Origin of the sequence: Aphanizomenon sp. UHCC 0183, from assembly GCF_009712065.1 — a bacterium.
Taxonomy (GTDB): domain Bacteria; phylum Cyanobacteriota; class Cyanobacteriia; order Cyanobacteriales; family Nostocaceae; genus Dolichospermum; species Dolichospermum heterosporum.
The window spans coordinates 1-51,092 of sequence record NZ_VILC01000026.1 but is presented as its reverse complement, the minus strand read 5'-3'; the positions used below and the strand labels follow the sequence as shown (position 1 = coordinate 51,092).

At 36.4% G+C, this 51,092-nt stretch carries 50 protein-coding genes and 6 pseudogenes; 30 read left to right on the top strand and 26 right to left on the bottom strand.

Annotated features, from left to right (window positions below; translation table 11 throughout):
- Window positions 1-151 precede the first annotated feature (151 nt).
- The 6 genes from FJR37_RS11535 to FJR37_RS11510 all read right to left on the bottom strand — a co-directional run bounded on the left by FJR37_RS11535 (window position 152) and on the right by FJR37_RS11510 (window position 5,737).
- A complete protein-coding gene (locus FJR37_RS11535) occupies window positions 152-1,387 on the bottom strand; it encodes a glycosyltransferase family 4 protein (RefSeq protein WP_053539700.1) in 1,236 nt (411 codons plus the stop codon).
- Window positions 1,388-2,536: 1,149 nt separating this feature from the next.
- A complete protein-coding gene (locus tag FJR37_RS11530) occupies window positions 2,537-2,872 on the bottom strand; it encodes a hypothetical protein (RefSeq protein ID WP_027401640.1) in 336 nt (111 codons plus the stop codon).
- A 340-nt stretch (window positions 2,873-3,212) separates the two neighbouring features.
- Entirely contained in the window at window positions 3,213-4,739 is a 1,527-nt protein-coding gene (gene bchB, locus FJR37_RS11525; RefSeq protein ID WP_168466072.1) for a ferredoxin:protochlorophyllide reductase (ATP-dependent) subunit B, read from the bottom strand.
- 253 nt (window positions 4,740-4,992) lie between these two features.
- Window positions 4,993-5,274, bottom strand: coding sequence for a type II toxin-antitoxin system YafQ family toxin (locus FJR37_RS11520; protein WP_039204992.1), 282 nt, complete (start codon window positions 5,272-5,274; stop codon window positions 4,993-4,995).
- A complete protein-coding gene (locus FJR37_RS11515) occupies window positions 5,255-5,485 on the bottom strand; it encodes a hypothetical protein (RefSeq protein ID WP_039204994.1) in 231 nt (76 codons plus the stop codon). Before FJR37_RS11515 ends, FJR37_RS11520 begins: the two co-directional genes overlap by 20 nt.
- Window positions 5,486-5,533: 48 nt before the next feature.
- The gene (locus FJR37_RS11510; RefSeq protein WP_039204995.1) at window positions 5,534-5,737 is read right to left on the bottom strand and encodes an addiction module protein; all 204 of its coding nucleotides are present in this window, start codon (window positions 5,735-5,737) and stop codon (window positions 5,534-5,536) included.
- A gap of 278 nt (window positions 5,738-6,015) precedes the next feature.
- Between FJR37_RS11510 and FJR37_RS11505 the strand changes: the two genes are divergently transcribed.
- From FJR37_RS11505 to FJR37_RS11470, 8 genes and pseudogenes are all read left to right on the top strand, one after another.
- A complete protein-coding gene (locus FJR37_RS11505; RefSeq protein WP_233455515.1) occupies window positions 6,016-6,522 on the top strand; it encodes a hypothetical protein in 507 nt (168 codons plus the stop codon).
- A gap of 53 nt (window positions 6,523-6,575) precedes the next feature.
- Window positions 6,576-7,133 carry a hypothetical protein gene (locus FJR37_RS11500; RefSeq protein WP_254434566.1) on the top strand — a complete coding sequence of 186 codons (558 nt, stop codon included), beginning with the start codon at window positions 6,576-6,578 and terminating at the stop codon, window positions 7,131-7,133.
- Window positions 7,134-7,638: 505 nt separating this feature from the next.
- Window positions 7,639-8,718: a chromosome segregation protein ParM gene (locus tag FJR37_RS11495; RefSeq protein WP_371416117.1), complete on the top strand. Its 1,080-nt coding sequence runs from the start codon at window positions 7,639-7,641 to the stop codon at window positions 8,716-8,718.
- Window positions 8,719-8,825: 107 nt separating this feature from the next.
- Entirely contained in the window at window positions 8,826-9,083 is a 258-nt protein-coding gene (locus FJR37_RS11490; RefSeq protein ID WP_168466071.1) for an AbrB/MazE/SpoVT family DNA-binding domain-containing protein, read from the top strand.
- Window positions 9,071-9,475 (top strand): type II toxin-antitoxin system VapC family toxin, encoded by a 405-nt coding sequence (locus tag FJR37_RS11485; RefSeq protein WP_254434565.1) that lies wholly within the window; start codon window positions 9,071-9,073, stop codon window positions 9,473-9,475. Before FJR37_RS11490 ends, FJR37_RS11485 begins: the two co-directional genes overlap by 13 nt.
- 295 nt (window positions 9,476-9,770) lie before the next feature.
- A pseudogene (locus FJR37_RS11480) lies at window positions 9,771-10,547 on the top strand (Rpn family recombination-promoting nuclease/putative transposase); the annotation flags it as partial.
- A 222-nt stretch (window positions 10,548-10,769) separates the two neighbouring features.
- A complete protein-coding gene (murF, locus tag FJR37_RS11475; RefSeq protein ID WP_039204998.1) occupies window positions 10,770-12,125 on the top strand; it encodes a UDP-N-acetylmuramoyl-tripeptide--D-alanyl-D-alanine ligase in 1,356 nt (451 codons plus the stop codon).
- 334 nt (window positions 12,126-12,459) lie between these two features.
- Window positions 12,460-12,657 carry a hypothetical protein gene (locus FJR37_RS11470; protein ID WP_168466070.1) on the top strand — a complete coding sequence of 66 codons (198 nt, stop codon included), beginning with the start codon at window positions 12,460-12,462 and terminating at the stop codon, window positions 12,655-12,657.
- Between the two features lie 444 nt (window positions 12,658-13,101).
- On the opposite strand, the gene FJR37_RS11465 is transcribed toward FJR37_RS11470, so the two are convergent.
- Complete coding sequence (locus tag FJR37_RS11465; protein WP_168466069.1) at window positions 13,102-13,431, bottom strand: hypothetical protein; 330 nt, start codon at window positions 13,429-13,431, stop codon at window positions 13,102-13,104.
- Between the two features lie 456 nt (window positions 13,432-13,887).
- Window positions 13,888-14,289 (bottom strand): fasciclin domain-containing protein, encoded by a 402-nt coding sequence (locus tag FJR37_RS11460; RefSeq protein ID WP_039205000.1) that lies wholly within the window; start codon window positions 14,287-14,289, stop codon window positions 13,888-13,890.
- A gap of 117 nt (window positions 14,290-14,406) precedes the next feature.
- On the opposite strand from FJR37_RS11460, the gene FJR37_RS11455 reads away from it, so the two are divergent.
- A complete protein-coding gene (locus tag FJR37_RS11455; RefSeq protein WP_027401652.1) occupies window positions 14,407-15,345 on the top strand; it encodes a putative 2-dehydropantoate 2-reductase in 939 nt (312 codons plus the stop codon).
- 136 nt (window positions 15,346-15,481) lie between these two features.
- Here the strand turns inward: FJR37_RS11455 and FJR37_RS11450 are convergent, their stop codons facing one another.
- From FJR37_RS11450 to FJR37_RS11430, 5 genes are all read right to left on the bottom strand, one after another.
- Entirely contained in the window at window positions 15,482-16,039 is a 558-nt protein-coding gene (locus tag FJR37_RS11450; protein WP_035081470.1) for a CBS domain-containing protein, read from the bottom strand.
- A 159-nt stretch (window positions 16,040-16,198) separates the two neighbouring features.
- Window positions 16,199-16,654 carry a CBS domain-containing protein gene (locus tag FJR37_RS11445; RefSeq protein WP_051424254.1) on the bottom strand — a complete coding sequence of 152 codons (456 nt, stop codon included), beginning with the start codon at window positions 16,652-16,654 and terminating at the stop codon, window positions 16,199-16,201.
- Complete coding sequence (locus tag FJR37_RS27710) at window positions 16,651-17,010, bottom strand: hypothetical protein (RefSeq protein WP_371416116.1); 360 nt, start codon at window positions 17,008-17,010, stop codon at window positions 16,651-16,653. Before FJR37_RS27710 ends, FJR37_RS11445 begins: the two co-directional genes overlap by 4 nt.
- A gap of 12 nt (window positions 17,011-17,022) precedes the next feature.
- Window positions 17,023-17,382: a co-chaperone YbbN gene (locus tag FJR37_RS11435; RefSeq protein ID WP_168466068.1), complete on the bottom strand. Its 360-nt coding sequence runs from the start codon at window positions 17,380-17,382 to the stop codon at window positions 17,023-17,025.
- 192 nt (window positions 17,383-17,574) lie between these two features.
- Entirely contained in the window at window positions 17,575-18,231 is a 657-nt protein-coding gene (locus FJR37_RS11430; RefSeq protein ID WP_168466067.1) for a nucleoside monophosphate kinase, read from the bottom strand.
- A gap of 283 nt (window positions 18,232-18,514) precedes the next feature.
- Here FJR37_RS11430 and FJR37_RS11425 point away from each other — a divergent pair, with 283 nt between their 5' ends.
- A complete protein-coding gene (locus tag FJR37_RS11425) occupies window positions 18,515-18,856 on the top strand; it encodes a recombinase family protein (RefSeq protein WP_015079420.1) in 342 nt (113 codons plus the stop codon).
- A gap of 246 nt (window positions 18,857-19,102) precedes the next feature.
- The gene (locus FJR37_RS11420; RefSeq protein WP_168466066.1) at window positions 19,103-20,287 is read left to right on the top strand and encodes a CBS domain-containing protein; all 1,185 of its coding nucleotides are present in this window, start codon (window positions 19,103-19,105) and stop codon (window positions 20,285-20,287) included.
- Window positions 20,288-20,439: 152 nt separating this feature from the next.
- Here FJR37_RS11420 and FJR37_RS11415 read toward each other — a convergent pair whose 3' ends face one another.
- The gene (locus FJR37_RS11415; protein ID WP_052150100.1) at window positions 20,440-20,658 is read right to left on the bottom strand and encodes a hypothetical protein; all 219 of its coding nucleotides are present in this window, start codon (window positions 20,656-20,658) and stop codon (window positions 20,440-20,442) included.
- Window positions 20,659-20,919: 261 nt separating this feature from the next.
- On the bottom strand, window positions 20,920-22,461 hold the full coding sequence (locus FJR37_RS11410; protein WP_168466065.1) for an NAD(P)/FAD-dependent oxidoreductase: 1,542 nt from the start codon (window positions 22,459-22,461) through the stop codon (window positions 20,920-20,922).
- A gap of 82 nt (window positions 22,462-22,543) precedes the next feature.
- Here FJR37_RS11410 and FJR37_RS11405 point away from each other — a divergent pair, with 82 nt between their 5' ends.
- Entirely contained in the window at window positions 22,544-23,911 is a 1,368-nt protein-coding gene (locus FJR37_RS11405; protein WP_168466064.1) for a DNA cytosine methyltransferase, read from the top strand.
- Here the strand turns inward: FJR37_RS11405 and FJR37_RS11400 are convergent, their stop codons facing one another.
- Window positions 23,912-24,712 (bottom strand): TdeIII family type II restriction endonuclease, encoded by an 801-nt coding sequence (locus FJR37_RS11400; protein ID WP_039201148.1) that lies wholly within the window; start codon window positions 24,710-24,712, stop codon window positions 23,912-23,914. It lies immediately after the preceding gene.
- 316 nt (window positions 24,713-25,028) lie between these two features.
- Here FJR37_RS11400 and FJR37_RS11395 point away from each other — a divergent pair, with 316 nt between their 5' ends.
- The 5 genes and pseudogenes from FJR37_RS11395 to FJR37_RS11375 all read left to right on the top strand — a co-directional run bounded on the left by FJR37_RS11395 (window position 25,029) and on the right by FJR37_RS11375 (window position 30,902).
- Complete coding sequence (locus FJR37_RS11395; RefSeq protein WP_039201149.1) at window positions 25,029-25,223, top strand: hypothetical protein; 195 nt, start codon at window positions 25,029-25,031, stop codon at window positions 25,221-25,223.
- A 303-nt stretch (window positions 25,224-25,526) separates the two neighbouring features.
- Complete coding sequence (locus FJR37_RS11390; protein WP_168466063.1) at window positions 25,527-27,386, top strand: NAD(P)H-quinone oxidoreductase subunit F; 1,860 nt, start codon at window positions 25,527-25,529, stop codon at window positions 27,384-27,386.
- Between the two features lie 154 nt (window positions 27,387-27,540).
- Window positions 27,541-27,714: pseudogene (locus FJR37_RS11385) on the top strand (carbonic anhydrase); the annotation flags it as partial.
- A 202-nt stretch (window positions 27,715-27,916) separates the two neighbouring features.
- Window positions 27,917-29,410, top strand: coding sequence for an NADH-quinone oxidoreductase subunit M (locus FJR37_RS11380; protein ID WP_168466062.1), 1,494 nt, complete (start codon window positions 27,917-27,919; stop codon window positions 29,408-29,410).
- Between the two features lie 169 nt (window positions 29,411-29,579).
- The gene (locus tag FJR37_RS11375; RefSeq protein ID WP_053541301.1) at window positions 29,580-30,902 is read left to right on the top strand and encodes a CO2 hydration protein; all 1,323 of its coding nucleotides are present in this window, start codon (window positions 29,580-29,582) and stop codon (window positions 30,900-30,902) included.
- Between the two features lie 234 nt (window positions 30,903-31,136).
- On the opposite strand, the gene FJR37_RS11370 is transcribed toward FJR37_RS11375, so the two are convergent.
- The 3 genes from FJR37_RS11370 to FJR37_RS11360 form a co-directional block, all read right to left on the bottom strand.
- Window positions 31,137-31,607, bottom strand: coding sequence for an ArsC/Spx/MgsR family protein (locus FJR37_RS11370; protein ID WP_168466061.1), 471 nt, complete (start codon window positions 31,605-31,607; stop codon window positions 31,137-31,139).
- Between the two features lie 362 nt (window positions 31,608-31,969).
- On the bottom strand, window positions 31,970-32,581 hold the full coding sequence (locus FJR37_RS11365; protein ID WP_168466060.1) for a cupin: 612 nt from the start codon (window positions 32,579-32,581) through the stop codon (window positions 31,970-31,972).
- A gap of 241 nt (window positions 32,582-32,822) precedes the next feature.
- Window positions 32,823-33,308 (bottom strand): hypothetical protein, encoded by a 486-nt coding sequence (locus FJR37_RS11360; protein WP_168466059.1) that lies wholly within the window; start codon window positions 33,306-33,308, stop codon window positions 32,823-32,825.
- Between the two features lie 881 nt (window positions 33,309-34,189).
- On the opposite strand from FJR37_RS11360, the pseudogene FJR37_RS11355 reads away from it, so the two are divergent.
- Both FJR37_RS11355 and FJR37_RS11350 read left to right on the top strand, forming a co-directional pair.
- Window positions 34,190-34,709: pseudogene (locus FJR37_RS11355) on the top strand (nitroreductase family protein); the annotation flags it as partial.
- 18 nt (window positions 34,710-34,727) lie between these two features.
- A complete protein-coding gene (locus FJR37_RS11350) occupies window positions 34,728-35,102 on the top strand; it encodes a hypothetical protein (protein ID WP_027401667.1) in 375 nt (124 codons plus the stop codon).
- Between the two features lie 26 nt (window positions 35,103-35,128).
- On the opposite strand, the gene FJR37_RS11345 is transcribed toward FJR37_RS11350, so the two are convergent.
- Entirely contained in the window at window positions 35,129-35,602 is a 474-nt protein-coding gene (locus FJR37_RS11345) for a hydrogenase maturation protease (RefSeq protein WP_168466058.1), read from the bottom strand.
- 247 nt (window positions 35,603-35,849) lie between these two features.
- Here FJR37_RS11345 and FJR37_RS11340 point away from each other — a divergent pair, with 247 nt between their 5' ends.
- Window positions 35,850-36,218, top strand: coding sequence for an SET domain-containing protein (locus tag FJR37_RS11340; protein WP_027401669.1), 369 nt, complete (start codon window positions 35,850-35,852; stop codon window positions 36,216-36,218).
- Between the two features lie 229 nt (window positions 36,219-36,447).
- On the opposite strand, the pseudogene FJR37_RS11335 reads toward FJR37_RS11340, so the two are convergent.
- From FJR37_RS11335 to FJR37_RS11315, 5 genes and pseudogenes are all read right to left on the bottom strand, one after another.
- Window positions 36,448-36,744: pseudogene (locus FJR37_RS11335) on the bottom strand (hypothetical protein); the annotation flags it as partial.
- A gap of 101 nt (window positions 36,745-36,845) precedes the next feature.
- Window positions 36,846-37,070 carry a hypothetical protein gene (locus FJR37_RS11330; protein ID WP_053539628.1) on the bottom strand — a complete coding sequence of 75 codons (225 nt, stop codon included), beginning with the start codon at window positions 37,068-37,070 and terminating at the stop codon, window positions 36,846-36,848.
- An 8-nt stretch (window positions 37,071-37,078) separates the two neighbouring features.
- The gene (locus tag FJR37_RS11325) at window positions 37,079-37,342 is read right to left on the bottom strand and encodes a hypothetical protein (protein WP_027401671.1); all 264 of its coding nucleotides are present in this window, start codon (window positions 37,340-37,342) and stop codon (window positions 37,079-37,081) included.
- A gap of 21 nt (window positions 37,343-37,363) precedes the next feature.
- Window positions 37,364-38,344, bottom strand: coding sequence for a hypothetical protein (locus tag FJR37_RS11320; protein WP_168466057.1), 981 nt, complete (start codon window positions 38,342-38,344; stop codon window positions 37,364-37,366).
- 235 nt (window positions 38,345-38,579) lie between these two features.
- On the bottom strand, window positions 38,580-39,179 hold the full coding sequence (locus FJR37_RS11315; protein WP_168466056.1) for a molybdenum cofactor guanylyltransferase: 600 nt from the start codon (window positions 39,177-39,179) through the stop codon (window positions 38,580-38,582).
- 211 nt (window positions 39,180-39,390) lie between these two features.
- Between FJR37_RS11315 and FJR37_RS11310 the strand changes: the two genes are divergently transcribed.
- The 7 genes and pseudogenes from FJR37_RS11310 (at window position 39,391) to FJR37_RS11280 (ending at window position 45,036) form a co-directional block, all read left to right on the top strand.
- Window positions 39,391-39,852: a nitrate reductase associated protein gene (locus tag FJR37_RS11310; RefSeq protein WP_168466055.1), complete on the top strand. Its 462-nt coding sequence runs from the start codon at window positions 39,391-39,393 to the stop codon at window positions 39,850-39,852.
- A gap of 52 nt (window positions 39,853-39,904) precedes the next feature.
- Complete coding sequence (locus FJR37_RS11305; protein ID WP_027401675.1) at window positions 39,905-40,108, top strand: RNA-binding S4 domain-containing protein; 204 nt, start codon at window positions 39,905-39,907, stop codon at window positions 40,106-40,108.
- Between the two features lie 236 nt (window positions 40,109-40,344).
- The gene (locus FJR37_RS11300; RefSeq protein ID WP_027401676.1) at window positions 40,345-41,307 is read left to right on the top strand and encodes a hydrogenase small subunit; all 963 of its coding nucleotides are present in this window, start codon (window positions 40,345-40,347) and stop codon (window positions 41,305-41,307) included.
- A gap of 179 nt (window positions 41,308-41,486) precedes the next feature.
- Window positions 41,487-41,999: pseudogene (locus FJR37_RS11295) on the top strand (nickel-dependent hydrogenase large subunit); the annotation flags it as partial.
- A gap of 429 nt (window positions 42,000-42,428) precedes the next feature.
- Window positions 42,429-42,839 (top strand): hypothetical protein, encoded by a 411-nt coding sequence (locus FJR37_RS11290; protein ID WP_168466054.1) that lies wholly within the window; start codon window positions 42,429-42,431, stop codon window positions 42,837-42,839.
- Between the two features lie 68 nt (window positions 42,840-42,907).
- A complete protein-coding gene (locus tag FJR37_RS11285) occupies window positions 42,908-44,464 on the top strand; it encodes an AAA-like domain-containing protein (protein WP_168466053.1) in 1,557 nt (518 codons plus the stop codon).
- Window positions 44,465-44,595: 131 nt separating this feature from the next.
- Window positions 44,596-45,036 carry a hypothetical protein gene (locus FJR37_RS11280; protein WP_168466052.1) on the top strand — a complete coding sequence of 147 codons (441 nt, stop codon included), beginning with the start codon at window positions 44,596-44,598 and terminating at the stop codon, window positions 45,034-45,036.
- Between the two features lie 100 nt (window positions 45,037-45,136).
- Here the strand turns inward: FJR37_RS11280 and FJR37_RS11275 are convergent, their stop codons facing one another.
- Window positions 45,137-48,478: a UvrD-helicase domain-containing protein gene (locus tag FJR37_RS11275; RefSeq protein ID WP_254434564.1), complete on the bottom strand. Its 3,342-nt coding sequence runs from the start codon at window positions 48,476-48,478 to the stop codon at window positions 45,137-45,139.
- A gap of 148 nt (window positions 48,479-48,626) precedes the next feature.
- Between FJR37_RS11275 and FJR37_RS11270 the strand changes: the two genes are divergently transcribed.
- The 3 genes and pseudogenes from FJR37_RS11270 (at window position 48,627) to FJR37_RS11260 (ending at window position 50,962) form a co-directional block, all read left to right on the top strand.
- Window positions 48,627-48,911, top strand: coding sequence for a hypothetical protein (locus FJR37_RS11270; RefSeq protein ID WP_168466073.1), 285 nt, complete (start codon window positions 48,627-48,629; stop codon window positions 48,909-48,911).
- Window positions 48,908-49,327, top strand: coding sequence for a PIN domain-containing protein (locus FJR37_RS11265; RefSeq protein ID WP_168466051.1), 420 nt, complete (start codon window positions 48,908-48,910; stop codon window positions 49,325-49,327). Before FJR37_RS11270 ends, FJR37_RS11265 begins: the two co-directional genes overlap by 4 nt.
- Window positions 49,328-49,406: 79 nt before the next feature.
- Window positions 49,407-50,962: pseudogene (locus FJR37_RS11260) on the top strand (AAA-like domain-containing protein).
- Window positions 50,963-51,092: the final 130 nt, after the last annotated feature.

The following is a 51,092-nucleotide window of genomic DNA, read 5'->3' as shown; positions in this document are numbered from 1 at the left end:
TTTTTCATCTCCGTAATTTCCCTCTGGAACAGTTTGGGGTGCGGAATGTGGGCTGTAAATATTTTTGTCCAATTACTTACATAATCAATTTTGGACTGCAACTCAAATCAAAAATCGCGCACTTGGAAGTGGTCACCATCCTTGGTGGTGGTTAATTTAACAAACAAGAAGAACAAGATTCAGGACTATATAACCAGCGATGATAGGTCTTCCGTTTCGCTAATTCCCTACCTTGACGGCCAAGTTTTTCCCGAAGCTGTGAATCTTGACATAACCGATTAAAAGTTTGCAAAACCTCATAACCAGAATCGGGATTTACTAACAGGCCATTTTCTTCATGATGAACTGCATCTAAAACACTACCTAAACGAGAAGCAATTACAGGTTTGCCAAAATAACCAGCTTCTAAATAAACCATACCAAAATTATCTATGGTTTGATCTTCATAATTATCTGAATTTAACATGGCGAAAATATCACAAGCTGCATAATAACCGGCTAAATCCCTTTCTGGCACATACCCTGCAAAATGTACCCGTTGATCAATTCGTAACCTTTCCGCTTGAGATTTTAGCTGGATTTCACAAGATCCTTCACCGCAAATAATGCAATGAACATCCACACCAAAATTTAGCAATACGGGAATATTATCTATTACCCGGTTAAAGTTTTTATATTTAACTAAATTACCCACAGAAAGAATAACTATCGCTGTTTCAGGAATATTATAAATCTGCCGGATACGATTACGTAAATCATCAATATGACTCAAACTAGTGGGATTGCCAAATCTTTCTGACCTCACTACCGGATTTATCACATGAGTGGGTGTATCTAGCCGAAAAGTATTTCTTAAAAAATTGCGAATATAAGAACTATTACAAACAATTCCATCAGCACGATTGAGAGTTAATTTTAATAGCCATCTCCATAACGGATTACTAGTTACACTTAGTAAATCATTACCATGTAAATAGATAAAAAAGCGAATTGGTAAAATATAACTGAGTAACAACAATGCTGGAAAATCATAGCCGTGACACCATTCAATGTAGCGGTAATGATAGCGAAAATATAATTTAATAGCTAATAAAAAAGCAGCAATAATATTAAAACCAGATTGGATTATATTTCCTAGCCAGTGATCACAGCAAGCCGGAAAATTAAACCAACGATAAACAGGAAATTGTTGGGATTTATCGAATTTCTTATCTCCAGCACAACTACCAGCTAAAACAATTACCCGATCTGGATCTTGTAAACAGCGATTATAGACATATTCACCAATTACAGCCTCATCTGGGCGAAATATTCGGGAAATAACGAGGATATCTGGGTAAGCTGTTTTATGTCTAACTTGTGACCCTAGTTGTGATATATTTTCCATAATTAAGCTTGATAAATTAACTGGAATTAGGGTATTATCTTAAATTCAATAAAAAGCTGTTACTTCTGTTCGGTTGTAGCACTACTAAATTCTTGCTGAATTTTGCCGGATATAGAAATAAAGTTTTTAGATATTGCTGATTCAAAAAAAATGCAATACCTTTATTAAATTTGTGAGCATTCAGATTCAGTCAAAATAATAACGGATTTTAGAGTTGTCTGAGATTATTTTTATCAAATATTTCTCCTCTATATTCCCGAATTACCAAGTATTATGACTCCTGAACTGTTATTAAAATTATCAAACACCTGACTGACAAAACTACAAATTTTTACCCTATTTTACCGCTGATTATTGTCCGATTTGCCCAGGTTTACTAATGCTAGATAATTTACCTGCATAATTAAAGATAGTCATGATTTATAGCTAATACTGCCAAGAGATTACTCAGAAACTGCTTGGAAAATTGTTAAATCTAACTATTTCCCTTAGAATACCCTAAATACTGGCTATTTTAGTGCCAAATCGCCAGAAAATATTAGTGATCTTGTAATCTGAGTCATAGCATTTACTTGCAAATAATGATTTAATAACCCTGATTATTTATACCTTTGTTGATTAGGGGTATCAATCATTGCATTTAGCCCAGCTTAAATTTGAATACCTTTAAATGGTAATCGTAGATATATTTGCCACAATAAAGCCTATTTTCAAGGCTAATTTCTTAATCCAACTCAACAATTGATAAATGGCAAGTGTAAAATTTATAATTGTCACTGCACTTACATCACTGATAAAAAGTAAAACCCCCTAAAATATAAGTGCTGAATATTCCATCTCTATCCGGAAAAAATTAGTTAGGAACGCAAATTTAATAACCTGCAATTCTGATGTAACCTGGAATGGTGCGTTACGCTGTCGCTAACACACCCTACTTTTGCACCTTATTTAATTCACATTCCTTAGTAGCAACAATACCTTGTCCATTTTTTGTAGGTCGGGTTAAGCGACAGCGCAACCCGACGCATTTGTTGGGTTTCGTACCTCAACCCAACCTTGTATCTGAGTAATTCATAAGAGTTGTTTTAAAGATCAAATAAAGAGTATCCATTGAGAATGGATACCAGTACAAAAGTATTTAAAGCTATCTTAGCAACCTATAGCATCCCTAAGTTTGCGCTTCAAATCGCTAGAAATAGGTAAATCGTCAATTTCTTTACACAATTTTGCTACTGGCTCTTTTTTCTTTCGCTCCAGATATATTCCTGTTAAAAGACCATCAATACCATATTTACCTAGAGCATCTGCTACTAATCCAGCAACTCCAAGAGCCGCAATACCACCTATCATTCCAAATGGTCCGCCCAAAGCTGCTAAGGCCGTAGTTATAGCAGCACCTCCAGCTAGACCAGTAGCGGCCATTGTCACTACAAGCAATACACCAGGTAAACCTAAAGCCGCAACCTTTCTGACTACTTCATCCATATAGTTATTGAATTAACTTAACTGGGTTTAATTTGATACGGAGAATGGGTATAAGAGTATTCCAACTAAAAAAATGCCCAATTGTCATTGAGTGGGTGTTCTCTTCCCGTAGGATAGTGACAGGTTTTAGATCATTTATTGCTTGAAACACTCTAAGAGACTTCCAAATAAAAAAATGTCCCAAAACTGATGCAGAAATTCTCTCTCTGTGTACTCTGTGCCTCTGTGGTTCGTTTCTTAGGATAATTTATTTCTTGGAAGTCTCTAACTATAAACACTAATATAAAAAAAGCAAGTAGCGAAGGTTAAAATATTCGCCCTCACTACTCACTCTTCTTACCTACGCACCTACAGATTCCTTAGCGGCATACAACACCTCAGCCGAGATATCTTTAAACCCACGTTCACGGGCAAACTTTTCGGTATTTCGCTTCACTTTTCCGCGCACAAAACCAGGAATCTTATTCAATTCCGCTTGACCATCTTTTGTCCAATTCAAACCAGATTCTGCGGAAATTCCTTTGGTAATTACTTCCTTTGTATCGTGTCCACCAAAGATTTCTAAAAGGTGATCTTCCATTCCCAAAGTGAAGGAATTGTAGATTAAATCAGTGATTTGATTTGTGCCTTCATAACCCATAAATGGTTTGTAACCAATGGGGAAATTCTGCACGTGAATTGGTGCTGCAATGACACCACAAGGAATATCCAAACGTTTACCAACGTGACGTTCCATCTGTGTACCAAATATAGCAGAAGGTTCAACGCGAGCGATCGCATCCCCAATTTCACCATGATCATCTGTAATCAATACTTCATCGCAATATTCGCTCACCTGTTCTCTAAACCAGTCAGCATCATACTTGCAATAAGTACCAGCCCACACCACGTGAATCCCCATTTCCCGCGAGAGAATCTTCGTTAAAGCCGCCGCATGAGTATTATCACCAAAAACCACCGCTTTCTTCCCTGTCAAGTTCTGACAGTCAATAGAACGGGAAAACCAAGCCGCTTGGGATACGTGCAGAGTTTGTTCGTTGATGAAGTCTTCATAATTAACCTCAGCACCTTGGGCATTAATTACCTGCTGAATTTTACGGATACATCTAGCAGTTTCCACCACACCCATCGGCGTAATATCTACGTAAGGAGTCCCGAATTGTTCTTCTAAATATTTAGCTGTAGTTAACCCCAGTTCCCGATAAGGAATTAAGTTAAACCAAGCTTGAGGCATAGTTTTTAACTCGTGAACAGACGCACCTTCAGGAATCACAGTATTTACCTGAATTCCCAAATCAGTCATTAACCGCTTCAGTTCAGTGACATCATGGTTATTGTGGAAACCCAGAGTAGAAACCCCGATAATGTTAACTGAGGGTTTGACTGTTTTCTCTGTTGGTAATTCCCCCCGCTTCCGGGCTTTCTCAATGTAATATTGGACGATTTGTTGTAAGGTGCGATCTGCGGCTTGTAATTCATTGTAGCGGTAATGGTTCACGTCCGCCAGCATTACGTCCCCTTTTGCTTCCAATTGCGCCCGTTCGACAAAGTTATGTAAGTCCTCTTGCAAAATGCTGGAAGTGCAGGTAGGAGTTAAAACGATTAAATCGGGGTGTTCTTCCGCGTCTTTGCGGGTGATGTTGTCTACCACCTTTTCTTGAGAACCTCGCGCTAAAACGTTTCTATCAACGACGCTGGTTGTAACTGGGGTAAAGTTTCTTTCCCGCGATAGCATGGAACGCATAACATTGAAGTAATCATCACCCAGGGGCGCGTGCATGATAGCATGAACGTTTTTAAAAGAACTCGCAATCCGCAAAGTTCCAATGTGAGCGGGTCCCGAATACATCCAGTAAGCTAACTTCATCCTGTGTTCTCCCTTGACAAGTTAAATAACTATAAGTGCTTGATTATTAAATCGTTTCTGATTTTCTCAAACCTAACCGCTATGAACAAATAAGGTTTGTTGCGAGGTTATTTGACGTGAGAGAGGGTGAAACCTAGTTGCTGACTGGGTTATGGCTGATTATTTAAACAATATTTATGTTGTTTAAGTCAATAAATCTTAACGTTTTGCAAAATATTTATATCAAAATCAACCATTGTTGAAAAAATTCATTTTAATAAACCTCATCATGGCTGCCAATATCTATCAATAAAATAACCATTTCTAATAACTCCTCATCCTCAGAGAAGTTAAAGATAATTCTACAGTCATACGCAACAGAACAAGACCATAAACCTGCTAACTCTCCTCCTAATTTATGAGACTTCAAAGACGGGGTAAATGGATCATCTGCCAAAAGTATTAACACGTTAATAATTTGATTTTTTAATTGTGGGTTTTTCTTTGTAATCTTCTTGAAAGACCTCTTAAATCCACTACTCCAAACAACTTCCATCATCATCTCCTAGTAAATCAGCAATCAAATCATCAACAGTTCCTCTCTTTGCTGTACCATTCTTAAAAGCCTGTTGAAGTTCCTCCGCATTAGTTAAAATTTCAGTTCGTTTTTGATTAATTCGTTGTTTTTGCAAAAACTCAAATAAATACTCTCGATCTTCTGTGGGTAAATTTTCTATAGAATTAATAATTTCTTGTAAAGTCATCATAGAACCTCCTAGTTAAGTAAATCATACGTTTTTTAATTCTATTTTAAGTCATAAAGCTATTTCTTCAGAAATTGGCTCAACGGTATGATTCCGTATTTCATCTCTGCGTTTTTTAGCTTCTGTGTTCCAACTCTTTTGGATATTTTCATCAATACCAGATTCTAGACTTTCAATTAGTTTTTCTACTAAAAATACTCTGGTAGCATTGGGTAAAGACAAGGCTTCCTGAATTAATCCTTCAACTGATAGCATAATTATTTATACTCTTGTGTAAATTGAATTGAGAATAGGCACAAAGAAAGACTTTATCCACAAGCTATTTTATCATTCTTTCTGTGGAAATGTCATATTGACAATGACTGTGTTTCTACATTATCTCGCATTGACTAAATTGCATCGTGTATTTCGCTAGTGCAATCTTTTTATTTACACCAACTATATATTTATTTTTACCAGTAGTCAATTATTACCGTATTGAGTATAATTTATTTTATCAACCGCTTCTGTCAAATATAAAAAGGTAGTTATCCATGTCTGACGATTCCCAGCGTAATTCTGCTGTCAATGCGGCTGCGACAACCAACATTCACCACGTCAATTTACAGGATTTACCTTTAAGTACGGCACGTAGATTATATAAAGGGGGTGTTCGTCCTGGTGAACCTATTAGAACCAGGATTCAAGCCCAAGAAATGTTGGATAAAATTCCCCCTTCTCAACGTGCGGGTATAGATAGTCAAACTGCCACTAATAATGCCAACGATTACCTATCTGATAAGCACGCTAGTCACGTTAAACCCCACAGTAAGGGAGGTTCTAATGATCCGAGTAATATCAGATGGGAGAATGGCAAAGACAATATGGCTCGTGGTGATAAAACCATGACTAGTCAGGAACAAATGAGATTAAATGCTAAATACCACTTTGATAACTTAACTGGTGCTGTAAAGGCAGGTTTGCAAGCTGCACCAATAGGGGCGGCTGTGGGTGCAGTTACAACTGTACCTTTTTCTCTTTTAGGGACTTCCAAGAAATAAATTATCCTGATTAACGAACCACAGAGGCGCAGAGGACACAGAGGAATAAGGGTTTGAGAGATTTTTGCGTTAGGTGGTTGAGTATTTTTTTATTTGGAAGTCCCTTAACTCATGGGCTGCGTGTAGTTCGAGGTGAAATTTCTGCACAGGAAGCTGCTACAGCAACATTAAAAGATACTGTTATGGGTGGTGCAGTTGGGGGTGTAACAGCATTTACAACAGCAACATTAGCTGCGGCTTGTCCACCAATAGCGATCGCATTAACTACAGTAGCACCTTTATTAGCTGTTGTTGGTGCTGGAGGTATGGCTGTTGAGTTTTTCAGAATCTTAGATGATCACAAACAGGCTGTAAAAACCTATTATGAATCTTTAACTCGGCAAGAATTAGGAAGATTACAAGAAATTGAAAATGAACTGATTTATGAACATCAGAAAAATCTAGAATTTTTGGCAGAAGCAAAAGCAATTAATCAAGAAATTACAAATCGTCCAATTGCACCAGGAATAGAAGAGGCTATGCAACGGTTACGTGAATCAGTGGCTATTGCTCAATCTTTAGGTCTTACATCAGTAGATAGTAAATTATTGCCTGATTCTCAACTTCCTTAACTTCCTCCTAGTCACTAAATAATAAATCAAGAATTATATGATTTTCATACTACCTTTTGTATTTGGTGCTGTAGGTCTAGCTGTTGGTGCTGTTGCAGGTGCTTTTACTTCTCATGCTGCTGGAGAAAAGGATAGACAAGCCGCTAAACATCACAGAAAAGTTGCAAACGAATTAACAGATAAATATACAAACTTAGAGAAAAAATATCATGAATTTGCTGATGAAAGTAAAAAGCAGATTAAGGAGTTAACTGATCAGAACATATTGAGTGAAATAGAGAAAGATTGTTTGCGCTTGGCATTACGATTACAGCAAAATCTTATTTACTTAATGTGGGAGATTGATAGAGAACCTACAGCAGATACTTTAAACGAATTTCAAGCAGCAGTAGAGCAAACTAACCAAGTTCTTGAGCAATTACAAGAGGAGTTAATTATCGTTCCAAATGACTACTATGAAAGTCTTTTAAAAGCAATAAAAGTAAAAGCCATAGAAGCAAAAAACATTAGAGAAAACACACTAATTGAGGAAGCGAAACTAAATGATATTTTTTGTAAAACTATTCTCAGTGTTGATTTAGGTAGAACTGCTACAAAAACCTGTGTGAGCCTTGAACCTGGTAATGTGGCTTTCATTCCTTCTCCTGTGAAGCAAATGTCAATAAAACAAATTCGTGGCTTGGTGTTGGAAGCCAAAGGAACTGATCCATTAATGAATTTGTGGATAGAATATCAAGATATTGGTTATGCTGTTGGTCAATTAGCAGCAGACTTTGGCGCAAATCTCGGTGTTGGCCAATCTAAAGTGGAGGATGCACTTATCAAAGTGTTATCATCTGCTGGCTACTTTAAGCTTAAAGATGAAATTGCTGTTGTCCTGAGTTTACCTTTCCTTTCCTTAGAGCAGTTTGAAAATGAAAAATCGCATTTGAATAGGTTGTTAATTGGCCTCCATGTAATGAATTTTAGAGGTGAATTAGTGTCCTTAAATATTACTAAGGTATGGGTAATTCCAAATGGCTATGGTAGTTTACTATGGTCAGAAACTCAACCGAATAAAGGCGCAACAGTTCCCAATTTTACAAAAATATCTGTGGGGATTATTGATATTGGTCACCAAACCATTGATATGCTCATGGTGGATAATTTCCGTTTTGTTAAATATCTTTCTAAGAGTGAAGACTTCGGAATGAGTCAGTTTTATGAAATGGTAGCTAAGGAAATAGATGGTGCAGATAGTCAATCTTTAGTATTTATTTCTGAGGTGAATAAGCCCAAAGGTGAAAGATTTTACCGTCCTAAAGGTGTTAGTAAACCTACTAATTTAGATTATTTTCTCCCCAATCTGACAGAGCAGTTTTCACGGGAAATTTGCTCTCGTGTGTTAGCGTGGTTGCCAGAGCGGGTAACTGATGTGATTATTACAGGTGGTGGTGGAGAGTTTTTTTGGGAAGATATCCAACGTCTCCTCAAAGAAGCTAAAATCAATGCCTATTTAGCTGCACCTTCCCGACAAGCTAATGCTTTAGGACAGTATATTTATGGAGGAGCGCAATTTATGCGTGCTGCTAGGTCAGAAAATTAATGTTGCAATAGTTACATATAATCTGATCTACTTTTAAAAGTACAATTTCAAATAGCTATGAATATATGTTAAAATTAGATTACCATAAATAGTGGAAAATTATTGCAATGGAAATTACTAAACTATCAACTCAAGGTCAAATTACTATTCCCCAAGTTTTAAGAGATCAGTATCATTGGCAAGATGGACAGGAATTAATAATAATTAATTTGGGGGATGGAATTTTATTAAAGCCTAAAAAAACTTTTCCAGAAACAAAATTAGATGATGCTGCTGGTTGTTTGAATTATCAAGGAAAAGCCAAAACAATTGAAGAAATGGAAGAAGCGGTAGCACAAGGAATAGAAGAATTATGGAGTCAATGATTGCCATTGATACTAACATTATCGTTAGATTTATTACCAAAGATGATGAGCTACAGTATCAACAAAGTTTAGCATTATTCAAAAATAAAAATATTTTTATTGCTGATACTGTCATTTTGGAAACCGAATGGGTTTTAAGGTTTGCTTATAAGTTTAAACCTTTAGAAATTTGTCAGGCTTTTAGAAAGGTTTTTGGTTTATCTAATGTTTATTTAACTAATGAAAGGCTGATTTTACAAGTTATTGAATGGCATGAAAATGGTATTGATTTTGCAGATGCTTTTCATTTAACTTCTAGCAATCATTGTTTAGAGTTTTATACTTTTGATGAAAAATTTATTAAAAAATCTCAAAGTTTATCTAATTCAACAGTAAAAAAACCTGATTTATAAATTCGTTATTATTACAACAATAAACCCACTTCGTAAGTTTCAGATAACTAAAATTTTACTCCTCCAAACAACTTTTCAAAATGAAAACAGACAGCATATTTTACAAAAGAAGGGAACAGGGAACAGGGAACAGGGAGCAAATAAAAAACTTTAGTTCTGAGTTTAAAGCTCAGTCAAAAAAAGGATGTTTTTAAAAGATGCGTAGCACGAAAAAAACAGTGTCATTATTTCAATCTCATGTTTTTAAACATGAGTTTTTCCTGTTTCCTGTTGCCCGTTCCCTGTTCCCTCTGAAAGATTATTTCAAGAAATACCCAGCATATTTTTTGAACTCATTGGTAACTCTCCCCAACTAGCAGAACTTTATCAATTTTCATCAGTTGAAGTCAAACAAACAGCCTTGAGAATAGATGGAGTTTTCTTACCTAACCAAAATACAGATAACCCCATCTACTTTTTAGAAGTACAATTTCAATCAGATAAGGATCTCTACCATAGACTTTTTAGCGAAATATTTCTTTACATTCGCCAAAACAACCCCAAAAATCACTGGAGTGCTGTAGTTATCTATCCAACCAGCAGCATAGATACAAAAGATATTCAGCATTATCAAGAATTTTTCACCAGTCAACGAGTGAGAGTGATTTATCTGGACGAATTAGCAGAAACAACATCTTTACCCATTGGTATTGCTACAATAAAACTAATCATCGCTAACGCAGATAATTCCATTACCCAAGCTAGAGAATTAATCACCAGAACTAAACAAGAGATAAATTCTCAACTTCAACAGCAACAACTATTACAAATCATCGAGACAATTTTAATTTACAAGTTTCCAAGAATGAATAGGGAGGAAATAGAAGCCATGTTTGGATTAAGTGAGTTAAAACAAACCCGATTTTATCAAGAAGCAAAAGAAGAAGGTGAACACAAAGCTAAGTTAGACGCAGTTCCTGGTTTGATAGGATTAGGTTTAACTAAAGAACAAATCGCACAAGTTTTAAATTTAAGTCTGGCAGAAATTAGCCAGATTATCCAACAGCAGAATATCAACACAAAGGACAAATAAAAATGATTTAATCAGTTCCAGAAAATACTACTGTTGAAGAAAAGGAGATTACCTAATCAATAGAATTAAACAAGAGATAGATTCTCCACTTCAACAGTAATACGTATTACAAATCATCTAAACCAGTTTAGTGTATAGAACTTCACAAAAATAAATCTTCAATGAAAGTGACACAAAAAATGATAAGGTGAATAACTTTAAAATACCCTATCGTTTATCAGTATGTCAGTCTCTATCACTATCTCTCAACTGCTTGAAGTTCTTATCGCTGAACCTGTGAATGTATCTGTATCTACCTTAACTCAGTTGGCTATTGGGATACAAACAGATACCCGCATTTTGCAACCAGGGGAAGTGTTTTTGGCTTTGCGAGGAGAAAAGTTTGACGGACATGATTTTGTACCCACAGCGATCGCTCAAGGGGCTATAGTTGCAATAGTTGATCATCATTACGAAAATCCCGGTTTTCCGGTTTTGCGGGTTAAAGATACTTTAAAGGCATATCAACAAATTGCTAAATGGTGGCGTGAAAGCTTTGCTATTCCTGTCATTGGCATCACAGGTTCAGTCGGGAAAACCACAACCAAAGAATTAATTTCCGCAGTTTTAGCCACAAAAGGCAAAGTTCATAAAACCTACGGGAATTTTAATAATGAAATAGGTGTTCCCAAAACCCTGTTAGAAATGGGTAGAGAAAATAACTTTGCTGTCATCGAAATGGCTATGCGGGGAAGGGGACAAATTGCCGAATTGACAGAAATTGCTAAACCGACAATTGGGGTAATTACTAATGTAGGCACGGCGCATATTGAGTTACTTGGTTCAGAAGAAGCCATTGCAGAAGCTAAATGTGAATTATTAGCAACCATGCCAAATGATAGTATTGCTATTCTTAATTATGATAATCCATTATTAATGGAAACGGCAGCGAAGTTCTGGCAGGGTAAAGTTATCAGTTATGGTTTTTCTGGTGGCGATATTCAAGGAGAATTAACTGATAATGAAACTGTAGAAGTTGCAGGAATGCGTCTACCTTTACCTTTACCCGGTCGTCATAATGCTACCAATTTTTTAGCAGCTTTAGCAGTAGCCAAGGTATTAGAAATTGATTGGCAATTATTACAATCTGGTATTATGGTAAATATGCCCACAGGTAGAAGTCAACGCTTTACTTTAGCTAATGATGTGGTGATTTTAGATGAAACCTATAATGCCGCCCCAGAAGCCATGTTAGCAGCTTTGCAGTTGTTAGCAGACACACCCGGAAAGCGAAAAATTGCGGTTTTAGGGGCAATGAAAGAACTAGGAGAAAGATCCCCAGAACTTCATCGAAAAGTTGGAGAAATGGTCAAGAATTTGCATCTGGATGGTTTATTGGTATTAGTTGATGGTCAAGATGCGGAAATTATTGCTAATAGTGCCGATAATATATCTTGCGAATGTTTCACAAATCATGCTGATTTGGTAACAAGATTAAAAACATTTATGCAAACAGGCGATCGCTTATTATTCAAAGCCGCCCATTCTGTGGGATTAGATCGAGTTGTTAACCAATTGCGGGCAGAATTTACCAATTAAAAATTCCTGGTATTTCAGACAAAACAAACTTAATTAAGTCTGGTTTTTCGGATAAATATAATACACCGAAAAAATAACTTTTTTCTAGAGATGTTGCATGAAACATCTCTACCATATAGCAAAAAATCAAAATAAAAAGTCTTTTAGTCAAGAAAAAATAATTACTAATTGCCATCAATAACTAGACAAAACTATTTCAATAACGTCTTATTCATTGGGATTAAAGCCTTGAATTTATAAATTCTTTTTGAAAGAATAAAAACTAAGGTTAGTGCATATCACATCTAATCTTACTTATCTTTTATCAAGATAATACATACAAGGAGGAATTATCATGGCTAATATCCAAATATCCGCATTACTTCCTGTTGGTTATGATTTATTTAATGATGCTGCTAGTTTTATGAATGAACTAGCTACCGATGAAGTACAAAACGTTCTCGGTGGTGGTTATCATCATTATAGCTGTCATTCTCATCACAACCATCATTACTCTCACAAAAGTCATAACGGGAGATATTGGGGTTATTAAAATTCAAAAGATAGCTGTTAACTAACAGCTATTACTAATAGTTAGAATAGTAATTTCTACTTTTACTACTATTCTGACTGTTTATGTATTTTTGGTCAAGAAAATATCTCAAAGAGGAATGATCGTGGCTAATATCCAAATCAATCAAAAGTTAGAAGTAAAAACGTAATTTTATTTCAACTTTCTATATCCCCGACTTCTTTAAGAAGTCGGGGATTTTACTCTAGCAATGTTTAGTGTTAGTGAGAAAAACCACCCCTATAACTGCCGCTATAACCACCGATATAACTGCCGCTATAACTGCCGCTATAACCACCATAATGACTGCCATGATGACCACTACCGAGAATGGTTTGTATTTCGTCGGTAGCTAGTTCATTCAGAAAACTAGTATCATCATTAAATAAATCATAGCCTACAGGAAGTAGTGGGGATATACTGTCATTATTTACCTAGAGAAAATAATTGTAGAGGATTTCCCCGCCAGATAATTACTAAAAGATTAGTTAATAAACAGGTGACAGCTAGGGATAACAAGACATACGTGGGTAACATCACTACACCAATCATAAACCAAGTATAAACGTGCAGCATCATGATTGCAGCAAATGTACAGGCTAGTGTCACAGATGCCCAGACTTGACGCATGGGACGATTTAGAAACGCGAGGATAATCGTTAATAAGGTAGTCAAGACATTAGCCGGGACTAGAAAGCCACAGATACCTATACAGTGATTGCGGGAAAATTCAGTTAAGGTGTGAAAATCTAACATTAATTTTGGGGGATAGGTAATTGTAGGTTCTTATGATTAGGTTTTATTATAAATTCCAGGTTACTTAAGTAATCTTATCTCAAAAGTGAGTGGTTACACCATTTATGTTACATTTTTTAAAGAATTAGCCCTAACAACTCAATTTCTTAATTTTAATTATAAGTAGGTTAGCATTGAAAATCGTCGTTATGGCAAGGCAAGAGGCACTCATGCAAGAGGGTTTGGGCGATTTTACTTTTCTTTACACAGATTGGTTTTATTCTGTTCACCTACTTACTCAAAACGGCTTGATTGTTTGATTCTAAAGGTAGGGGGTAAAGTATGAGCTAAACCCCTACACATCTGGGTTCTTTGTCATTTGGCAAAAGTTTAGATCTCACCCGTGTTTAGTATATAGAGACGTTGCTTCCAGCGTCTCTATCAGAATGTCAAAATCAAAAAATTCAGCTTGTGGGACTAACCCATCAAAATCACAGTATCAATAACGTGAATTACACCATTATCAGCAATAATATCTGCTGCTAAAACTGTGGCGTTTTTCACCTCAAAACCATCTTCACAATTAATTTTGATGGGAGAACCTTCCACAGAATTGACTGTACCTAGTTTCGCTAAATCATCCTTTGTTAACTTTCCAGAAACAACGTGATAGGTTAAAATCCGTGCTAACTGGGGAATATTTTGTAATAAAGTTGTAATTGTGCCTGGTGGTAACTTAGCAAAAGCGTCATCAGTGGGTGCAAACACGGTGAATGGACCCGGACTTTTTAATGTTTCCACTAACCCAGCAGCAGAAACAGCAGCTACCAAAGTTTTAAACGCATCATTACTAACTGCAATATCAACAATATCAGCCATGAATTTTACCTCTCTAGCAAAGCTTCTACAAGATAGTAAATCATGTTTAAGTTTTATTAATGACAATTCTGATAAAATATAGTCTGATGATTTTCTTCAGTTTTTTTTATACATCAAATGGATAAACGCACTTATGCAATATTAGGAACCGGCGCATTAGGTGGATTTTATGGCGCAAAACTCCAAAAATCTGGTTTAGAAGTTCACTATTTACTCAAAAGTGATTACCAACAGGTAAGGGAAAATGGTCTCATTATTGAGTCTAAAGACGGTGATTTCACCCTCTCCCAAGTTAATGCTCATAACAATGTAGACAAAATGCCACCCTGTGATGTGGTAATAATATCACTAAAAACAACCCAAAATCAACTTTTACCCCATTTATTACCACCAATAGTTAAAGATGACGGGGTAGTATTGGTATTACAAAATGGACTGGATATAGAAGCAGAAGTTGCAGAAATTGTCAATAATGTCAGCATTATTGGGGGTTTATGTTTTCTCTGTGCTAATAAAGTTGGACCAGGACATATTCATCATTTAGATTATGGACAAATTACTTTAGGTGAGTATAAATCTAATTATCAATTAACCGGCATTACTAAAAAAATGCGGGAAGTTACCACAGATTTTGAAAATGCTGGTATATCTATAGAAATGTTAGAAGATCTACTATTAGGACGTTGGAAAAAGTTAGTCTGGAATATTCCCTATAATGGCTTATCTGTAATTCTTGATGGGAGAACAGATGAATTGATGACGGATATTCACACTCGTCAGTTAGTGGAAAGTTTGATGTGGGAGGTAGTCGCAGGGGCAAAAAGTACCGGGAGAATCATTCCTGAAAGTTTTATTCAAACCATGTTAGATTACACCACAAAAATGAAACCCTACCGCACCAGTATGAAAATTGATTTTGATGAAAAGCGTCCTTTAGAAGTAGACGCAATTTTTGGTAATCCATTAAGAAAAGCAGAATTAGCAGGTGTAAATTTGCAGCAAATTCGTTGTTTATATCAACAATTAAAGTTTTTGGATATGAAAAATAGAAGTTAAATCTAAATCCTGACTCATCCTCTAAAAAAAATGGACAAATCAACTATCTCTATAGGTGTTATTTAAAGGGACAAAGGCAAGAAAAAACCTTTACCCCTATGAGAATTTTGGGCAAATCAGGCAAGGCAAATAATATTTATTCGACAACATTCTCCTTCACTAATCTTTGGTCAGATGCTACTGCCAGAAGTTCTTCTACAATATCCCAAGCTGCTGCACATTCACGAGAAGAATCGCCCTTAGTTGTACAAATTGTTCTCGCTTCTTCCCGTGCAACTTCTATTTCGTCTTCAATAAAGATGCGTTTTGGATTTTCAAACAAATCACTTTTTCTGAGGATATCGGTAATTGAGACGATTCCTAATAGCTTACCTTTAATTACAGGAGCGCGACGGATGCCTGTATTGGCAAATAAGCGGGCTACATACTCCACACCAAGTTCAGGATTGACAACAATACAAGGCTTGGTCATAATTTCATAAACTCGCACTTGTTTGGAGTCTTTACCGTAAGCAGCAACTTTATAAACAATATCAGTTTCACTGACCATACCATAGGGGTCATTTTCTGTGCGAGGTTCAACAATTAAAGATCGCAAACCTTTATATTTCATTAAATCTACAGCTTCTGCTACGGTTGCTGAACCACGAATTGTTACAACTTCTGTGGTCATTATGTCTTCAGCTTTCATCATCGGTTTATAAGTTCCTATCAATAGTTGGATTGAAATTTGTGGGTAACTTGTGAATTGTAATGAATTTGCAAAAATCCCGTTTCAGCTTTCTCCAGATTGCTCATTATTCTTATGTAAATGAGTATGCTTACCTGGGCAAAAAACCATGAGTTATTGGATTTAATCTTCGTAAACTCTGGCTTCTAAAGCATCGGGAAATTCCTGACAATACATCTCAAAATAGCTTTTTGGATTTTCCACAAAGTCACTTTTTCTGAGAATATCAGTAATTGAGATGATTCCTAATAGCTTACCTTTAATTACAGGAGCGCGACGGATGCCTGTATTGGCAAATAAGCGGGCTATATACTCCACACCAAGCTCAGGATTGACGACAATACAAGGCTTGGTCATAATTTCATAGACTCGCACTTGTTTGGGGTCTTGACCATAAGCACCAACTTTATAAACAATATCAGTTTCAGTGATCATGCCATAGGGGTCATTTTCTGTGCGAGGTTCGACAATTAAAGAGCGCAGATGGCGTTCTTTCATCAGTGCTACAGCTTCGGCTACGGTTGCTGAACCACGGATTGTGACAACTTCTGTGGTCATTATGTCTTCAGCTTTAATCATGGTTGAAATCCTGAAAGTAATGAGTATGAATTTTTGGGATTTTCATTTGGTAAATGTCTACATATGGGGGAGAATAAAATAGATTTACTCATTTCTAATATTTGCTGCTTAGACACTTCTGGGGAAAGATTAGATGTAGTTAATGGTTGAAAATTACTTGGTATTCCGGGTGCGTAAGCTTCAATGACACTTCCATCCAGAGAGCGTATTACCATCAGGTAGTCACAAACTGGACACTCTGTGCGGATAATTTGATTCATCAAAGAATGCTTGTGAGCTAGTTTTCCATCAGTTAAAAACTGACGTTTTGCTTCACTACCGCAATTAGGACATGGAAATATATACGCTCTCTGCATGGAGAAACCCCCTCAAGAAGGTGAAAGTATTTTGTTTAAAGCTGTGGTGAATTTCTCATAGGGAACTACCCCAACAACTATTTCTGATAATTCACCATGATTGAAAAACATAACTGCGGGAATACTGCGAATACCGTACTCTTTAGCAATGCTTTGATTTTCGCCGTCACCAACATCTAATTTGACTACTTTTGCCTGATCTTTGTATTCTTCAGCCAGTTGATCCATTAAAGGAGCAACCATCCTACAAGGTCCGCACCAAGTTGCGGTGCAGTCCATGACAAACAACTCTTTCGCCTTTAAGAGCGATTCAAATTCTGATTTTTGGATATATTTAACAAGACTTTCATTCAGACTTTCAGAAGTAGCCATAGGTTTCTCCAGCAAAAATTTAAATTGGTGATTATGTAGTTGTAAGATGGAAAATTGTCAAATAATTGAGGTTATTTGTTGAGGTAACGCAAGGCTCAGAAGTTCTATAACTCTGATGCCATAGAAATTGTAATCTTTTGATTTTTCTTTTCTTTCGCATAAAATAGGCAGGAATTTTACTTTATTTTTGTGTCATGCAGATAAAATATTTTTTCCTGATTTGATTGATATTTTTCCAGCAGTTAAATTTTTTTTATTTGCTGTTAAATAAGATTTGGCAAAGGAATCTTGTAAAAACTGAGTTACTATTTCAACTGAGCGATCGCCATTAATCATGGTTAAACAATTTTGTTGGCGATAATACTGAATTAAGGACGCAGAATGCTCATGATAGATTTCTATTCGCTTGTAAATGTTATCACGAGTATCATCTAGGCGGCTTTGTTGCAGTAACCTTGGCAACAAAACATCAATGGGGACATAAAAGCTAAAAACTTGGTCGTAAAGCTGTTTTGATGAAGCATTGTGGTTTTTAGCCTGGATTTCTAATAGTAGTTGATCAAGAAGTTTCGCCTGGGATAAGTTACCAGGAAATCCATCCAGAATCCAACCCTGTTGAGCAGAGGCATGATTTAAGCGTTGGCGAATGATATTCAGCAGGAAATCATCTGGAACTACATCACCTCTTTCTATATAGGGCTTGACTTTTAAGCCGAAAGAAGTCTCCTTGGCGATCGCCTGACGGCATATATCATCAATGGAAATATGCGGAATTTGCCATTGGCTTGACAGTGCTGCCCCCTGGGTACTCTTGCCAGCACCCGGTACTCCCAAGAAAATCAATCGCATTCAAACACCCCCTATTTCCAACTGAAAATGAGATGAAATCAACAACCAATAAGTAGTGAGACAGAATTAATTACACAATGCCATTGCGTTAGCGCAGCGTGGCGTTAGCCATATATAACGAAGTAAAATGAAGCAATTCCAAGGGTTGTGATTGCTTCCCTTCGCTCGCAATGACTGTAAATATTTTTGTCCAATTACTTACAATCCCCAAATATAGGATTCCTCTAGGAATAACCAATATTTGAGATATCATATCTACAGAGGTGATTGAATTCTCAAAACTATGGCAACTGAAAAATCAAAAGACTCTTACCTGTGGGAAAAGCTAGACCAAGCCAGGAAAGCGAAAGCTGCCAGTGGCGGCTATGCCGGCTATGGTTCACCTGCTTTTGGTCAACAGTCAGTTAATGGTGAACTAGTAGAGAATCCATCTGAACAACAGATCATTGAATTAATTCGCCGTCACCACAAGTCAGGAAAATCACTTCCACAAATTGCCGCATGGCTTAACCAGCAAGGATATACAACCAAGCGAGGCAGTCAGTGGCAACCTGTATCAGTTAAAAGAGTCCTAGACAGGCTATATGGTAAAATACAGAGGATTTCTGGCATGGATGAAGACTGATGTACTTATTGGCTCTGATTTAGAACCATAAAGCAAAAATGTCTTCTTTTGCCCCTATTTGGATAGGCCAGTTTGAATTTTATCCCCCCATTTACCTTTTAATCGTTAAACCCTTTATATGTAAACTGTTTCCTCGATTTATCCTTTACATCCCTCGTATCATAACTGAAATTTGTAGAAATAATATGTATATGACAAAAAACTTTACAAAACTTCATAAATTAACTTCATCAGCTATTGTGAACCATGCAAATTGATGACCCACTCATTGGCGTTCCCTGTTTAGAAGAGGCGATAGATAGGTATCCACTGGTTGTTGCGCCCCAGACTTCCCTAATTGATGTTGTGAATTTAATGAATCAGACGCGAGGTAATAGTTGTTTATTACCTGATTTTGATTCAGCAATTGGCTTTAGTTCCATGGGAGGTACGCGTTCAAGTTGTATTTTAGTCATGGAAAAAACAGAAATACTGGGTATTTTCACAGAGCGAGATATTGTCAAACTTACAGCGGCGGGTAGAAATTTTGCTGATGTGAAAATAGCTGATGTCATGGTGCATCCAGTCATAACCTTAGCGGAAACTGCATTTCGGGATATCTTTGCTGCACTGTTTTTGTTTCGACGATATCGCATTCGCCACTTAGTGATAACCAATGCAGAGAAACAACTCGTGGGGATTGTCTCCCCAGAAAGTATTAGGCAAGTTTTGCGCCCCACCAACTTGCTGAAAATGCGGCGGGTGTCAGAAGTAATGACCACTCAGGTAATTCATGCACCACCTACAGCTTCTGTACTCAGCTTGGCGCAGATGATGGCGGAGAATCAAGTTAGTTGCGTGGTGATAGTCAAAACAGATTCCTGGAACGATGTCTTATCAGCTTTTAAACCAGTAGGAATTGTGACAGAAAGAGACATCGTACAATTTCAAGCATTGGGATTAAATTTGGCTCAAATTGAGGCAAAAACAGTGATGAGTACACCCTTATTTTTGCTAAGTCCAGAAGATTCCCTCTGGTCTGCCCATCAAGAAATGCAGCAGCGACGAGTGCAGCGATTAGTTGTATCCTGGGATTGGGGAGCAAAGTTAGCTATCGTCACTCAAACCAGCTTGTTGCGAATATTTGATCCACTGGAGATGTATGGAGTCATAGAAACATTACAAATAACTGTAGCTCAATTAGAAACCGAAAAAGCTAAATCTTTCCATAACCAAAGTAACTCCACCGAACTACCACTACAGCCAGACTTAAAGCAGATACAGAAACAACATATAGTTGCTGACGAAAACTTAGATAACTTGATTGCTACTGTGCAAAGCCGGATAGAACATTTGATCAAAAACCCTGATTTATCCACAGAATTACAGCAAATGTATTTAGGTTTAGCGACAACGGAGATGCAAAAAATCCGCCATTGTCTTCATAGCTGAAAAAATATATAGGACTATTGGGCGTTGCTGATTAAGAGTATGATTTTGTTTCACGCAGAGGCGCAGAGGCGCAGAGAGTAAGAGTTTGAAATCATTGATTTTTCAATTTCATACCCTAATTCAGCAACGCCGACTATTGTTTAGTAAGCATTCTAAAAATAAGATGCGTTTGCCCTGGGTTCTGGAACTAGCTCTTCATTAGATTCCATATCAGTTACTGCATCTTTTACTAAATCTGTAATACCTTTGAGTGTAGCATTCTGATCTTTATGAAGATAAGACAGACTGGGAAATTCAGCACACAATCCCACGAATTCTTGATCTTCTTCCGACCAAGTAACTTTATATGTGTAGTGGGTATAGTTAACCATCTTCCATTTCCTCAATTTTTTTATAGGATAGGTAAGATGCTTATGATTAGCATTAAATAAATAATAGTATCAATATTAATACTATGTCAATGGGAGCGTTAAACTAATTTGACGTATAAAATCACAAAACCTCTATTCATAACCATTTACCAGATACAGCAGATTCCGCTCTAATGAGGTACAAACTTGAATTATGAAACTCTTGTAGTGCGGGCATCTTGCCCGCTGGATATGTACCTCATCACACCGGAAAGTGCTGTATTATTCAGAATAATCACTACCAGAACCAAACTTCCATTTATCTATTAACCGATGCCAATAATATCGGTTTTCTGGTGATAGATTATTAACTAATATTTCTAATCTTGGACTTAGAGAGAACAAACTAGTATACACAATTAAATTAACATAATGTAACATCCAATCTAACAAACTCAATAAACCAACTTGGGGAATGATTTTCGCAACTAATAAAGGATGAGATAAACCAGTTTTTAACAAAGTTTTTGTTAACGCCCCAAACTGAACAATATCTTGTAAAAAAGGTCTTAAAACAGGTGTTCCTAACTGCTGCATTTGGGCAAATACAGCGGAGAGTAATTGGTTAATTTGATGGGAATCAATTTTCTGATTTACACCTACACTCATCGCTTTTTGGAATAACCAAGTTACACTTAAACTCGGTTGATAGGGTTGCAATATTGCCAAAGATTGGGCAGATAATTGATCAGTTTTTAGTGCTTCTGCAATTCCCAAAGTTAACCTTTGTAAATGACGCACCATAGCCCCAAAACCACCAAAGCTTAAAGGTGATTGATTCCCGCTACTGTCTCCCACTGGTAAAATCCGACTCCAAGGGGTTTGCAGAGGACTTTGACGATAACTAGGAAAGAAACCAAACAACGCCCGTTGAAAATTTAGGCGATTAATTTCCACACCTTGATATTCTGGTAACAGGCGTAAATATTCATCAAATAAAGTTTCTAAACTTAATCGTTGTGCATCGGCATCCATATAAGTAAATAAATATGTGGTTCTACCATCCTTAGCTGGAAAAGCTTCCCAGAAATATTGACATTGATTTTCCAAAGCTGTGAAAGATAACAACAAGTCCCCTGAGTCATTTTTCGGAAATCCTTTCGCACAAGTTCCCACAACCAAGCAAAGCGCATCTGGTTTTTTTCCTTGACGCGCTTGTTGGCTAATGGGGGAAAGATTTCCCATAGCATCCAATAACAATTTCGCGGTAAATTGGTTATTGAGCATAACTCCATTTGGGTGAACTACTGCATCATTAAATGGTGTATTTTCAAATAACTTTCCTCCAAGCTTAAGAAAGCGGGTTTTTAAGGTTTCCAAAAGATAAATAGGATTAACACCAATGTTAAGAACATCTTCTACCCATACTTCTGTACCTCCTTGAAAGCTAACTCTTGCGGGATTATATTCTGTGACGATAGCTTGTGCTAATTCGTCTGCTGTCAACAATTCCAATTCCCGAAATACTTCTAACTCTTTGCGAGAAATATTCCATTCCTGTTCTCTTCCGCGCAAAATTCCCCTTTCTAGTAAGGCTACGTCCATACCACGTACAGCTAAGGCGCAACCAATCAAAATTCCTAAAGTTCCACCGCAAATAATGACATCAAATTCTACAGATTCTAAATTTTTGGGATTTTCTTTAACTACGTTGGGTATGGGTGCGTTACCTTTTCGCAACGATGCTAATATGCTGTCAGTACGACGCAAGCCGCCTAAAACATCGCCTGGGAGTTGGGAAAGAATTTCTTCGGTTAGGGACATAAAATTTAATTCCATCTGTGTATTTGATGATATACTAAATTTATAACTATGTAATAGTTAGTTGATACAATAGCTAACAAATATGAAATCTATATTTTCACCAATATCAAAACAAGTAGAATTACCTCTAAAATTAGTAACTCATCAAAAACAATTCACTTTTATTGATCTTTTTGCTGGTATTGGTGGATTTAGAATTGCTTTAGATAAATTAGGTGGTCAATGTTTAGGCTATTCTGAAATAGACAAACAAGCAATTAAAGTTTATCAGCAAAATTTTATTAGTTACTTTAATAAACATGAAATTGAATTAGGAGATATCACAAAAATTAGTCAACTTCCACATAGTGTTGACATCATTGTCGGTGGTGTTCCCTGTCAACCTTGGTCTGTTGCCGGTTGTTTAAGAGGATTTGAAGACAAGCGAGGAAAATTATGGTTTGATGTAATTCGACTAGTGAATAAAAATCAACCGAAAGGATTCATTTTTGAAAATGTTAGTGGATTAGCAAGTCCTAAAAATCGGGATAATTTGGAACTGATTCTTAACGAATTAGCAAATACAGGATATTGCGTGAAATGGAAAGTTCTTAATGCTTACGATTTTGGTTTACCTCAAAATAGAGATAGAGTTTTTATTGTTGGGATTAGAAGGGATATAGAAAGATGTCAGGAGTATAAATTTCCTAAACCTTTAAATATTCACCCAAAAGTTCTAGATATTTTGGATGAATTAAAAAATATTAATTTTGTTGAAAAAGTTAAACTAGATGCAAATACTTTATTTAAAGGTGTAATTCCACCATCAAGAACGAGATTTCAAAAAGATGATGAGTTAAATGATTTTTTCATTTTTTCTGATTTAAGGAATGGACATACAACAATTCACTCTTGGGATATTATCAATACGAGTGATAGAGAAAAAATGATTTGCTTAACACTTCTTAAATATAGAAGAAGTAAAAAATATGGCAATAAAGATGGTAATCCTTTATCTTTTGACAATTTTCGAGAAATAATAATTGATATAGGGATAAATGAATTAAATATTTTAGTTAAAAAAGGAATATTCCGGTTAACATCTGATCATAAATATGAATTTGTAAATTCTAAAAATATGACAGGTATTAATAATATTTATAGAATTATTTTACCTACTGCTGAAATTTTCCCAACTTTAACTGCTACTGGTTCTAAAGACTATATTGCAACTGTGTCTATTCATGCTAATCATCCACAGGAATATAAAAATCTTTTCTTAGAAAAAATTTATCAACCGCAGAAATATATACCCATTACTGCAAAACACGCTTGTAAATTACAAGGATTTCCTCTGAATTTTGAATACCATAAAAAAGATGAGGTTGCTAAAAAACAGTTTGGTAATGCTGTTCCTGTACCTGTTGTTGAATATGTAGCTAAAGAATTACTAAAGATTCTTGATATCTAACTAATTCGGATAAAAAATATCACGAAATTCTTCTGCAAAGTTTTCTTGTCCTAATTCAACAAAAAGTGATTGTAACTCCTCAAATGTATTTTCCTTTCCAGAACAAAAATCCCAAAATTCATTTTCAACCCATATATCTTGGGTAGTATCTAGAGGTGAACTAGATAGCATACTCTTTTGCTTTTCATACCAAGATTTTTTAAAAGGATTAAAAGGAATAGCGATACGTGCTTCTAAGTTAGCATGAGGATTTTTAGCAAATCTGTAAGCATACCATTCTAGAATTTGTTTGTTAAATCCTTTGAAACCACTTTGATTTGGTTGTGTAGTTTTAATATCAAAAACATATTCAATACAATTTTTGGAAAAATGAATATCTACACCTGTTCCAGAAGGAGGAGATGTGTATTTGATGATTTCTTCGGGATTAATTTTCAAAGCAGCTTGTTTAAGTCGCTGTATACATTCTTGCGTATCAACAATATTTCCATTATATTTATTTTCACGTTCGGAAATTAGCTTATTTAGTTCAATATCTAATTCTTTAGGAAATGGTTGAGGACGTAATATTTTTTCAGTAACGATTTCAAATCCATTTAATTCTGCTAAAGTTTTAGCTATAGGTTCCCAGCAAGTTGTTCCTAAACTTGTTTCTAGTCCACCAATCAGAGAACGTATTCGTCTTTCTTTGGGAAAAATATCATCTAATACTTGGTAATTTTCTATTTTCTTACCTTTGAAAAAATTTCTAATTGATTTTTTCAGATTTTCTTTTATTATTTCTTTAATATGCTCATCCATAATTTAATTATTTTGATGTTTTTGTGTAATTAGAAGCGTATAAGAAAGTTTTGATATGGCTACAGGTGATTTTGTTGTCTAAGAAAACATTACATTAGTTAGGCGATTCTTACGGACTACTTAGTATAAGGCACACAGTCCGCGAACGCCATTGTTTTGATCCCTTTTAAATTAAACATATTAATTTAGTGCTACATACTGTCATTTTCGTTATCCTATCAGCTTCAGATATATTTTGGCAAATGAAACTGATTTCAGGATTTATGGCAATCTAGATATAGAAGTCTCTCAATAACTTAATTTGTAGGAAATACTTATGAACCGTTCTCAGATAGTTGCGATTATTACAGGGGCAATTTCTATACTTTTGGCGATCGCATACCTAATTGTTGTCCAGATTATTGATTACCGGGATATGAAACCAGCGCCCATTAGCCAACTCAGCCCAGCAGTGATCATTGCGGAAAGTAATTTACCCAATTTGCAGCTTGACATAATTGCTAAAGTGTGAATTTGATCGGGGTGGAAAATGCCGCCCCTATACTATAGATACTATAGACAAATACAATCCATAGACTAAAAATAATAGTTACCATTTGATAATTCAATCTATTGAAATATAAGAATTCTTTACAGAAAATATCGTGAATTTGTCTAATTAAATAATTCCTTTTTGGCACAGATAAAGGTAAGCTATTTCTAACAATATTAAATAAAGATAAATTTTCATTGTCTGTCATCACTAAGTTGATAGGGATCAACGCTATTTGGTGTGTTTTCTTTAATCTTTGCTGCAAACTATAGAGGTAATTGAATGGCTCAGTATTTAGTAGACACTGTTTGGCTAATTCCGGTTTATGCTTTGATAGGTGGGCTGTTAGCTATACCTTGGTCGCCGGGAATCATTCGCAAAACTGGTCCTCGACCGGCGGGATATGTCAACGTGGTGATGACCTTTATCTCCTTTTTCCATGCCGTCTTTGCTTTCTTTGCTATTTGGAATCATCCAGCTAAAGAAGTATTTATTCCTTGGCTATCTACAGCAGGGTTACAACTAACCATTAATTTAGAAATTTCTGCCGTCAGCGTAGGGGCGTTAATTATTATTACCGGCTTGAACTTGCTGGCGCAGATATATGCCATTGGTTATATGGAAATGGACTGGGGTTGGGGACGCTTCTTTTCCTTATTGGGATTATTTGAAGCTGGTCTTTGTGCCTTAGTTTTGTGTAACGATTTATTTTTCAGTTATGTAATTCTGGAAATCCTGACTTTGGGAACTTACCTATTAGTAGGTTTGTGGTTTAGTCAGCCCTTAGTAGTCACCGGGGCGCGAGATGCTTTTTTGACTAAACGGGTGGGAGACTTGTTTTTATTAATGGGTGTGTTGGGACTTTGGACACTTTCAGGAACTTGGAATTATACAGAGTTAACTACATGGGCGGCCACGGCGAATGTTGACCCCACAATTATCACTTTAGTCTGTTTCGGATTAATTGCTGGGCCAATGGGTAAATGCGCCCAGTTTCCTTTGCATTTGTGGTTAGATGAGGCCATGGAGGGACCTGTTCCCAGTACAATTTTGCGGAGTTCGGTGGTAGTGGCAAGTGGGGCATGGGTATTAATTAAATTGCAACCTGTGTTTAGTTTATCACCTGTGGCATCTTCGACGATAGTGGCGATTGGGGCGGTGACAGCGATTGGTGGGGCGTTAATTGCGATCGCTCAAATTGACATTAAACGCTGTTTATCCTATTCCGTCAGTGTTTACATGGGCTTGATATTTATTGCTGTAGGCACACAGCAGGATGAAGCCGCATTATTATTAGTCCTCACCCATGCCTTGTCCGCTGCATTATTAGTTATGAGTACCGGGGGAATTGTTTGGAACAGTGTCACCCAAGATGTTACCCAACTCGGTGGATTATGGTCACGCCGCCCCATGTCTGGGATAGCATTTATTATCGGTACATTGGGTTTAATTGGTTTTCCCCCTTTAGGTAGTTTTTGGGCATTGTTTAAACTAGCTGATGGTTTATGGGAAACACATCCGATTTTAGTAGGAATAGTAATTTTTGTTAATGCTTTAACTACATTTAGTTTAACTAGAGAATTTGCTTTAATCTTTGGTGGTAAACCCAAACAAATGAGTGAACGTTCTCCCGAAGCTTTATGGTTGATGGTTTTACCAATGATGGTTTTATCTGGCTTTGTTTTGCATCTACCTTTAGTTTTACAAAGTTTATCATTACTTCCCGTCTGGGCAACATTAAATAAAGACGTAGCCCTGCTATTAATTTGGTCTAGTATCTTCGGTTGTAGTATTAGTAGCATCATCTATTTAGGCAACATTCCCAAACCAATTCGTTTACCCTGGCAAGGTTTACAAAACCTATTTGCTTACGATTTTTACACCCCTCAAATTTACAAAGTTACCATTATTTTCGGCGTTGCCCAACTTTCTAAATTTGCCGATATGCTGGACAGATTTGTAATAGATGGTATCGTCAATTTTGTGGGTTTATTTTCTCTTTTAGGTGGTGAAGGCTTGAAATATAGCAACAATGGACAAACTCAATCTTATGCCTTAACAGTGCTTTTAGGAGTTGGTGTTTTAGGTGCTTGGGTAACATGGCCTTTCTGGGGAATTCAACTCATGGATTTAATTTTCTAACTATCTATGATTTAGATTGCTGATAATAATCTAAAATGATAATTACCATCTAAATCATATTAAGGATAATCCAGTGATTAAGAAAAACCTTTCTCGCCGAAATTTACTCCAATTAGGTACAGGTGTAATTAGTGCTGGTGTAGCTGTAGAGAAATCTCAAGGACAACCAGGAGATAAATTAGAAAATGCTGTTAAAGCTAACGTTTTGGTGCAAATTGAAACATTGAAATCATCACCAGTTCTAGCTGAATTAATCGCAGCCAACAAACTTAAAATAGTTGGTGGTTATTACGACTTAGATACTGGTAAAGTCAGTTTAGTTAGTTAAGTTGGGTGGGGTTATTGGTTGAGTGACGGATAAGAACCCCACCCCCAACCCCTCCCCGCAAGCGAGGAGGGGAGTATGATGTAAATCATGATCATGCAATTGGGAAACGCTGTAAATCAACTGTAAATTTATCTGCGTTTATCAGCGTCCATCATCTTCTATCTGCGGTTAATTATCAATTAACAATTACCAATTAATAAATATGTTGAGTGTTTTAATTTGGCTACCAATTATAGCCGCTATAATCATCGGTTTTTATCCAGCAAAAAATGTTCCTGCAAGTCAGATTCGGTTAGTATCTTTAATCGTCACAGGTTTAGTTTTGCTGTGGAATATTTTCATTTTGTTAAAATTTGATATCAGCAATCCAGGGATGCAGTTTACAGAATATCTACCTTGGAATGAAACATTAGGTTTGAATTATCAATTAGGAGTTGATGGACTATCAGTATTAATGTTGGTGTTAAATAGCTTACTCACTTGGATTGCTATTTATAGCAGCAGTAAAGATATAGAACGTCCTCGGTTATTTTATTCCCTGATTTTGTTTGTTAGTGGTGGCGTTGCTGGCGCTTTCTTATCAGAAAATTTGCTTTTGTTCTTCCTATTCTATGAATTGGAATTAATTCCCTTTTATTTACTAATTTCTATTTGGGGAGGAGAAAAACGAGCTTATGCAGGCATGAAATTCCTGATTTATACCGCCATTTCTGGGGCTTTAATTTTAGCCACATTTTTAGGAATGGTGTGGTTAACTGGTTCTCATAGTTTTGCCTTTGATGCTGTGGCAACTCAAAACATTTCTGCGGGAATGCAATTAGTATTATTAGCAGGAATAGTTTTAGGTTTTGGTATCAAGATTCCATTAATTCCTTTCCATACTTGGCTACCAGATGCTTATGTTGAAGCTTCCACACCTATCGCTATTTTGCTAGGTGGAGTCTTAGCGAAACTGGGAACTTATGGATTATTACGATTTGGCTTGGGAATGTTTCCTCAAACTTGGCAGATTATCGCCCCAACTTTAGCAATTTGGGGGGCAATTAGCGCGATTTATGGCGCAGTTGTAGCGATATCACAAAAAGACATCAAACGCATGGTAGCATATAGTTCTATCGGACACATGGGCTATATTTTACTAGCAGCAGCAGCCGCCACACCCTTAGCCTTAGTTGGTGCAGTCGCCCAAATGTTTAGTCATGGAATTATTCTCGCTATTCTCTTCCATTTAGTCGGAGTTATTGAAACCAAAGTTGGGACAAGAGAATTAGATAAACTTAGTGGTTTAATGAGTCCTATTCGCGGTTTACCATTAATTAGTGCCTTACTGGTTTTAAGTGGCATGGCTAGTGCTGGTATTCCCGGTTTAACAGGTTTCATTGCCGAATTTATTTCCTTTCAAGGCAGTTTTTCCAGCTTTCCAATTTCCACAATTTTATGTGTAGTAGCATCTGGTTTAACCGCAGTTTATTTTGTTATTCTTCTCAACCGTACCTGTTTTGGCAAACTGCAAAATAACCTAGCTTACTATCCCAGAGTATTATGGAATGAAAAAGTCCCCGCGCTAATTTTGGCATCCTTAATCATCTTTTTAGGAGTACAACCAGTTTGGTTAGTGCGTTGGAGTGAAACCACAACTACCGCTATGGTAGCGGCAGTTCCCACCACCGCAAAAACCGTAATTGCCTTGAAGTAGTTATCTCGTTCCCAGTCTCCGACTGGGAATGCTATCACAGAGGCTCTGCCTCTAATTATAATATTATTGAAGGCAGAGCCTTCTAGAATTCATTCCCACACAGAGTATGGGAACGAGAAGAAAACTGTTCCGCAATCAAAAAAAATTTATTAACCAAAACAAAAATATTATGGTACAAACTCCAGCTAAACCAAATACAAAAATCCCACCTTCAAAACACGAATTTGCAGAAATTATTCATCGCTTAGAAGCTGGCGGTTCAATGTTGCCAGATACTCCAGAAAACCTCATGCAAATTATCGGTATTTATAAAGCTTATGCTGTACCGATGGATTTCTACTGGCGGGACTTATTGTACATTGCCGAAAGAGTATTTTTAGATCCTTTGCCAGCTTTTAAATATTTCTTACCCCAAGAATATTTAGACTTACATAATCACTATGCAGGTGATGATGCTGATTTAAGAATTTGGCGAGGTATAGCCACTGCACACCCAGAACTTTTGGCATTTATGGAAAAAGGTGAAACCACCAAAATGCCGAAAATTTTCCATCATTTATTCCATGACAGAATCAACATGGAATTTGCGGAAGCTTGTATGCAAGCTATGTTATGGCATCGTAAAATGTATGCACCTGTTAATCAATTTGATGCCTATTTAGATTCCGAAGAATATAAAACTAATGCTGATAAAGCCATTAAAGCTTATTTTCGGAAAAATCCCCTCATGTTAGGACTTTATAAACTGTTTCCCGATATGTTTTTGGAACAGTGCCGGATGATGTCCTATTATTCTAATCTCGGACTTTTCTGGGAAGTCATGGCACCGGTATTTTTTGAAATGTCAGATATTTATGATGAAGGTGGTTTCCAAGGTGTACCTGATGCCATGAACTTTCTCGTAAATGGCATATTTGCGATCGCCGGTCGTCCCATTTATCATCATGTTTATATTGATGGTGAATGTTATGAAATCATCCCCAAATCTAAAGGTTTTACCTGGTTATATGAAGCCGCATTACCCTATGTAGAAGCTGTTTTTTATCGCACAGCACCATTTAGAGGGACAAAGTCTTATAATGCCCAAGCGGGACAAGTTCCAGAAGATCAAAAAGACTTCCATTATGGCATTCTTTACGCTGATGTCTTTCCCGTTGGTACAGCAGGTATTCCCCCCACATTATTAATGCAAGATATGTTGCACTTTTTGCCTCAATATCTTGTTGATTATTATCAAGAATATTGTCGAGGAGAAGAGGATATTTTGATTCAATTGGGGATTACTTTTCAACGTTCAATGTATAATGTCACATCGGCGGTAATTCAAGCTTTAAGAACTGCCCTTTTGTATCCCTTAGATGATGAAAACCCCAAGCATTTACAAGCAAATCGGGAATTTTTTGAAATGCAGCTAAATCGCTTTACTCGCACTGATTATGGTATGCGTGATGCAGCGAGATTACGGGACATTCAAACACAGGATTATAGATAAATGGTGTTGCTGATAGCCTGCGTGGCGTAGCCATATTGAATTGAGGTATAAAATTCCCAAATTTAACCTTTAAAACTCTTACCTTTGCGCCTTTGCGCCTTTGCGTGAGACTAAAATTCATACCCTTAATCAGCAACACCGATAAATTATTGTTTTTACCCGCCTTTTTTCTCTGAATAACTTTGATAACTAAGAAAGAAGCGGGTAGAGATTTTTTAATACCTCATGTCATTATCAGTGATTTTTACAACCACCTTTACCATGATGGTGGTCGTGATTATGTCCATGAGTGCAGCCTTGGAGGTTCTGCTGCATGAGGTGTTCACTCATTTGTTTTAAAGACTCATCTACAGCTTTTAAGCCTATCCATGCGTCAATTTTCTCAACATCAAAGCCTACTTCTCTTTTATCCCCTACTTGGATCAAGGGACGACGGATTAATAAGGGATCTCTCAGCATCATGACTAAAGCATTTTCAGCGGTGATGTTTTCAGGATTCACCTCTCCTGATTTTACAATAGGTGCAGCTTTATTGAACCATTCACTGACAGGGCGATCGCCAAAAAATGACCGCAATTTTTCCACTGTCCAAGGTTCTGTTAATAGGTTATATACTACTACTTCATGACCTGCGGCTGTTAGCAAAACTTTTTGCTTTATACCACCTTTACAGCCTGGTTTTTCATAGAAAATTACTCTAGCCATTGCTGTTTCTCCTATAAGGTTATGGTTGGATGTTTGGATAGGAAATAATTAACCGCAGATAAACGCAGATGAACGCAGATGGAAGATGATTATTTTGATTGATAGCTAACACTTAGATCCCCGACTTCTAAGATTAATTATTCATTTATTGACAATATCTAAAAAGAAGTCGGGGATCTTAAGTAGGTTGACGTTGAAAATTGTCGTTATAGCAAGGCAAGAGGCAAGAGGCAAGAGGCAATAGTAAAGAAGTTTTCAGCGATTTTACGTTTCTTTACACAGTTTGGTTTTATTGTGTTCACCTACTTACTTTCTCTAATATTTATCAGCATAATCTGTTATTTCTTTTTTTGCTACTACTTTTAAAATCTTTTAGCAATGTGGTTAGTTACATCAAATTCAAATCTCTGTTTTGGGTTAGTTTCTCCATAAATATTAAATGTTATTGTTGGTTCTTCACCAATGGCTTGAACCTGATGTATTGTTTGCGGTGTAAAACTCACAATATCACCGGGGGATAAATTTATTTCTCCTGTTTTTTCAATTTTATCAGGAAATTCTGGGTGATAACTACGGTTCCAAAATGTATTTTTCTCCTGACCTTTTAAGATTGCCACTATTCCCCATGTTCCATGATTATGAATAGTAGAAGTTGTTCCCGGTGCAAATGTTACTGTTTGTACAGTTAAGGGAAATCCTAATTCATCATATAATAGTAAAACAGAGATTCCCGTTTTTGGATCAGGTTGTAAAGATTGACTTTGTACCCAATAGGAATTTATCATTAATCGTCTTACCAACATTCTAATTTCTGGTAGTCGTGTTGATTCATCTTCGACATTTTTGAGAACGTCTTCGACTTCAGTTAAAAAGCGATAGAGACGATAATTATCACGCAATAAATCCCATGATCTTGCTGATTTACAAACTTGATATTCTCCATTTTCAGCAACAAATAAATCCTGACCTTGCATAAATTTTAAAATATTGACTGTGCAGAATTAGGTAAAAAAATTATAGGAGGAGATGTTTGAGGCATTTTAGTTACAGGAGTCAAGGGAGATGTAGGCATTCCTGGTAGAATCACAGTATTCTGGGTAGAAAATGACGATATTAGCTGGGAATTTGAGTTGAAAGATAACCAATTATTCATGATTCGTAATTTGCTGATTGCTTGTAGTTGTCATTTGTCAGGAGTTTTCCCTATCTTCATATTTAATCGTCTTCTTCTGGTGGACGAGTTAAAATATCGAGAAGAATACCAGCACCAAAATCATTTTTTTGATCAATACTTTTTATTTTGGTACTGATTTCTTTCGCTTGTTCTATCTTTCCTAGTTTAGCTAATACCAAACCTGAAGCAGCATAAGCAGTTAAGTACAATCTGATTTCGGGTTCTTGGTGACGGTTAACTAGGATAGGTTTAAGTTCTTGCCAATTATCAGGTAGACTTTCCGCTTTTTTTATTCTAGCGGTTATTTTCTCTGCTGTTGTCAGTGCTAAGACATAATTATTTTTGTAGTAAAAATATCTATAAGCTGCAACTAAAACATCTGTGTTATCTTCTGTTTTAGCTAATGCTTGCTGCATATATTTTGTAGATTCTTCGGTGTTTTCCCAATTCTGTGCTGCTAAGATCAATAATTCTTTAACATCATCTGTTACATCAAACCATGAAAATCTATTCGTATGATTTTGCATAATAGGTAATTAATCCCATTTGTTCTGGAATATTCGGGATTTCCCATATCTACTATTTAACAGTTTAAATTGTAATCAGGTGGATAAATTTAATTATTTTATCGTTTGGGTAAAATGAGAGAAAATGAAGTCTGTCCAGATTGTGTAGGATCTAAAAGCCTTGATTTGTAGGTTGGGTTGTTCGCGTTAGCGTTGCGGAGCAATCAGCATGAAACCCAACAAATGCGTTGGGTTGCGCTGTCGCTTAACCCAACAAAGCAGAAAATGGACAAGGTATTGACTAAATAAAAGTATCAACGGATTCATTTTTTTAGTTAGTTGTGTTTATCATAGGTCTAGCTGGAAATATCAAGACAGGAGTTTTAGATATTGTTTGTTGGATAGCGGACACCATTTGGGTGCTGTCGCTGCTTTGGCATATCTTCATGAAAACAACACACAACTATGTTTTGATTTTGATAAACTTATTCTCAATGCAGATTTAGAATTTGAGAATAAGGAGTTTATTACTAGTTGTGCGATATCGCCAAGAAGCGCCATAAAAATCAGTCAGACCTTTAAGACTACCTGTTCTTTTTGGCTGTGGTACTGACGATTTTCCAATTAATCAATGTGTTGAAGATGCCTATCGAACAATGTCTTTACACCCTAGTACCGCAAGGCGGAAGTCAAAAGTCAAAAGTCAAAAGTCAAAATGAAGACAGTATAGGCTTTTGGAGGATTTAGAATGGTTCATTCACTTACGCCACAGCGTACTAGTAGTTCGTCAAATTTATTTTGACGGGTAATGGGAAAAAACTTCTGTTCTTCCCTCCCCTGCCCCCTACCTCTCTTCTCCCCCTGCTTGCCTTCACCCGTCATTTTCGGGTTGACAGACTACTACTCACCAGCAAAAACTAGAACATCCTCAATTCAATTTTAACCGAGAACGGTTGTTTGAGAACGTTTGGAATAGGCGTTCTATTAGGCGTTTTCAAAGGCAGTCTATTCCTCAAAATATCTATTGGCAAATTTTGTAAGCAGTTCAACAACCAATCCCAACAGAGAATCTTGAGGAAATAGAAACTTACTCAGTGGTGCATGATATCGAGGGAATTTCACCAGGGTTATATAAAAATACACATCTCATTAAAGCAGGTAAATTTCGGGAAAAAACAGGTTATTTGTGCATCAATCAAGCTATAGCTAGAGATTGTGCTGTAACGAGAGTTTTTTGTGTCCGATTATTTGAGTTATCAAACCGCTATGCAATTAGCCGGATTTGTCGGACAGAGAGTGTATTTATTTAGCAACTATTGGAGAATAGATTGGAGTGGTATTGGTGCTTTTTATGATGATGAAACCCAGTCCTTTCTAGAAACCAATAAGGACATCTTGTACGCAATGGCAATTGGTAAATAAATAGGAAAATAACGGGAAATGGCGACAACAGAACCTCAATTCCATGCTGATGATAAGCACCCTATACAGCCAACATCAGCAGATATTATGCTTCGGCAACAACTGGAACATTCAATTAGCAAATACTTTTATGAAGGATGCGATCGCATTATTCATAGTTTGTTGTCTAATTGTCGTTGGTATGCCACAACTCACGCGAGTATTTTGACTTTAGTAATTGAATGCCCTGACCAAGTTACTAACTGGCAAATTTTGCAACAAATTGTCCCTATGGCAAATGTTCTTTATAGCATTGTTAGTAGTGCCAAAATCCGGGTTTGTCCTCCCGATATTCAAACTGTACCCTTTGAAATGAGAGTAGATGAGTTGCCAGTTTATCGTGATTGGATCTGATGCAATTGAGGATTTGAGATTGTTGATTAAGCCATCACATTCTGTTGGATAATTATAATTAGTTCGGCAAAAACTAAATCAGCGGAACGTTGCACAATAGGACTTAATTCCAGTCCAAAATCCAGATTTTCAGCTTCAATTAAATAGACTGTCACCTCTTGGGGAAAATCATCTAAGAAGATTTTTCTCCCAGCAGCCAAGGCATGATCCCAACGAAAATCATGTAAGTTGTAACTAGGTTCGGGCAGTGCTTCTAGTTCATTCCCTGGGACTCTAAATATAGCACCTGCCTCTGAACCTGTGCAACTAGCATCAAGAATAATTAATTTTTCGCTACCTCTCGCTTGAAACATCACTTCCATTCCCGCAGTTCCACAATCAAAAACGCGGATGTCGGGGTGAGGATTTTGGGCGAGATGTTGCTGTAAACGTTGGGCAATAATTACGCCAACAGCATCATCATTCCGATTCAGATTGCCACAACCAATGATAGTTAGCATGGGATATTTATAATAACATGAATATTATCAACTTCGCACAAAAAATTAAAATTTACGGAAATTATGACTACATCTTTGATCATTGACCTTATAGTAGCTATAGCAGCCAAGATCCCCGACTTCTTTTGTAATCATGTTCATAAACTATCAAGCAATGTTCAGAAGTCGGGGATCTGATATTTATTTTCTCTGCGTTTATCTGTAATGGCTAGTCAAAAATCATTCTTATCCATGACAGAATTGCTATATGCTAGTATTTCGTGATACAGAGACTAAAGGTAGAGGTATATTTGCCCAGCAAGAGTTTGCTAAAGGAGATTTAATTGAAACATCCCCTGTGATTATTATTCCTAAACAGCAAGTTAAGTTAATTACTAAGACGGTATTATTAAATTATTATTTTGGTTGGCATGGAGAAAGCGGGGCAATAGGTTTAGGTTTTGCTTCTCTTTTTAATCATTCTTATCATCCCAATGCAGTTTATATTAAGAATTTTGCGAAAAATATCATTGATATTGTTGCTTATAAATATATTCGGGAAGGTCAGGAAATTACTATTAATTATAATGGACAGGTTGATGATATTTCTCCTGTATGGTTTGATGTGGAAGATTAACCAAATATGAAACCCCTCTGGTAAACCTCTCCTTTGCACCTCTCCCTAACCCTCTCCTAAGAGGAGAGGGAAAAGGAATAATATTTAATACTGGAGAGGCTTTGAACCTTGTTCTTTGTATGATAAAAAAGTCCAGCTTCTAGCCGTTTTGAGTATAGTCAGCTTTAGCTTACTTTTGATATTAGCCATGGCTTCGCCACGCAGGCTATCAGAATTCATTCTGAGGTGGACTTTGTAAGCTGGGACGAATTTCGGCTAATGCTGTTTGGATACGTTCTGATAATGGCGGTTTAACTAAATTGTGATATAACAAAACTGCATAAACAATTTCATCATCTACAGCATGACGTAAGGCTAATATATTTTCTTGTTTAAGACTTTTAATTAAATTAGTTAGTGCTGCTTTATGTAGAGATTCAATTGCTCTTTGTAACCCTAATGCTACACAACGTTGACTTTCATCCCAGTTAGCAATAATCGCTTCAAACCGATTGATATCTGTAATCAATTCTTCAAGATTATTCATTATTTTTATGGGTTTATCTGGGGTTAATTGGTTATTTTGAAATTAGTTTAGGGCGCAGGCCCTGCACCCCTACGGATTTATTTAGAGAGATTGTTAAAACCTCATTTCATTTTAAAATCTTGCAAGAGAAAGGGCATAATTGCACCTGTCGTTAAACTAGCTACACTAATGGGAATACAGAGGGGAATTGATGCTTGTGCTAATAATACTAATATAACCGTGCCAATACCACTAGCAATTATGGTTTGACGCAGAAAATATATAGGGTCACGGAATAGTTTACCCTTGAGAAATAACTTAATAGAAAACCAACTTAATTCTAACATATATGCTCCTAATGATTGGCTAATAAATTCAGGATAAATAACCCTAAAATTACCGCAGGAATTACTCCTGCTGGTGCAAATAAACTACCAATTGTGGCTGCAAATTGATATCCTATATCTTTACCTGCAAGGATAATTCCGCCAATTGCACCACCAATCATTGATAAAATTGCTGCGATGATTAACCAAGTAAATCCTGTGGTGAGATTTAATTCTGTATTTAAACTATGCAAAAATTTGACAAATCCTGGATCATTAACTAAATCAAACATAGTCATTCTCCTATTTTGGGGTTAATTTAAGGCAAATGCCTGGATTTCTGCGGTTAAATCTTGTAGGGCTTTGGCTACTATTTCGGCTTGTTCTAATTGCTTATGTTCTGTAAATATTCGCCAAGCTTCTTGATAGTATGCTTCTGCTTTTAAGAGATTTTGGGGATTCCCTAATTCTGGTTTTTCGAGGTCGTCGGGTAAGTTGAAGAGGAGGTTAGCTTTGTTAGAAATTGTATTAGCATATTCTAACGGTGTATCTTGAAAATTACGCACTTTTAAAGCTTCATCATAAGCTAAGACAGCGCGTAAATTATTTTCTACAGGATGGGAACTCACTAGATATTGTAAGGCATTTCCTAAATTATTTTGCAACATTGCATACTCTCTAGGATGGTCAATTATGTTAATATGCTTGAGGGCGATTTCAAAGGATTGGACTGCTAAACCTTGACGTAAAGATTCTTGTGCCGATGACATGGGCATGGAAAGATAGGCGATCGCTATGTTATTATGTAAAATCGCATATTCCTGGGGGTAATTTTCCCAAGTAAACACCCGCAAAGCTTCATGATAAGCATGAATACTCTCAGTTATCTGGGCTAAATTATAGGGAACTAAAGATTGGAAAACTAACCCCAAATTCATCTGCACTTCTGCCACTTCTTCCGCCGGGGCAAATTGTTGTAAAATCAGCAAAGCTTCCTCATAATCTGTCCGCGCTTGTTGCAAAAATTGAGAACCCCCATCAGGAATCATCTGTAATGTCCCTGCCATGCCCACCTTAGCCCGTGCTTTCAGTAAAACATATTCCTCCCCACACATCTGATAAGCACGGTCAAATAGCCCAATTGCATTGTGTAAATCTTGGGCTGTTTTCGGCTTTTTTTGAAAGCCTGTGCCAATTTCTATCAGCATTTGGATTTTTTCTGCTGTTGTTGCTGACTCTAAAGATATGGATGCAATAGCAGCTTTTACTGCTAAATCTGTAATACTAGATATCATAATTGGCTGATTCTAATCGGTTGGGGAATTGAGTCAATTATTCTTACTATAAAGCAATTTATTATAAAAACTCTAGAGAGAAATTACTCATATTCATAATAGTTTTAACTCAGTTATCACCGCATTAACTGATTTTGGTATCACTATTTTACCAATTATTTTATTTGCCAACCACTATATATAATTCTGTTAATTATATCATTAAAAATCAACTAAGTAGGTGGGCGTGAAATACCTACACAGCACTATTAAAATTAAATAGCATTTCGGGATCTTCCAAAGGCAATACTTCGACATTCTCAGACCTTAACCACTGCTGAAAAGAACGTCCACCTGCTTCAATATACTGAATTAATTCCGGTAAACAACGACGGCGATAAAAACCACATAAAGGTTGCCAAATTTGATTATTTTGTACCAAAGCCGCTATTTTATCGTCTGGAATTGTCTCTAATTGAGATATCCAATTTTGTAATATTTCTAGTCGCAAATTTGGTAAATCACAAGCTAATAACAGAACCCAATTTGTGTCCACTGCTGCTAACCCTTGCATAAAACCTACAAGTGGTCCATGTGTTCGAGGTTCATTTCCAGTTTCCCCAGGTAAGGGAACTTCTCGAATAAATTGACTTTGAGGTGTGAGCAATTTTTGATAACGTTCTGGCCAAGGAGTGACGATATAAACTTTATCAGTACAAGCTTCTGCAATACTACAAATTAATTGCAACATGGGTACACCGCCTATGGGAATTAAGGCTTTATCTCTACCCATGCGAGTGCTTTTACCACCTGCTAAAACAATAGTAGTAACATGATACTGGGAATCAATATTCATGATGTTTGGATTCTATTTAATAAAAATTAACTGTATTTTCTCATAAATCATTTATAATAGCTACATATTATATTTTGTTTTTAACGAACCACAGAGGCACAGAGATCACAGAGGAAGAGAAAAGGAGAAATGTATGCTACGGCACGTTACATGAATACATCTTGTTTAGGATTGCTATATAAATCTATATTTTATAATTATCACCAATTTTATGACAGAATTTTTTGAATTTGAAGCGGATTTTATTGATTCTTGGCGTTGTATTTCTATGCAAGTGCGCTACAAACTAGATACTTGCGGTATTAAGCTGAAATTAGCCCAATGGAATCTGATGAATCAAGAATCACGTCAAAATTTAATGACATTACCTTGTGATACAGATATTCAAATTCATGATTATAGACATTATATTCAAGAGTTGGTACTGCAACTGACTGGTAAACCTGTAGCTGAATTACCAATTGAAGCTAATCCAGCATGGGTAGATGTTACCACTATTCCTCACAGTGTCCACGAAAAAGCTCAAGAAATAGGTGTGATAATTACAATTGAGGCATGGAAAAGCCTAACTATCTTACAACGGTTTGCCTTAATTAAACTCAGTCGTCCTAGTCATGAGAATAAAAACTTTTTACCGGTTTTGCAAGAATTTAATTTGTTGCCAAAATCCTAAATTCTGATATATTGCTATAGATGATACTTTTTAATTAGTTGGTAAAAGACAAATGATTAAACTCGACCAGTTTTTGAAGTTTTCGGGGATATCCTCTACCGGTGGTCAAGCTAAATGGATGATTGTTGATGGTGAGGTTAAAGTTAATGGGATAGTTGAAACACGGAGAGGACGGAAATTAGTTGATGATGATGAGGTAACAGTAGGAGGAAAAACTTTAAAGGTGGGGGAAATACTCTCAGATACCGTTGATTAATGCTGACATATATAATCTTAACCTTATATATTTTATTTACTATAATATCTCATAATGCTAATTCTTAAGTTTTATTTAAAAAAAGTTAATTGCTTTAAATAACATCTTAGTTTAAAATGATGAATATTGATCAATAGGTCGTTCTCTACAAGTAAATCCTTTGCAAAAGGGGAAATTATCCCCCTATAGAATCTCTTCAATTGTGCATTATTAACACATCTAAAAATAAATAGCTAATGACTAATGTACTCTGGTTACAAGGTGGTGCTTGTTCGGGTAACACCATGTCATTTCTTAATGCCGAAGAACCTACAGCTTGTGATTTAATTGCTGATTTCGGTATTAAAATACTTTGGCATCCTTCCTTGGGAGTAGAATTAGGTGAAAATGTCCAAACCCTCTTATGGGACTGCATTTCCGGGAAAACTTCTCTGGATATTTTGGTATTTGAAGGTAGCGTAGTTAACGCCCCTAATGGTACAGGAGAATGGAACCGATTTGCCGACCGTCCCATGAAAGATTGGTTAGACGATTTAGCCAAAGTTGCGAAATTTATTGTGGCTGTGGGAGACTGTGCGACGTGGGGAGGAATTCCCGCAATGTCACCTAACCCCAGTGACTCCAAAGGACTGCAATTTCTCAAACGGGAAGAAGGCGGTTTTTTAGGTAAAGATTTTGTCAGTCAAGCTGGCTTACCTGTGATTAATATTCCCGGTTGTCCTACACACCCCGACTGGATAACGCAGATATTAGTAGCGATCGCCACTGGTCGAATTGATGATATAGTTCTCGATGAACTACACCGTCCCCAAACCTTCTTCAACACCTTCACCCAAACAGGTTGTACCCGCAACATTCACTTTGCATACAAAGCCACAACCGCTGAATTTGGACAACGCAAAGGTTGTCTATTTTACGACTTAGGTTGTCGTGGACCCATGACCCGTTCTTCCTGTAACCGCATTCTCTGGAACCGCGTCTCCTCCAAAACCCGCGCCGGAATGCCCTGTTTAGGCTGTACAGAACCGGAATTTCCCTTTTTTGACCTCCAACCCGGAACAGTCTTTAAAACCCAGACTGTCATGGGAGTTCCCAAAGAAATACCCCCCGGAGTCAACATGAAAGATTACGCAGTCCTCACCGTTGTGGCAAAAGACGCAGCCCCAAAATGGGCAGACGAAGACTTTTTTACCGTTTAGTCATGAAAAAAGACCTAACCCCCCAACCCCCTTCCCTACCCCTCCCTGACCCTCCCCTACAAGGGGAGGGAAGCGGAAAAACTTTTGTTAGCTGGAAGGGGGAGTCAATTATTTCCCTCTCCTTGTAGGAGAGGGGTTAGGGGAGAGGTCGTGTAACTAATAACTAATAAAGGACAAATATGCCAATTCAAACTTTAGATATTTCACCCGTTGGTAGAGTCGAGGGTGATTTAGATGTGCGCGTCGAAATTGAAAATGGATATGTGACAAACGCTTGGACTCATGCCGAACTTTTTCGCGGTTTTGAAATAATTTTACGCGGTAAAGATCCTCAAGCGGGGTTAATTGTTACTCCTAGAATTTGTGGAATTTGTGGTGGTTCTCACCTCAGTTCTGCCTCTTGGGCGTTAGATACAGCTTGGGGAACAGAAGTTCCCAGAAATGCTATTTTAGCCAGAAACTTAGGGCAAATTGTCGAAACAATCCAAAGTATTCCTCGCTACTTTTATGGCTTGTTTGCCATTGATTTAACTAATAAAAATTATCGCCGTAGTCACTTTTATGATGAAGCCTGTCGGCGCTTTGCTGCGTTCACCGGTAAATCCTATGAAATCGGCATTACAATTTCCAGTAAACCGGTAGAAATTTACGCTTTATTAGGTGGACAATGGCCGCACAGCAGTTATATGGTAATAAATTGGGGAATCGCTGATATAGTCAGGATTTCTGAGGATAGGTCTGATTATTCCCTGGCTTTTCCTTAAATTAGACGATAAATCTACCCCCAGCTATGCCATAACCAAAGATAGCAAGCAGTAAATCCATTTATTTTTCTCTGCCAAAAGTTATTTGGTTTTCTCAAATATTACCTAATTTTTCCCTAACTCTAGATTAGCGATGCCTTCAGCGCACTGGAAGCAACTCCTACAGCAAATTGTCATCAAACCCGGAACAAGAACCCCACCCCCAACCCCCTCCCCGCAAGCGATGAGGGGCTAAGATGTACTTATATGATTGGAAATTGCTGTAGGTCGCGCTTCGCTATCACATAACTGTGGTAAATTTTTAGTACGCAAAGAATAATCTAATGCACCCATCCTCTTTTAATCTTCTTACCCATTATGAATTTCAAACGATGGCAGGAACTCAAGCAAATCCTCACTGAAGACAAAGATTTGTCTAACATCTGGACATATTACATGGATCATTTTGGGGATCATCCCAAATTCATCAAATTGGGTCAACCTGTCCAGAATCAATATATAGATGCAGTTGTCAAAACAACCTGTCAACAACTATTTGGTCAAAACGTCAGAATTACCAATTTTCTCCTTATCCATATTCCCCAGCATCAATTTTTCCATGGCCCATTCCAAGCCAGCGGACGAATAGGTGGTGTGATTTTCTTTGAGGATATCAAAGTCGGTTTAATGGGTATTTCCGCACACTTTCCCCCAACTGATGAGGTGCAATATTCCCGGTTTACCGAAGTAATGGATCTATCACCACCAACAGGTCATGATTTAAACTGAAGCCTTCCTGACCCGCCCCAACCCGAAAATCGTCTAAACTTAAAGAGTTCGCTAACTGCCAAAATCCTATGTCTCGCTGGTTTAATATTGCAGGTCCATGTAAACTCGAAAAACACTATACCATCTCAGCCACAAGTCGTCTTCCTGACCTATCAATGCTGATTGAACAAGAAAGTTATTTTGTCCTTCATGCACCACGACAAACAGGGAAAACTACGGCAATGTTAGCCCTAGCACAGCAACTTACCGCCACAGGACGTTATGCAGCAGTCATGGTATCAGTAGAGGTGGGAAGTGCATTTAATCATGACCCAGGTGCGGCAGAATTAGCGATTTTGGGAACTTGGTATGATAATATTTCCATCCGTTTACCCAAAGAATTACAACCACCTGTTAAACAATGGCAACAAGAAGAACCAGGAAACAGAATTAAGGCTTTTTTGCAAGGTTGGGCAAAAACTTCACCCCGACCTTTGGTAATATTGATTGATGAAATTGATTCTTTGCAAGACCAAACTCTAATTTCAATTTTACGTCAATTAAGAGATGGTTTTCCCAATCGTCCCGAAAATTTTCCGACATCTGTGGGATTAATTGGTTTAAGGGATGTGCGAGATTATAAAGTAGCATCGGGTGGTAGTGATAGATTAAATACATCCAGTCCTTTTAATATTAAAGTCAGTTCTATTACTCTGAGAAATTTTAATGCTGAGGAAGTGGTTGAATTATATCAACAACATACAGCAGAAACCGGACAAATTTTCACACCAGAAGCAACTGCAACAGCTTTTGATTTAACCCAAGGACAACCTTGGTTAGTTAATGCTTTAGCTAAAGAAGTTGTAGAAAAAATGGTTAAAGATAGAAATATTGCTATTACAAAAGAACATATTTTAAAAGCAAAGGAAATATTAATTGCTCGTCAAGATACTCATTTAGATAGTTTAGCTGAACGCTTACGAGAACCCAGGATAAAAGCAATTATTGAGCCGATGTTAGCAGGTTTAGAATTGGGGGATATACCCAACGATGATATTCAATTTGTGATTGATTTGGGATTATGTAAAATGCACCCCTACGGAGGTTTAACTATTGCTAATCCCATTTATCGGGAAGTGTTACCCAGAGTATTAACAGTAACACCAATGGCTTCTTTACCAATGATTGCACCAACTTGGTTAACCCGGGAAGGTGAATTAAATGTAGATGCGTTACTGGCAGCATTTATCAAATTTTGGCGACAGCATGGAGAACCGTTATTAGGTAGCACTGGCTATCATGAAATCGCTCCCCACATAGTATTAATGGCTTTCTTGCATCGTGTTATTAATGGTGGTGGAGTCTTGGAACGGGAATATGCAATTGGTAGTGACAGAATGGATTTATGTCTGCGGTACAAAGATGTAACGTTAGGTATTGAGTTAAAGGTATGGCGGGAGAAAAAACGCGATCCTCAAGCTGATGGTATTGAACAATTAGAATCTTATTTAGCTCGTTTGGGTTTAGATTTTGGTTGGTTATTTGTGTTTGATAGGCGGAAAAATGCTTTACCAATGGAAGAAAGGTTATCAACTGAAGTTGTGGTGACGGAAAATCAATATAGAATTACTGTGATTCGGGCTTGAGTGTTATTGACTGAAATTATACTTACTTAACAGGAGAAATTAGCTTATAACCAGATTTACAGAATGGAATTATTTAAAATACTTAGACTATAATTATAATTAGTCTAAAAACACTTTGCTAATGAATATTTATGAATAGAAAAAAATCCAGTGGTGATACTTTTGGTGTTCCTAACCGTAGTGGTGATACTTTTGGTTTTTCTAAGCCTAGAGGTATAAATGGGATAAAAAGCAAAAAGAACAAGCCTATTTCACAACCGTCAATGTCAGCATCTACAATAGAACTTATAAAGCAAGCAATGAATCAAAAACGCTTGATTGAGTTTTATTATCAAGAATTACATCGTATTGCAGAACCTCACATTATAGGATTAAAAAATGAATTACTACAGGTATTAGTGTATCAAATCAGGGGAGAAAGTAATTCAATGAAGCTTCCCGATTGGAGACGTATGAATCTTGATGATATGTCATGCGTTCAGATTATTGATGAGACTTTCTTTAATAAGGTGCTATCTTCTTCTGATAGCCACAGTTCATGGGATGAAATCCTATTTACTCTTGATGAATAAATTTTAAAACTATATCCATTATTAAAATCCATAAATGCAATACATTCCCCTAATTATATCCTGAGTTATTGGGGGAATTTTTGTACCAGATTGATTGCTGTTACTCCTCATTTTCATTAACCAAGTAGTATTGACCTTGATTTACATGATAAACTTCTGATTTATTTTCCTCATCGTCACAAAACCTTACTTCAATTCCCAGAGCTTGAGAAATCCAACTTGCATTATTAAAATATTCTGGAACTGAAAAACCTTCTGCTGGATAGGTACGATACCAAACTTTTTTTGTTTTATTCCATCCATAACCTTCAGCTTTCAACAAATGGCTAATTGTATAAGTACCATTGCTACCTTTGCCATCTTGATTACCAACTTTAACAGTAATGTACCGTATAGTCCCCACACCAATAAAAGTTTGATAATCTGACCAATTTAATACAGAAATTTCCGTTCTGCTGTTTAATTCGTCAAGAAAAGGTGATGAATTGGTACTTTCTGTGACAATAAATAAAGTTTCAACTGCACGAGTTAAAGCCACATAAAATAAACGTCTTTCTTCATTTACTACAGACTCAATGCTATCACCAAACACACGGGTAAACATTAAATCAGGATGTATCAAGGGATAACAACGAGGAATAGCATCAAGTATTATAACTACATCTTTTTGAAGACCTTTAGATTTGTGTGCAGTTAATATAGTTACTGATTTTCTTGATTCTTCAGGAAGGTATGAGCGCACTAATTCTAAAAAACTACCAAGTGTACCATTTTTATATTTACTCCTTTTATTTTGATAATTCACATACCAAGGTAAACTATTTTTTCGACTGAGTAATACTACTTTTTTACCTTCTTGAATAGTCTTGTTAATTAGACGTAAGATAGCAGGTGTTATATTGTCTCCAGGATAATTTTCTTGCTCTGTGGGAGTTGGTTCAAAGCTAGACATATCAGCAATATTAACTATTCCAGGAATCTTTTTATCAGCGCGAGCAGGAATACCCAATCCTTGCATTAAATTATTACCAATATCAACAATAGAAGTAGCTGAACGGTAATTTGTAGATATATTTAATTGCTGTGATGGTTGGAAAAATTGATGAAAATTCTGATAAAATCGGAGGTCAGAACCAGCAAAACCATTTATTGCTTGCCAGTCATCACCAACGCAGAAAAAAAGTGCTTGAGGATTTTGCTTTCTGATGGCTTCTATTAGATTATAGAATAGTTCCGAAAAGTCTTGATATTCATCAATCATGATGTATCTGAGACTCTTTAAATCACCAGTTCCTGATTTACGGCGAAATATAGTTTGTCCTGATGCAATTACCTCTACAGCTTTTTGCATTAGTCCATCAAAATCTTCTTCACCTCTATCTTCAAGACATCTTAAATAGGATTTATAAAATTTATATGCTAAATTCAAAAATTGTTCTTCAATCTTACTCACACATTCATGTTTAGAAATAATTTTTCTTAACTCTTCTGAAGTTAAAGAAAGTTTACGACAACGTTGAATAAATCCTTTCATTACTGTCGTAAATCTATCTATTGATCTATATTTTATCCTTGACCAAATTGTTTCTTCACTTAGTCGGTTGCATTGAATACCTAATCTTTCTAACTTATGCTTGAGTAATGCACAAAAAACTTCTGCTCCTTGTTCTTTAAGAGGTTTTGGTGACAGTGGTATTAACTGCCAATTAGGACGATTTGCCCAATATTCTAGCTTTTCATAAGACATATCATCATAATCTGGATCTTTTTCTAGTCCAAAATATTCAATAACTATTCCCTGTTTTTCTCCAGTTAATATTGTAAAATCAGGACGGTAGTTGATGCCATTCCACCAAAAGTTACGCTCATATTTGTATTCAATATCATGTTCAAATAAAAAATCGGCGATTAGTTTTTCACCAAAAGATTTATAGTAGTTACCATCAATTCCTTCTCTTGGTAATGAGCGACGATAACGCAGCATTTCTTCTGGACTTTTATCATAGCCACCTGAGATTATGCGCTCCCAGTCTTCACGAAATGCTGCCGTCATCAAATCTCGTATTTTTGCATAAAATATTGGGTGTTGTAAGTATTGATCAATTATAATCTGTAAAGCGCGGCTTTGGTTCTGTTCTCCATCTGGTTCATCAAAAAGAATATTTTCAGGATGAACTAAGGCATAAGCTAAGGCATGGAAAGTCATTACATGAGGAACAGAATTTTGTAGTTGTAAAGTTAGACGTTCTCGCATTTCGTCCGCTGCTTTGCGATTGAAGGCTAAAAGCAACATTTCTCCTGGTGCAATACCACAATGTTTCTGTAAAAATATTGCTCGGTTGACTAAAGTTGAGGTTTTACCACTTCCTGCTCTAGCTATTACTTGTATATGATTTTCAAGAGTGCCAATTGCTGCTACTTGTTCAATATCAGGAGAGGAGTTTAAATTGGTTTTTACCCAATTTTGTATGTATTTCAATTTTTCAGATTTATATTCTTGAGATGATATGTATTCAGTACAATGAAGTTGATAAAAGTTGTCGGCATTAAGAAAGTTGTTTTCAAATTCGTCTTTTATATTTTGTAGTAAAGATAGTTTTTGAGCATTTCTTCTTTCAATTTCTAATCTTTGAGTTTCCCGTCTTTCATTTTCACGTTTTTGAGCTTCTAATTTTTCAAATTCTCGTCTCTGATCTTCTATTCTTTGAGCCTCAATTTTTTCAGCCTTTATCCTTTTTTTCTCTTGCTCAACTTCTACTAATACAAGTATTTCTTTTAAAGAAATTGGTGGGTATATTGTATTAAAAATTTCCACAAAAAAATCTTTATCGTATTCGATATGAAATTTATTTTTGTAATTGACTGTAATTAATACCTCTTGATATTTTATATATATGCTTACAATTTTTCCTTGCATTCCATATGTAATTTCTGGAATAAAACGAATTACTTCTTTTCCTATTAAAAACTTCCATATGTCATCATTATCACCAATAACCTCTGCAAACTTTTGAACAGTATCAATGTTAAGAAGGTTATTATTAAATTCATCATTTTGGTTTTCTATTAAAGGTATTTTTTTCTCTTGTCTGCTTTCCTTCAAGTTTGTTATTAGTGTTAAGTCAAAAATATTTTCTTGCATTAAAGGAGGTGAGATTTGATTAAACATTTGAATAAATTGATTTTTTTCATACATCAAAATATATCCAGTTCCATAATCTACTCTTAGTAATAATTTAGAAGTTTTCAAATGTTTTATTTCAATAACTTTTCCTTCTTTGCGAAATGTTGTACCCTGGATATCTTTTGTGGAATGTTTGTCTTTAAAGTGGTTATCAAAGCGACTAACTTCTCTTCCAACCAGAAGACTCCAGAGGTGATCATTATCACCAATAACCTCTGCAAACTTTTGAACAGTATCAATCTGTGAACTGCTATCCATAAGCACACCTCTATCATAATCAGCAATTGTGACTAAATTGCTAACAGTATTATTTTAGATAATTGGTATAATTATAACATATACAGGGTACAATTTAACATTTGCTCAACGTGAGATAATATAAAAATAGAATCTAATAAAAAACATGATGCAAGCATACAAACTCAAAGGAAAAATTGATCAATCTGGTAACTTGCTGATTACCGAACCCTTGAATTTACCCCCCGGAAATGTGGAAATTGTAGTTTGGCCAGCTACAGATACCCATGATCATACCACAGCCCCAACCAGTGAACCAGCACCAGAGACACCAAAAAGAAAATCTAGGATTAAAGCATTTCAGGGTTTATTTGAAAATGCTCCTCCTGTTCCAGCAGATTTTGATCCAGATCAAGCTAAATGGGAATATTTAAAGGAGAAACATAACCTGTGAAAATCCTGATAGATACTAATATCATTATTGATAATGCCTTGGAAAGAGAACCTTTTTGGAATGCAAGTGAACAAGTTTTATCACTAATTGAACAAGGCACAATTGTAGGTTATATTTCCGCCTCAACTTTTAGTGATTTGTATTACATTATCCGTAAGGCAAGAGGTCGAGACTGGACGCTTACTTATTTAAACCAGCTAATTACCTTTTGTCAAATTGCTACGGTAAATCAGGCTGCAATTACAATGGCTTTCACAACCAATTTTAAGGATTTTGAAGATTCTATTCAATACTCTACTGCGGTAGTTAATCAATTGGATGCAATTATTACCCGTAATCCTCAAGATTTTCCCATTGTCACACCACGAATTATCACTCCTGAACAATTAATTGCGGAATTAACCAACTCTCATTAGCAAATTGGTGGTTTTAATAATATATCGGGAGCATAACAATTGTGTAAACTTAAAGAGTTCACTAAATAATAAAATCATCATGACTCGCTGGTTTAATATTGCAAGTCCCTGTAACCCTAAAAAAACTATACACTCTCAACCACCAGTCGTTTACCCGACTTATCAATGTTAATTGAACAAGAAAGTTATTTTGTCCTTCATGCACCGCGACAAACGGGAAAAACCACTGCCATGTTATCCCTAGCACAGCAACTTACTGATACAGGAAATTATGCAGCAGTGATGGTATCAGTGGAAGTAGGAAGTGCATTTAATCATGATCCTACAGCCGCAGAATTAGCGATTTTGGGAACTTGGTATAATACAATTCAAGATAGTCTACCTCTAGAATTACAACCACCTGTTAAACAATGGCAACAGGAAGAACCAGGAAGCAGAATTAAGGGTTTTTTAAGAGGTTGGGCAAAAGCGATAAATCGTCCCATAGTATTATTTATAGATGAAATTGATTCTTTACAAGATCGAACATTAATTTCGTTTTTACGACAATTAAGAGATGGTTTTCCTAACCGTCCCGAAAATTTTCCCTCATCTGTAGGATTAATTGGTTTACGAGATGTACGAGATTATAAAGTAGCATCGGGAGGTAGTGACAGATTAAATACATCTAGTCCTTTTAATATTAAAGTTGCTTCTATTACTATGCGAGATTTTAATATTGAAGAAGTAGGAGAATTATATCAACAACATACAGCAGCAACAGGACAAATTTTCACACCAGAAGCTATAGAAACAGCTTATGATTTAACCCAAGGACAACCTTGGTTAGTGAATGCTTTGGCTAAAGAAGTTGTGGAAAAAATGGTGAAAGATAGAAGTATTGCTATTACTAAAGAAGATATTTTAAAAGCAAAGGAAATATTAATTACTCGTCAAGATACTCATTTAGATAGTTTAGCTGAACGGTTACGAGAACCCAGGATAAAAGCAATTATTGAACCAATGTTAGCAGGTTTAGAATTAGGAAATATACCCAACGATGATATTCAATTTGTGATTGATTTGGGATTATGTAAAATGCACCCCTATGGAGGTTTAACTATTGCTAATCCCATTTATCGGGAAGTGTTACCCAGAGTATTAACAGTAACACCAATGGCATCTTTACCAATGATTGCACCGACTTGGTTAACCCCAGAAGGTGAATTAAATATAGATGCTTTATTAACAGCATTTCTCAAATTTTGGCGACAGCACGGAGAACCGTTATTAGGTAGTACGGGATATCATGAAATCGCACCGCATATCGTATTAATGGCTTTTTTACATCGTGTTATTAATGGTGGGGGAGTTTTAGAAAGGGAATATGCAATTGGTAGCGATCTCATGGATTTATGTCTGCGTTATAAAGATGTAACTTTGGGTATTGAGTTAAAGGTGTGGAGGGATAAAAAACGCGATCCTCAAGCTGATGGAATTGAACAATTAGAATCCTATTTGGGGCGTTTGGGGTTAGATTTTGGTTGGTTATTTGTGTTTGATAGGCGTAAAAATGCCTTACCAATGGAAGAACGTTTATCAACTGAGGTGGTGGTGACGGAAAATCAATATAGGATTACTGTGATTCGGGCGTGAGTGTTTTGATAATGAGTAGGTTGGCGATCGATCGCCTCTAATCTCGTCATCATCGTCACCTCCTACGCAAAGCTCTACGGTTATGGGGGCTTTCCCTGATTCCTGACTGTAATTTTCTACACAGTCTTTA

Coding starts and splice junctions, on each gene's coding strand:
- FJR37_RS11535 (WP_053539700.1), bottom strand. CDS start 1,387: ATGGAAAATATATCACAACTAGGGTCACAAGTTAGACATAAAACAGCT.
- FJR37_RS11530 (WP_027401640.1), bottom strand. CDS start 2,872: ATGGATGAAGTAGTCAGAAAGGTTGCGGCTTTAGGTTTACCTGGTGTA.
- bchB (WP_168466072.1), bottom strand. CDS start 4,739: ATGAAGTTAGCTTACTGGATGTATTCGGGACCCGCTCACATTGGAACT.
- FJR37_RS11520 (WP_039204992.1), bottom strand. CDS start 5,274: ATGGAAGTTGTTTGGAGTAGTGGATTTAAGAGGTCTTTCAAGAAGATT.
- FJR37_RS11515 (WP_039204994.1), bottom strand. CDS start 5,485: ATGATGACTTTACAAGAAATTATTAATTCTATAGAAAATTTACCCACA.
- FJR37_RS11510 (WP_039204995.1), bottom strand. CDS start 5,737: ATGCTATCAGTTGAAGGATTAATTCAGGAAGCCTTGTCTTTACCCAAT.
- FJR37_RS11505 (WP_233455515.1), top strand. CDS start 6,016: ATGTCTGACGATTCCCAGCGTAATTCTGCTGTCAATGCGGCTGCGACA.
- FJR37_RS11490 (WP_168466071.1), top strand. CDS start 8,826: ATGGAAATTACTAAACTATCAACTCAAGGTCAAATTACTATTCCCCAA.
- FJR37_RS11485 (WP_254434565.1), top strand. CDS start 9,071: ATGGAGTCAATGATTGCCATTGATACTAACATTATCGTTAGATTTATT.
- murF (WP_039204998.1), top strand. CDS start 10,770: ATGTCAGTCTCTATCACTATCTCTCAACTGCTTGAAGTTCTTATCGCT.
- FJR37_RS11470 (WP_168466070.1), top strand. CDS start 12,460: ATGGCTAATATCCAAATATCCGCATTACTTCCTGTTGGTTATGATTTA.
- FJR37_RS11465 (WP_168466069.1), bottom strand. CDS start 13,431: ATGTTAGATTTTCACACCTTAACTGAATTTTCCCGCAATCACTGTATA.
- FJR37_RS11460 (WP_039205000.1), bottom strand. CDS start 14,289: ATGGCTGATATTGTTGATATTGCAGTTAGTAATGATGCGTTTAAAACT.
- FJR37_RS11455 (WP_027401652.1), top strand. CDS start 14,407: ATGGATAAACGCACTTATGCAATATTAGGAACCGGCGCATTAGGTGGA.
- FJR37_RS11450 (WP_035081470.1), bottom strand. CDS start 16,039: ATGATGAAAGCTGAAGACATAATGACCACAGAAGTTGTAACAATTCGT.
- FJR37_RS11445 (WP_051424254.1), bottom strand. CDS start 16,654: ATGATTAAAGCTGAAGACATAATGACCACAGAAGTTGTCACAATCCGT.
- FJR37_RS27710 (WP_371416116.1), bottom strand. CDS start 17,010: ATGCAGAGAGCGTATATATTTCCATGTCCTAATTGCGGTAGTGAAGCA.
- FJR37_RS11435 (WP_168466068.1), bottom strand. CDS start 17,382: ATGGCTACTTCTGAAAGTCTGAATGAAAGTCTTGTTAAATATATCCAA.
- FJR37_RS11430 (WP_168466067.1), bottom strand. CDS start 18,231: ATGCGATTGATTTTCTTGGGAGTACCGGGTGCTGGCAAGAGTACCCAG.
- FJR37_RS11425 (WP_015079420.1), top strand. CDS start 18,515: ATGGCAACTGAAAAATCAAAAGACTCTTACCTGTGGGAAAAGCTAGAC.
- FJR37_RS11420 (WP_168466066.1), top strand. CDS start 19,103: ATGCAAATTGATGACCCACTCATTGGCGTTCCCTGTTTAGAAGAGGCG.
- FJR37_RS11415 (WP_052150100.1), bottom strand. CDS start 20,658: ATGGTTAACTATACCCACTACACATATAAAGTTACTTGGTCGGAAGAA.
- FJR37_RS11410 (WP_168466065.1), bottom strand. CDS start 22,461: ATGTCCCTAACCGAAGAAATTCTTTCCCAACTCCCAGGCGATGTTTTA.
- FJR37_RS11405 (WP_168466064.1), top strand. CDS start 22,544: ATGAAATCTATATTTTCACCAATATCAAAACAAGTAGAATTACCTCTA.
- FJR37_RS11400 (WP_039201148.1), bottom strand. CDS start 24,712: ATGGATGAGCATATTAAAGAAATAATAAAAGAAAATCTGAAAAAATCA.
- FJR37_RS11395 (WP_039201149.1), top strand. CDS start 25,029: ATGAACCGTTCTCAGATAGTTGCGATTATTACAGGGGCAATTTCTATA.
- FJR37_RS11390 (WP_168466063.1), top strand. CDS start 25,527: ATGGCTCAGTATTTAGTAGACACTGTTTGGCTAATTCCGGTTTATGCT.
- FJR37_RS11380 (WP_168466062.1), top strand. CDS start 27,917: ATGTTGAGTGTTTTAATTTGGCTACCAATTATAGCCGCTATAATCATC.
- FJR37_RS11375 (WP_053541301.1), top strand. CDS start 29,580: ATGGTACAAACTCCAGCTAAACCAAATACAAAAATCCCACCTTCAAAA.
- FJR37_RS11370 (WP_168466061.1), bottom strand. CDS start 31,607: ATGGCTAGAGTAATTTTCTATGAAAAACCAGGCTGTAAAGGTGGTATA.
- FJR37_RS11365 (WP_168466060.1), bottom strand. CDS start 32,581: ATGCAAGGTCAGGATTTATTTGTTGCTGAAAATGGAGAATATCAAGTT.
- FJR37_RS11360 (WP_168466059.1), bottom strand. CDS start 33,308: ATGCAAAATCATACGAATAGATTTTCATGGTTTGATGTAACAGATGAT.
- FJR37_RS11350 (WP_027401667.1), top strand. CDS start 34,728: ATGGCGACAACAGAACCTCAATTCCATGCTGATGATAAGCACCCTATA.
- FJR37_RS11345 (WP_168466058.1), bottom strand. CDS start 35,602: ATGCTAACTATCATTGGTTGTGGCAATCTGAATCGGAATGATGATGCT.
- FJR37_RS11340 (WP_027401669.1), top strand. CDS start 35,850: ATGCTAGTATTTCGTGATACAGAGACTAAAGGTAGAGGTATATTTGCC.
- FJR37_RS11330 (WP_053539628.1), bottom strand. CDS start 37,070: ATGTTAGAATTAAGTTGGTTTTCTATTAAGTTATTTCTCAAGGGTAAA.
- FJR37_RS11325 (WP_027401671.1), bottom strand. CDS start 37,342: ATGTTTGATTTAGTTAATGATCCAGGATTTGTCAAATTTTTGCATAGT.
- FJR37_RS11320 (WP_168466057.1), bottom strand. CDS start 38,344: ATGATATCTAGTATTACAGATTTAGCAGTAAAAGCTGCTATTGCATCC.
- FJR37_RS11315 (WP_168466056.1), bottom strand. CDS start 39,179: ATGAATATTGATTCCCAGTATCATGTTACTACTATTGTTTTAGCAGGT.
- FJR37_RS11310 (WP_168466055.1), top strand. CDS start 39,391: ATGACAGAATTTTTTGAATTTGAAGCGGATTTTATTGATTCTTGGCGT.
- FJR37_RS11305 (WP_027401675.1), top strand. CDS start 39,905: ATGATTAAACTCGACCAGTTTTTGAAGTTTTCGGGGATATCCTCTACC.
- FJR37_RS11300 (WP_027401676.1), top strand. CDS start 40,345: ATGACTAATGTACTCTGGTTACAAGGTGGTGCTTGTTCGGGTAACACC.
- FJR37_RS11290 (WP_168466054.1), top strand. CDS start 42,429: ATGAATTTCAAACGATGGCAGGAACTCAAGCAAATCCTCACTGAAGAC.
- FJR37_RS11285 (WP_168466053.1), top strand. CDS start 42,908: ATGTCTCGCTGGTTTAATATTGCAGGTCCATGTAAACTCGAAAAACAC.
- FJR37_RS11280 (WP_168466052.1), top strand. CDS start 44,596: ATGAATAGAAAAAAATCCAGTGGTGATACTTTTGGTGTTCCTAACCGT.
- FJR37_RS11275 (WP_254434564.1), bottom strand. CDS start 48,478: ATGGATAGCAGTTCACAGATTGATACTGTTCAAAAGTTTGCAGAGGTT.
- FJR37_RS11270 (WP_168466073.1), top strand. CDS start 48,627: ATGCAAGCATACAAACTCAAAGGAAAAATTGATCAATCTGGTAACTTG.